The sequence below is a fragment of the Thioalkalivibrio sp. ALE17 genome (genome assembly GCF_000425605.1).
Taxonomy (GTDB): domain Bacteria; phylum Pseudomonadota; class Gammaproteobacteria; order Ectothiorhodospirales; family Ectothiorhodospiraceae; genus Thioalkalivibrio.
The window spans coordinates 4,998-61,677 of record NZ_KE384406.1 but is presented as its reverse complement, the minus strand read 5'-3'; the positions used below and the strand labels follow the sequence as shown (position 1 = coordinate 61,677).

The following is a 56,680-nucleotide window of genomic DNA, read 5'->3' as shown; positions in this document are numbered from 1 at the left end:
CTGACGGATCCCTCCTACCACCGGCAGATGGTCACGCTGACCTATCCGCATATCGGCAACACCGGTACCAACCCGGAGGATGACGAGTCCACCCGCGCCTATGCCGCCGGGCTGGTCATCCGCGACCTGCCGCCGCTGGTGTCCAACTGGCGCTCGCGCGAATCCTTGCCGGATTACCTGCTGCGTCATGGCATCGTGGCGATCAGCGGGATCGATACCCGCAAGCTGACCCGCATTCTGCGCGAGAAGGGCGCGCTGAACGGCTGCATCCAGGCCGGTGAGGTGGACGAGCAAGCGGCCCTGGCCGCCGCGCGCGAGTTTCCCGGCATCAAGGGCATGGACCTGGCGCGCGAGGTCACCACGCGCAGCCGCTACGAATGGCTGGAGGGCACCTGGCAGCTCGGCGAAGAGCCGGCCCGGGTGGACCCGGAGCAGGCTGAATTTCATGTGGTGGCCTACGACTTCGGCATGAAGCAGAACATCCTGCGCAAGCTGGCGGACCGGGGCTGCCGCGTGACCGTGGTGCCGGCCGAGACCCCGGTGGACGAGGTGATGGAGCTGAAGCCCGACGGGGTGTTCCTGTCCAACGGCCCGGGCGACCCCGAACCCTGCACGTACGCGATCGAGGCGATCCGCGACATCTGCGAGCGCAAGCTGCCGCTGTTCGGCATCTGCCTCGGGCATCAGCTGCTGGGCATCGCCAGCGGCGGCAAGAGCGTGAAGATGAAGTTCGGCCACCACGGGGCGAACCACCCGATCCGCCACGAGGAAAGCGGGCGGGTGATGATCTCGTCGCAGAACCACGGCTTTGCGATCGACGAGGACAACCTGCCCGATACGCTGACGCCGACTTACCGGTCGCTGTTCGACGGCACGCTGCAGGGTATTGCCCGCACCGACTGCCCGGCCTTCAGCCTGCAGGGACACCCCGAGGCCAGCCCGGGCCCGCACGACGTGTCCCCGGCGTTCGACGACTTCGTCGAGATGATGCGCGCAGCGCGCCGCTAAAGCTCCTCCTCCCGATTTCCGATTTCGACAGCCTGCGAGAGCCGTCACATGCCCAAGCGTACCGACATCCAGAGCATCCTGATCCTCGGGGCCGGCCCGATCGTGATCGGTCAGGCCTGCGAGTTCGACTACTCCGGCGCCCAGGCCTGCAAGGCCCTGCGCGAGGAGGGTTACCGGGTGATCCTGGTGAACTCCAATCCGGCGACCATCATGACCGATCCGGAGATGGCGGATGCCACCTACATCGAGCCGGTGGAGTGGGAGACGGTCGCCAAGATCATCGAGAAGGAGCGCCCGGATGCGGTGCTGCCGACCATGGGCGGTCAGACCGCGCTGAACTGCGCGCTGGACCTGTCGAAGGAAGGCGTGCTCGAGAAGTTCGGGGTGGAGATGATCGGCGCCAACGAGGCGGCGATCGACATGGCCGAGGACCGCGATCACTTCAAGGCGGCGATGGCCGATATCGGTCTGGACACCCCGACCGCGATGCTCGCGCACTCCTGGGAGGAGGCGCAGGAGATCCAGCCGAAGATCGGCTTCCCGGTAATCATCCGCCCGTCGTTCACCCTCGGCGGCTCGGGGGGCGGTATCGCCTACAACCGCGAGGAGTTCGAGTACATCGTCAAGAACGGGCTCGACCTCTCGCCGGTAAACCAGGTGTTGCTGGAGGAATCGGCGCTTGGCTGGAAGGAGTTCGAGATGGAGGTGGTCCGCGACAAGGCGGACAACTGCATCATCATCTGCTCCATCGAGAACCTGGACCCGATGGGTATCCACACCGGGGACTCGATCACTGTGGCCCCGGCGCAGACCCTGACCGACAAGGAATACCAGATCATGCGCGACGCCTCGCTGGCGGTGCTGCGCAAGATCGGCGTGGAGACCGGTGGCTCCAACGTGCAGTTCGCGATCAACCCGGAGAACGGGCGCATGATCGTGATCGAGATGAACCCGCGGGTGTCGCGCTCCTCGGCGCTGGCCTCCAAGGCGACTGGCTTCCCGATCGCCAAGGTCGCTGCCAAGCTGGCGGTGGGCTACACCCTGGACGAGCTGAAAAACGAGATCACCGGCGGGCTGACGCCGGCCTCGTTCGAGCCGTCTATCGACTACGTGGTCACCAAGATCCCGCGCTTCACCTTCGAGAAATTCCCGCAGGCCGAAGCGCGCCTGACCACGCAGATGAAGGCGGTGGGCGAGGCGATGGCCATCGGCCGCACCTTCCAGGAGTCGTTCCAGAAGGCGCTGCGCTCGATGGAGACCGGCATGGACGGCCTCGACGAGCGTATCGACCTGCAAGCCGACGACGTGGTGGACCAGCTGCGCACCAAGCTCGCCAATCCCAGCCCGGAGCAGGTGCTGTACGTGGCCGACGCCTTCCGCGCCGGCTTCTCGATCCAGGACATCTTCGACCTGACCGCGATCGACCCCTGGTTCCTGGCGCAGATCCAGGAACTGGTGGACGTCGAGAAGGGCCTGCGCGACCGCATCCTGGGCGACATCAAGGCCGAGGAGATGTACCGCCTGAAGCAGCGCGGCTTCTCCGACCTGCGCCTGGCGACGATCCTCAACGAGACGGAAAAGGCCGTGCGCAAGCACCGCCACGGCCTGGGCGTGCGCCCGGTGTACAAGCGGGTGGATACCTGCGCGGCCGAGTTCGCGACCACCACCGCCTATATGTACTCGTCGTACGAAGAGGAGAACGAGGCGGAGCCAACCGACAAGCAGAAGATCATGGTCCTGGGCGGCGGGCCGAACCGCATCGGCCAGGGCATCGAGTTCGACTACTGTTGCGTGCACGCGGCGCTGGCGATGCGCGAGGATGGCTACGAGACCATCATGGTCAACTGCAACCCGGAGACCGTCTCCACCGACTATGACACCTCGGATCGGCTGTACTTCGAGCCGTTGACCCTGGAAGACGTGCTGGAGGTCGTGGCGACCGAGAACCCGGCCGGCGTGATCGTGCAGTACGGCGGGCAGACCCCGCTGAAGCTGGCGCGGGATCTCGAGGCGGCCGGCGTGCCGATCATCGGCACGAGCCCGGACTCGATCGACCTGGCCGAGGACCGCGAGCGCTTCCAGGCGCTGCTGAACAAGCTGGGGCTCAAGCAGCCGCCGAACCGCACCGCGCGCAGCGAGGAAGAGGCGGAGAAGCTGGCCGACGAGATCGGCTACCCGCTGGTGGTGCGTCCGTCCTACGTGCTCGGTGGCCGCGCGATGGAGATCGTGCGCGACCGCGAGGACCTGCGCAGCTACATGCAGAACGCCGTGTCCGTCTCCAACGATGCCCCGGTGCTGCTGGACCGCTTCCTGGATGACGCGATCGAGGTCGATGTCGATGCCATCTCGGACGGCGAGAACGTGATCATCGGTGGGATCATGGAGCACATTGAGCAGGCGGGCGTGCACTCGGGCGACTCCGCCTGCTCGCTTCCGCCGTTCTCGCTGTCCATGGAACTGCAGGACGAGATGGTCGAGCAGGTGCGCAAGATGGCGCTGGGGCTGAAGGTCGTGGGCCTGATGAACACCCAGTTCGCGATCAAGGGCAATGACATCTACGTGCTGGAGGTGAATCCGCGCGCCTCGCGCACCGTGCCGTACGTCTCCAAGAGCGTGGGCCGGCCGCTGGCCAAGATCGCCGCGCGCTGCATGGCCGGGCAGACCCTGCCCGAGCAGGGCGTGGGCGATGCGGTCTACCCCGATTACTACTCGGTAAAGGAATCGGTGTTCCCGTTCGCTAAGTTCCAGGGCGTGGACCCGATCCTGGGGCCGGAGATGAAGTCCACCGGCGAGGTGATGGGGGTCGGTCGCAGCTTCGCCGAGGCCTTCGCCAAGAGCCAGCTGGGGGCGGGCGTGCTGCTGCCGTCCACCGGCAAGGCCTTCGTGTCCGTGCGCGAGATCGACAAGCCGCTGGTGGGTGAAGTCGCGCGCCGCCTGGTCGAGCTGGGTTTCGAGGTTCTGGCCACCCGGGGCACGGCGAACGTGCTGGAGGAGGCCGGGATCGCGGTGACCCGCGTGAACAAGGTCACCGAGGGTCGTCCGCATATCGTGGACATGATCAAGAACGACGAGATCAGCTTCATCATCAACACCGTGGAGGGCAAGCAGTCGACCTCCGACTCCTACACCATCCGCCGTGAGGCGCTGATGCACAAGGTGGGCTATACCACCACCATTGCCGGGGCCAAGGCCACCGTGCAGGCCCTGGATCATCTGGGGGCGAACGACGTCTTCCGGCTGCAGGACCTCCACCAGGAAAATCTCGGAGGGAAAAGCGCATGAACAAGACGCCCTTGACCGTGACTGGCGCGGAAAAGATGAAGGAAGAGCTGAAGAAGCTGAAGGGCGAGGACCGCCCGCGCGTGGTCAACGCGATCTCCGAGGCGCGCGAGCATGGTGACCTCAAGGAGAACGCCGAGTATCACGCCGCGCGCGAGCAGCAGAGCTTCATCGAGGGCCGCATCCGCGAGCTGGAGGCGAAGCTCTCCAATGCCCAAATCATCGACGTCACGGCCCTGCCGCAGACCGGCAAGGTCGTGTTCGGCACCACGGTGGTGCTGGAGGCGACCGAGGACGGGCGCCAGGTGACCTACAAGATCGTGGGCGAGGACGAGGCCGACATCAAGAACAACATGATCTCGGTGTCTTCCCCAATCGCGCGGGCGCTGATCGGTAAGGAAGAGGGCGATGTGGTCACCGTGCAGGCCCCGGGCGGGGAGACGGAGTACGAGATCCTGGAGGTCCGCTACGTCAACTGACGCCGCCGTATCCGGCTGTCAGGCCGGGTCCAGCGAGACCTTCGGGTCCTCCGGGTTGCGCCGGAACAGGGTGGCGACATGACCGATGCGCTGAATCCGCTCGGCGCCGGTGCGCTCGCACAGTTCCTCGACGGCCCCGTTGCGGGCCTCGCGATCCCCGATATTCACCTTGATCTTGACCAGTTCGTGGTGGGTGAGCGCCAGTTCCAGTTCCGCCAGCACCGCGTCGGTCAGCCCGTTGCGGCCAATGGTCACGACGGGTTTGCGGGGATGGGCGAGGCTGCGCAGGTGGCGGCGTTGCGCGTCGGTCAGATTCACGGGAGGCCGTTTTTCGGTGTTGGAAAGCCAAAATTGTAGCACGCCGAGTGCCGGCGCAAGGATCGGGCATGCCCAAGCGTAGCCGCTCCAGCCAGCGCTGGCTGAAGGAACATTTCGATGACCCCTACGTCCAGCGGGCCCAGCAGGAGGGCTACCGCGGGCGCGCGGTCTACAAGCTGCAGGAGCTCGACGAGCGCGACCGGCTGCTGAAGCCCGGGATGCGCGTGGTGGACCTGGGTGCGGCGCCGGGCGGCTGGACCCAGTACGCCGCGCAGAAAATCGGGCGCAAAGGGGTCCTAATCGCGACCGATATCCTGCCCATGGATCCCGTGCCGGGCGCGGAGATCGTGACCGGCGACTTCCGCGAGGACGCCGTGCTGGATGCGATCCTGAGCGCGCTCGGGGACGAGCCGGCCGACCTTGTGCTTTCCGATATGGCCCCCAACCTGACCGGTACGGATGCCGTGGATCAGCCGCGTTCCATCCATCTGTGTGAACTGGCGCTGGAGTTGGCCACCCAGATTCTGAACCCCCGGGGGGCTTTTCTGGTCAAGCTGTTTCAGGGCGAAGGTTCCGATGCCTACCTGGCCGAGGTGCGCCGCCGGTTTCGCTCGGTCAAGGTGCGCAAACCGAAGGCCTCGCGGCCTCGGTCACGGGAAGTGTATGTATTGGCACGCGAGCCCCGGGATGTGTAAAGCTGCCTGCAACTGACGATTGATGTTTTTCGAGGTGTCGTTTTGAACGGTCTGGCCAAGAACCTGATCATCTGGGCGGTGATTGCCGTCGTCCTGATGTCTGTCTTCAACAACTTCGGCCCACAGCAGCAGACGCAGGATGTGCGGAGCATTACCTACTCCGAGTTCATCCGCGATGTGCAGGGCGGTCGCGTGGATAACGTGACCATCAAGGGCGAGAAGATCGAGGGCACCACGCTGGAAGGCCAGCGATTCACCACGGTGAATCCGAACGACCCGGGCCTGATTGGCGACCTGCTGCAGAACAATGTGGAGGTCAATGCCCACGAGGAGGCCGAGCGTTCCCTGCTGATGAGCATCCTGATCAGCTGGTTCCCGATCCTGCTGCTGATCGCCGTGTGGATCTACTTCATGCGCCAGATGCAGGGCGGTGGCGCCGGCGGCAAGGGCGCGATGTCCTTCGGCAAGTCCAAGGCCAAGCTGATGTCGGAGGACCAGGTCAAGGTCGGCTTCGGTGACGTGGCCGGCTGCGACGAGGCCAAGGAAGAGGTCACCGAACTGGTGGACTTCCTGCGCGACCCGTCCAAGTTCCAGAAACTCGGCGGCCAGATCCCGCGCGGGGTGCTGATGGTGGGCTCTCCGGGTACCGGCAAGACGCTGCTGGCCAAGGCCATCGCCGGCGAGGCCAAGGTGCCGTTCTTCAGCATCTCCGGTTCCGACTTCGTCGAGATGTTCGTCGGCGTGGGTGCCTCGCGCGTGCGCGACATGTTCTCCGAGGCCAAGAAGCACGCTCCCTGCATTATCTTCATCGACGAGATCGATGCGGTCGGTCGCCAGCGCGGCGCCGGCATGGGCGGTGGTCACGACGAGCGCGAGCAGACGCTGAACCAGCTGCTGGTCGAGATGGACGGCTTCGAGGGCACCGAGGGGGTCATCGTGATCGCCGCGACCAACCGCCCGGACGTGCTGGACCCGGCGCTGCTGCGCCCGGGCCGCTTCGACCGCCAGGTGGTGGTGCCGCCGCCGGACGTGCGCGGCCGCGAGCAGATCCTCAAGGTCCACATGAAGAAGACCCCGATCGCGGAGGATGTGCGCCCGGACCTGATTGCCCGCGGTACGCCGGGCTTCTCCGGGGCGGATCTGGCCAACCTGGTCAACGAGGCGGCGTTGTTCGCGGCCCGGGCCAACAAGCGCCTGGTGGATATGTCCGACTTCGAGCGCGCCAAGGACAAGATCATGATGGGTGCCGAGCGCAAGTCCATGGTGATGTCCGAGGACGAGAAGAAGCTGACCGCCTATCACGAGGCCGGGCATGCGATCGTCGGCCTGACGGTGCCGGAGCATGACCCGGTGTACAAGGTCAGCATCATCCCGCGCGGGCGCGCCCTCGGGGTGACCATGTTCCTGCCGGAGGAAGACCGCTACAGCCACTCGAAGACGCGTCTGGAAAGCCAGCTGGCGAGCCTGTTCGGCGGGCGGCTGGCGGAAGAGATCATCTTCGGCAACGACAAGGTGACCACCGGGGCCTCCAACGACATCGAGCGTGCCACCCAGATCGCGCGCAATATGGTCACCAAGTGGGGCCTGTCGGACAAGCTGGGCCCGCTGGACTACGGCGAGGAAGAGGGGCATCCCTTCCTGGGCGGGCAGATGGGCAAGTCCAAGCCGATGTCCGACGAGACCGCGCGCGAGATCGACGCCGAGGTGCGCCAGATCATCGACACGAATTACCAGCACGCGAAGCAGATCTTGGTGGATAACATCGACAAGCTGCATGCGATGGCCCAGGCACTGGTGAAGTACGAGACCATCGACGACAAGCAGATCGAGGACATCATGGCTGGGCGCGAACCCCGCGAACCCGCCGACTGGGACAGCGGCGGCGGCCCCGGCGGTACCGCGCAGGCCGGCGAGGAGTCCGACGCCAGTGGCTCGGGTGACGGCTCCGAAGGTCGCGATGACGACGACAACAAGGGGGTTGTAGGCGGGCCCGCGCCGCAGTCCTGAGCGGGGCCCCCGCCGACGCGTCGAACCCAGGCCGCCAGGCCCTTTCCTGGCGGCCTTTTTCGTTGGTAGCAAAGGAGAATGATCGTGCCGACCGATGCACCCGTGCTGCAATGCGGAGCGCGCCGCCTGGACCTGGGGCGGCCACGCATCATGGGTATCCTCAATGTGACCCCGGACTCGTTCTCCGATGGCGGGCAATATGCCCGGGTCGAAGAGGCCCTGGCGCGCGCCCGCGCCATGGTCGCGGAGGGGGCGGATCTCCTCGATGTGGGGGGTGAGTCCACGCGTCCCGGCGCGGAGCCGGTACCACTGGAGGAGGAGCGCCGCCGGGTGCTGCCGGTGATCGAGGCGCTGCACGCGGAAATCGGTGTGCCGCTGTCCGTGGATACGATGAAGCCGGCGTTGATGCGCGAGGCGGTCGCGGCCGGCGCCGGGTTGCTCAACGACGTCAACGGCTTCCGAGCCGAGGGGGCCCTGGAGGCGGCGGTCGAGGCGGCGCGCGAGGATGGCGTGGCGCTTTGCGCGATGCATATGCAGGGCGAGCCGCAGTCGATGCAGCGTGCGCCGCATTATGACGACGTGGTGACCGAGATCGCGGCCTTTCTGGACCAGCGGGTGCGCGAATTGCGGGCCGCCGGCGTGCCGCGAGGCCAGATCCTGCTGGACCCGGGGTTCGGCTTTGGCAAGACCCTGGCGCACAACGTCGCCCTGTTTCGTGGCCTGCCGCATCTGGCCGGGGCCGGCCTGCCGTTGCTGGTCGGCGTTTCGCGCAAATCGATGATCGGCCAGTTGCTGGGGGATCGCCCGGTCGCCGAGCGGGACCCGGGGAGTGCCGTGGCGGCGATGCTGGCGGCGCAGGCCGGGGCGCGTGTCCTGCGTGTGCACAACGTCTCGGCGACCCGCGACGCGCTGGCGCTATACTCGGAGTTGCGGCCGGATGGCGGCGAAGAGCAGGACAATCGAGGGAACTGATGGGCAAGTATTTCGGGACGGACGGGATTCGCGGGCGCACCGGCGAGTGGCCCATGACGCCGGAGTTTGCGCTGCGGTTGGGGTATGCCGTGGGCGAGGTGCTGGGCGAGAACGGCCAGCGCCAGGGCCCGGTGCTGGTGGGCAAGGACACGCGGGTGTCCGGCTACATGTTCGAGTCGGCGCTGGAGGCCGGGCTGTCGGCCGCCGGGCTGGATGTCGCGCTGCTGGGGCCGATGCCCACGCCCGCGATCGCCTACCTGACCCATACCTTCCGTGCGACCGCGGGCATCGTGATCAGTGCCTCGCACAACCCGTTCCACGACAACGGGTTCAAGTTCTTCACGCCCGAGGGCGACAAGCTGCCGGATGCGACCGAGGCCGCGATCGAGGCGCGCCTGGATCAGCCGGCGCAGCCGATCGACGCGGCGCGACTGGGCAAGGCCGTGCGCATCAGCGATGCGGCCGGGCGCTATGTGGAGTTCTGCAAGAGCGCCATCCCGGCGCGCTCCGAGTTGCGCGGCATGAAGGTGGTGATCGACTGCGCCCATGGGGCCACCTACAACGTCTCCCCGCATGTATTCGAGGAGCTGGGCGCCCGTGTCGAGATCCTTGGCGCGAGTCCTGACGGCTACAACATCAACGAGGGCGTGGGCGCCCTGTACCCCGAGAAGGTGGCGGCGCAGGTGCGCGCCAGCGGGGCGGACCTCGGGATTGCCCTGGACGGCGATGGTGACCGCGTGATCCTGGCCGATGCCGATGGCACGGTCGTGGACGGCGATCAGATCCTCGGCATCCTGGCGCTGGCGCGGCAGCAGAGCGGGGGCTTCGATGGTGGGGTGGTCGGGACGCTGATGACCAACCTCGGCCTGGAGCAGGCCCTGAATGGCGCCGGCATCCCGTTCGTGCGCGCGAAGGTCGGGGATCGCTACGTGCTGGAGGAGCTCCGGCGTCGCGACTGGACCCTGGGTGGCGAGGGGTCGGGCCACATCGTCTGCCTCGAGCACACCACGACCGGTGATGGCACGGTCGCGGCGCTGCAGGTCGCCCACCTGATGCATCGCACCGGCCAGCCGCTGTCGGCGCTGGCCGCGGCGATCCCCAAGCTCCCGCAGTGCCTGATCAATGTGCCCGTCAGCGGTGCCGCTTCGGGCTGCCTGGAGGCCGAGCCGGTACGCGCGGAGGTTGCCGCGGTCGAGGGTCAGCTGGGCCAGCGCGGTCGGGTGCTGCTGCGTCCCTCGGGTACCGAACCGCTGGTGCGGGTGATGGTCGAGGGCGAGGACGCGAACGAGACCCGCTCGGCCGCTGAGCGCATCGCCGACAGTATCCGCGCGGCGATCTGACGCCCTCGGCGCCCGCGGGCGGCTCTCCCTGCGTCACCCCGCGCCGGGCGCCGCCGGCGTGGCGCGTGCCGGCTTGGTTGATTTGCTCCCGGTGCGCCGGTAACATCCCGCCGCTCTAATCATCATGATCGGACCCCGTCTATCCATGGGGTGCGTCCGACCGCAGGAGGAAGATCCGCATGCGCACGCCGCTGGTCGCCGGAAACTGGAAGATGAACGGTTCGCGGGACGCGAACCGCGCGCTCCTGAGCGCCCTGAAGGGCAGCCTGGGCGATATCCGGGGCGTGGACGTGGCGGTGTGTCCGCCCGCGGTCTACCTCGCCGAAATCGCCGACGACCTCTCGGGCGGCCCCATTGCGGTGGGTGCCCAGGATTGCTCGGACCAGGAGAAGGGCGCCTACACCGGCGAACTGGCCGGCGCCATGCTGGCCGAGGTCGGCTGCCGTTACGTGATCGTCGGGCACTCCGAGCGCCGTGAGCGGCAGAACGAGGACAGTGCCTGGGTGGCCGCGAAATTCGTTGCGGCCCAGGCGGCCGGCCTGATTCCGATCCTGTGTGTCGGCGAGCAGAAGGACGACCGCGAGGGTGGCCGTACCGAGAGCGTCGTGGCCGAGCAGCTGGATGCGGTGCTGGACGCGGCCGGGGTCGAGGCCTTCGCCAGTGCCGTGGTGGCCTACGAGCCGGTCTGGGCGATCGGCACCGGGCTGACCGCCACGCCGGAACAGGCCCAGGAGGTGCATGCCTTCATCCGTAATCGCGTCGCCGGCCGCGACCCGCGCATCGCCGCGGAGCTGCGCATTCTCTACGGCGGCAGCATGAAGGCCGACAATGCATCCGGGCTGCTGGCGCTGGAGGATATCGACGGCGGTCTCATCGGCGGCGCCTCGCTGGATGCCGACGGGTTCACCGCCATCGTCCGTGCCGCGGGCGAGCGAGTCGCAGCATGATTTACGGCCTGCTCCTGGTTGTCCAGGTCGCGGTCTCGATCGGCCTGATCGCGCTGATCCTGATGCAACACGGCAAAGGGGCCGATGCTGGCGCCGCCTTCGGCAGCGGGGCTTCGGCAACGGTGTTCGGGGCGGCCGGTTCGGCCAACTTTCTGAGCCGTTCGACCGCGTTTCTGGCGGTGGTGTTCTTCCTGAATAGCCTGACACTGGCCTATCTGGCCGCCTCCAGCCCGGAGGCCGAGAGCCTGCTGGACCAGATGGAGGCCATGGAAGAGGAAGGTGACGGTCCGCCGGATCTTCCGCGCGAGGTGGTCCCGGGGCAGGAGCCCGCGGGCGATACCCCGCAATCCGGCCGGCCGGCCGACGTGCCCGACTGATCCCGGGTACCTGTACCAAACGGCAGATGTGGTGGAATTGGTAGACACGCTATCTTGAGGGGGTAGTGGCGCAAGCCGTGTGGGTTCGAGTCCCACCATCTGCACCAAATTCTGGATGGCCCGGGTTGCTCTCTGTTCCTGAGTGCCCGGGCCAAATAACAATAAAATCAGCGTCTTATAAAATTACGAATACTTGACACCGTTTTTGGGCATCACCTAGACTCCGTGCCCGGTGTGCGGTCCTGTCTCGTCTCCACGAGGGCGGTCCGTACCCGCGCTTTCAACCAGCAACGCTGAACGGCTCGCCGGCGCGCCCGATCCACGCGACGCCTCGCGAACCTGCCCGCCAGAGGCGGCGTACGGGAGAGAGAAATGCTGGAAGGTTATCTACCCATCCTGCTGTTCATCGCAGTGGGCATCGTGATCGGGATCGTACCGCTGATCGTCGGTATGGCGGTGGGTCCGCGCAAGCCGGACGCCGCCAAGAACTCGCCCTACGAGTGCGGCTTCGAGGCCTTCGAGGACTCGCGGCTCAAGTTTGATGTGCGCTTCTACCTGGTGGCGATCCTGTTCATCATCTTCGATCTGGAGATCGCCTTCCTGTTCCCGTGGGCAGTGTCGCTAGACACCATTGGCCTGTTCGGGCTTCTTGCGATGGCGCTGTTTCTCGTCATTCTGGTGGTCGGTTTCATTTACGAGTGGAAGAAGGGGGCGCTGGAATGGGAATAGAAGGCGTTCTTGAAAAGGGCTTCGTCACGACCTCGGCGGACAAGCTCATCAACTGGGCCCGTACCGGCTCCCTGTGGCCGATGACCTTCGGCCTGGCCTGCTGCGCGGTGGAGATGATGCACGCCGGTGCGGCGCGCTATGACCTCGACCGCTTCGGGATTATCTTCCGGCCCAGTCCGCGCCAGTCGGACGTGATGATCGTCGCCGGCACCCTGGTCAACAAGATGGCCCCGGCCCTGCGCAAGGTCTACGACCAGATGCCCGAGCCACGCTGGGTGATCTCCATGGGCTCCTGTGCCAACGGGGGCGGGTACTACCACTACTCCTACGCCGTCGTGCGCGGCTGCGACCGCATCGTGCCGGTGGATGTCTACGTGCCGGGTTGCCCGCCGACGGCCGAGGCGCTGCTCTACGGCATCATCCAGCTGCAGAACAAGATCCGGCGCACGAACACCATCGCGCGCTGACGCACCCGGGGTTTCCGATGGCTGAACAAGACAACTGGATCGACGCCCTGCGGGCGGAACTGGGCGATGCCCTGGAAAGCCTGCACGAGGCGAACGACGAGATCACCGTCGATATCACGCCCGGGTCCTGGCGCGAGGCGGGCGAGAAGCTTCGTGATGCGCTGGGTTTCGAGATCCTGATCGACCTGTGCGGGGTGGATTACCTCGAATACGGCCAGGACGAGTGGGGTACCGATTCCGCCACCAATACGGGCTTCTCCCGGGGAGTCGAGGCTGCGACCTCGGGGCGCTTCACCTTCGATGACGCGCCGGAAGATTCCAACTGGGACGGGCCGCGCTTCACCGTGGTGGCCCACCTCCTGTCGGTGGCGCACAACCGCCGCGTCCGCATGCGGGCCTGGCTGGACGATGAGGAATTTCCCGAGATCGAGTCGCTGGTGGAGGTCTGGGCCTCGGCCAACTGGTTTGAGCGCGAGGCCTTCGATCTGTTCGGCATCCTGTTCTCCGGGCACCCGGACCTGCGCCGCATCCTCACCGACTACGGCTTTGTCGGCCACCCGTTCCGCAAGGACTTCCCGCTGATCGGCCACGTCGAGATGCGTTACGACGCCGAACAGGCGCGCGTGGTGTACCAGCCAGTGACCATCGAACCCCGCGTGCTGGTGCCCAAGGTGATCCGCGACGACCATCGCTATAGCGAGGGCGAGAAGCCGGGCGAAGGAGCCGAGAATGCCTGAGATTCGCAACTTCACCCTGAACTTCGGGCCGCAGCATCCGTCCGCCCACGGCGTGCTGCGTCTGGTGCTGGAGATGGACGGCGAGGTCGTGCAGCGCGCCGACCCGCATATCGGTCTGCTCCATCGCGGCACCGAGAAGCTCGCCGAGAGCAAGCCCTACAACCAGTCCATCGGCTATATGGACCGTCTCGACTACGTGTCGATGATGGCCAACGAGCACGGCTACGTGCTGGCGATGGAGAAGCTGCTGGGCATCGAGGCCCCGCTGCGGGCGCAGTACATCCGGGTAATGTTCGACGAGATCACCCGCATCCTGAATCACCTGATGTGGCTGGGTGCGCATGCGCTGGATATCGGCGCGATGGCGGTGTTCCTGTATGCCTTCCGCGAGCGCGAGGACCTGATGGACTGCTACGAGGCGGTCTCGGGTGCGCGCATGCACGCGACCTATTACCGTCCGGGCGGCGTGGCGCGCGACCTGCCGGGCACGATGCCCAAGTATCAGCCGTCCTCCTGGAAATCCCAGGAAGTGGTGGATGACCTGAATAAAATCCGCCAGGGCTCGCTGCTGGACTTCATCGAGGCCTTCACCGAGCGCTTCCCCGGCTGCGTGGACGAATACGAGACCCTGCTGACTGACAACCGGATCTGGAAGCAGCGCACCGTGGGCATCGGCGTGGTCGATCCCGACCGCGCCAAGCAGCTGGGCTTCACCGGCCCGATGCTGCGCGGCTCCGGCATCGAGTGGGACCTGCGCAAGAAGCAGCCCTACGAGGTCTATGACCGCCTCGATTTCGATATCCCGGTGGGCGTCAACGGCGACTGCTACGACCGCTATCTGGTGCGCATCGAGGAGATGCGCCAGTCCAACCGCATCATCCGTCAGTGCGTGGACTGGCTGCGCCAGAACCCGGGCCCGGTGCTGCTGGAGGATCACAAGATCACCCCGCCGAAGCGCGAGGAGATGAAGGCCGACATGGAGGCCCTGATTCACCACTTCAAGCTGTTCACCGAGGGCATGTGCCTGCCGGAAGGCGAGGCCTACGCCGCGGTGGAGCATCCGAAGGGCGAGTTCGGGGTGTATCTGGTCTCCGATGGTTCCAACAAGCCCTATCGCCTGAAGGTTCGCCCGCCGGGCTTTGTGCACCTGTCCGCGCTGGACGAGATGGCGCGCGGCCACATGCTGGCCGATGTGGTCGCCATTATCGGGACCCAGGACATCGTATTCGGGGAGATCGACCGCTGATGGCTGCCGAACAGAAAACCGTCGCCTTCCACAAGCCCGCCGGCAAGAAGGTGGAGCTCAGCGACCACGAGCGCGAAGAGATCGACGCCTGGCTGGCGCGCTATCCCGAAGACCAGAAGCGCTCCGCGGTGCTGGGCGCCCTGCGCGCGGTGCAGCACGAGGATGGCTATCTCTCCACCGCCAAAATGGACGCCGTCGCCGAGTACCTCGGCCTGCCGGCGATCGCGGTGTACGAGGTGGGCTCGTTCTATTCGATGTACGAGCTGGAGCCGGTCGGCAAGCACACGATCATGGTGTGCAACAACATCTCCTGCATGCTGCGCGGCTCGGAGCAGATCATCGAGCACCTGGAGAACCGTCTCGGCATCAAGCTCGGCGAGAGCACGCCGGATGGCAAGTTCTACCTGAAGATGGAAGAGGAGTGCCTGGCGGCCTGCTGTGGCGCCCCGATGATGCAGGTGGATCACGTCTACTACGAGAATCTCACGCCCGAGAAGGTCGACGAGATCCTCGACGGTCTGGAGAAGTAGCATGGCCAACCAGATCTGCTTTGCGACCCGCTACCTGGACGATCCGGCCTCGCTCGAGACCTACAAGAGCGTCGGCGGCTACCAGGCGCTGGAGAAGGTCTACAAGGGCAAGATGGCCCCCGAGGACGTGATCGAGGAGGTCAAGACCTCCAACCTGCGCGGCCGCGGCGGTGCCGGGTTCCCGACCGGGCTCAAGTGGTCGTTCATGCCGCGCAATACCCCCGGGCAGAAGTACATCGTGTGCAACTCGGACGAATCCGAGCCGGGCACCTGCAAGGATCGCGAGATCCTGATGTACAACCCGCATGCCCTGATCGAGGGGATGGCCATCGCGGGCTACGCGATCGGCGCGACCGTGGGCTACAACTACATGCGCGGCGAGTTCATGGACGAGGTGAACACGCGCTTCACCGCGGCGCTGAAAGAGGCCTACGAGGCCGGCTATCTGGGCAAGGATATCTTCGGGTCCGGGGTCGACTTCGATCTCCACCCGTCGCTGGGCGCGGGCGCCTACATCTGTGGCGAGGAGACGGCCCTGCTGGAGTCGCTGGAGGGCAAGAAGGGCCAGCCGCGCTTCAAGCCGCCGTTCCCGGCCAACTTCGGTCTGTACGGCAAGCCGACCACGATCAACAACACCGAGTCGCTGGCGTCCATCCCGTCCATCATTCGGAATGGTGGCCAGTGGTTCGCGGATCTCGGCGTGCCCAAGTCGGGTGGCGAGAAGCTGTTCTCCGTCTCCGGGCATGTGAACAAGCCGGGCAACTACGAGATCCCGCTGGGCACGCCGTTCAAGGATCTCCTCGAGATGGCCGGCGGGGTGCTGAACGGCCGCAAGCTGAAGGCGGTGATCCCGGGCGGCTCCTCGGTGCCGGTGGTCCCGGGCGACGCGATGCTGCAGGCGAACATGGACTTCGACTCCATCGCCCATGCCGGCTCCATGCTGGGTTCCGGCGCGGTGATCGTGATGGACGAGACCGCCGACATGGTCAAGGCCCTGCAGCGCATCTCGCGTTTCTACTTCTCCGAGTCCTGCGGCCAGTGCACGCCCTGCCGCGAGGGGACCGGCTGGCTCTACCGCATGCTGACCCGCATCGTGGAAGGCCAGGGCCGTCCCGAGGACCTGGAACGCCTGGACGACGTGGCGAGCAAGATCGAGGGGCACACCATCTGCGCCCTGGGCGACGCCGCGGCCATGCCGGTGCGCAGCTTCGTCAAGCACTTCCGCCACGAATTCGAATACTACATCCAGCACGGCCGGAGCCCGGTGGCAGACGCCGCCTGACGCTCTACCGCGCCATCGCATCAGGAATCGAGCATGAGTCAGGATCAGAAACAGGATCTGGTCAGCATCGAGATTGACGGCCGTACGGTGGAGGCGCCAAAGGGCGCCATGCTCATCGACGTCGCCGATGATGCCGATATCCGCATCCCGCGCTTCTGCTATCACAAGAAGCTGTCGGTGGCGGCCAACTGCCGCATGTGCCTGGTGGAGGTGGAGAAGGCGCCGAAGCCGCTGCCGGCCTGTGCGACGCCCGTGATGGACGGGATGAAGGTGTACACCCAGTCCCCGCTGGCGCTGCGCGCGCAGAAGGGGACCATGGAGTTCCTGCTGATCAACCACCCGCTGGATTGCCCGATCTGCGATCAGGGCGGCGAGTGCGAGCTACAGGACGTGGCCATGGGCTACGGCGAGAGCGTGTCCACCTACACCGAGGCCAAGCGCGTGGTGAAGGACAAGGACATCGGTCCGCTGATCGAGACCGAGATGACCCGCTGCATCCACTGCACCCGCTGTGTGCGCTTCGGCGAGGAGATCGCCGGGGTGCGCGAGCTGGGGGCGACCGGGCGCGGCGAGCACATGCGCATCGGCACCTACGTCGAGAAGACCGTCGCCCACGAGCTGTCGGGCAACGTGATCGACCTGTGCCCGGTGGGCGCGCTGACCGCCAAGCCGTCGCGCTATGGCGCGCGTGCCTGGGAATATGCCCAGGCCGCCACCATTGCCCCGCACGATGCCGTGGGCTCCAACCTGTTTTTGCATACCGATGACGGCCGCGCGATGCGCGTGGTCCCGCGCGAGAACGAGGCCGTCAACGAGACCTGGATCTCCGACCGCGACCGTTTCAGCTACACGGGCCTGTACGCCGAGGATCGCCTGACCCGTCCGCGCATCAAGGTCGATGGCCAGTGGCAGGAGGTCTCCTGGGAGACCGCGCTGAGCTATGCGGTCGAGGGCCTCAAAGAGGTCGCTCCGGAGCGCATCGGCGCCCTGTTGTCGCCTTCGCTCTCGCTGGAGGAGCACTATCTCGCGCAGAAGGTGCTGCGCGGCATGGGTGTGACCGATATCGATCACCGCGTGAACCAGCGCGATTTCCGCGACGAGGCCGCAGCGCCGCTGTTCCCCTATCTGGGTGCCGCGATCGGCGATCTGGAAAACGCCGATGGCGTCCTGCTGGTCGGCAGCAACCCGCGTCGCGAGCAGCCGCTGATTGCGCACCGCCTGCGCAAGGCCGCCTCGCGTGGTGCCCGGGTCAGCCTGATCAACGACATGCTGCTGGATCTGACCTATCCGGTGCAGGCCCAGCTGGTCGGTGACGCGCACGACCAGGTGCTGGCGCTGGCCGGGGTCGCCGGACAGATCGCCGCGGCCGGCAAGGCGCTGCCGAAGAAGCTGGAAAAGGTCGTCAAGGCGGCCGAGACCGACGACCCCGCCACGCGCGAGGCCTTCGAACGCGCCGCGCGGGCCCTGCTGGACGCGAAGCAGGGTCACGTCCTGCTCGGGGCTGCCGCGATGCAGGGGCCGGCCTTCTCCACGTTGCGGGCCCTGGCCGGCTGGATCGCCAAGCATACCGGGGCGAGCCTGGGCTACCTCCCGCAGGGCGCCAATGCCGGGGGCGCATGGCTCGCGGGTGTACTGCCGCATCGCGGTCCGGCCGGCCGCGAGCTGGAGACTGCCGGCGCCGATGCCGCCGCGATGCTGGAACAGGGCCGCGACGCCTTCGTGATCGCCGGGCTCGAGCCGGGGCGTGACGGCGCCGACCCGGTCGCCTTCCGCGCGGCCCTGCAACAGGCCGGGCTGGTCGTCGCGCTGACCAGTTTCGCGAACGAGGACCTCGAGGCGGTCGCCGATGTTCTGCTGCCGATCGCCACCAGCTTCGAGCACTCCGGGACCTTCGTGAACGCCGAGGGTCGCTGGCAGAGCTTCCGCGCCGCCGCGCGCACGCCGGATGACGCGCGCCCCGGGTGGAAGGTGTGGCGTGTGCTGGGCAACCTGCTGGAGCAGGCCGGCTTCGATTATCTCGACTCGCCTGCGGTGCGGGACGAGCTGAAGGGGCAGCTGGCCGATGCCAGCTTCGACACGGGCGTCAACCTGAACAAGGTGCATGTGGAACTGCCCGAGGCCGGCAGCGGCGAGGGCCTTCTGCGCGTGCAGGCGGCCGCTCTCTACAGCGGCGATCCGCTGCTGCGCCGCGCCGAGCCGTTGCAGACCAGCCCCGAGGGGCAACTGGCGGAGAGCGTGCTGGTGCACCCCGACTCCGCCGGCGGGCATGCCCACGGCAGTCGCGTGCGGCTGCGTCAGGGCAAGGCCGAGACGGAACTGACCCTGCTGCTGGACGATTCGGTACCGCCGGGCCTGGCCGTGACCTTCGCGGGCTCCGCGGCGATGGGGGCCCTCGGCCTGCCGAACACCACGGTCGCGCTGGCGCGGGCCTGAGGGACTTAAGACATGTTCGACTGGATGATGAACCTCTTCTACAGCCTGCCGACCGTGATGCAGATCCTGATCGGCATTCAGCTGATCGTGATCCCGCTGATGCTGGCCGTGGCCTACACCACCTTTGCCGAGCGCAAGGTGATTGGCTACGCCCACGTGCGGGTGGGCCCGAACCGGGTCGGCCCGCGGGGCTGGCTGCAGCCGATCGCGGATGCGCTGAAGCTGCTGACCAAGGAGGTCATCCTCCCGACCAACGCCAACCGCTTTCTGTTCCTGAGCGCGCCGGTACTGACGATCGCCCCGGCCCTGGCCGCCTGGGCGGTGGTGCCGTTCTTCGAGGGCGGGGCGCTGGCGGATGTGAATGCCGGACTCCTGTACCTGCTGGCGCTGACCTCGCTGGGTGTGTACGGCATCATCATCGCCGGCTGGGCCTCGAACTCGAAATACGCGCTGCTGGGTTCGCTGCGTTCGGCCGCGCAGCTGGTGTCCTACGAGATCGCGATGGGCTTTGCCCTGGTCGGGGTGCTGATGGCCGCCGGCACCCTGAACGTGGGCGGGATTATCGAGGCGCAGTCGGGGAGCATGTACCACTGGTTCCTGCTCCCGCTGCTGCCGATGTTCTTCGTGTATTTCATCTCCGGGATCGCGGAGACCAACCGCGCCCCGTTCGACGTCGCGGAAGGCGAGTCCGAGATCGTCGCGGGTTTCCATGTGGAATACTCGGGCATGGCGTTCGCGGTGTTCTTCCTCGCGGAATATGCCAACATGATCCTGATCTCGGCGCTGACCGCGATCCTGTTCCTCGGCGGCTGGCTGTCGCCGTTCCAGGGGATCCTGCCGGCGGCCGCCTTCGATCTGCCGGTGATCGGTTCGTTGCTGGATCACGGGATCCACTGGTTCCTGTTCAAGACCGCGATCTTCCTGTTCGCCTTCCTGTGGTTCCGCGCCACCTTCCCGCGCTATCGCTATGACCAGATCATGCGCCTGGGCTGGAAGGTCCTGATCCCGGTGACCATCGTCTGGTTGTTCGTCGAGGGCGTGCTGGTCGCCTTCAACGTCGGCCCGTGGTTCGCGTGAGGAGTTCGAGATGAAAGCCGTGCGCCGTTTCTTCAAGAGTTTCCTGTTCTTCGAGCTGCTGCTGGGGCTGCGCCTGACCGGGCGGTACCTGCTGAGTCGCAAGTTCACCGTGCAGTACCCGGACGAGAAGACTCCGATGTCGCCGCGTTTCCGGGGCCTGCATGCCCTGCGCCGCTACCCCAATGGGGAAGAGCGCTGCATCGCCTGCAAGCTGTGCGAGGCGGTCTGCCCGGCGCTGGCGATCACCATCGATTCCGAGGAGCGCGCCGACGGCACGCGCCGCACCACGCGCTATGACATCGACCTGTTCAAGTGCATCTTCTGCGGCTTCTGCGAGGAGGCCTGCCCGGTGGATTCCATCGTCGAGACGCACATCTTCGAGTACCACTTCGAGAACCGGGGCGAGCAGATCATGACCAAGGACAAGCTCCTGGCCATTGGTGATCGCTTCGAAAAAGAGATCGCGCAGGCGCGCGCGGTCGATGCCCCCTACCGGTAACGCAGGGAACGCCTCATGACCTTCGAGCTCGTCCTTTTCTATCTGTTCGGCGCGATCCTGCTGGGCGGCGCGCTGGCCATGATCAGTGTGCGCAACCCGGTACATGCCGCGCTGTTCCTGGTGCTGTGTTTCGTGGCGGCCGCCGCCCTGTGGTTGCTGGCGGAGGCCGAGTTCCTCGGTATCGTGCTGGTGCTGGTGTACGTCGGCGCGGTGATGGTGCTGTTCCTGTTCGTGGTGATGATGCTGGACATCAACCTGGCCAAGCTGCGCGAGGGCTTCACCGAGTACCTGCCGGTGGGCATCGTGGTCGCGCTGGCCATGGCCACCGTGCTGGTGCTGGTGATTACCCGCTACATCACCATGGACGTCCCGGAACGCGCCGGGCCCGAGTACGCCAATACCGAGGCCCTGGGCGCGATCCTGTACACCGAATACGTGTATCCGTTCGAGATTGCCGCGGTGATCCTGCTGGTCGCGATCATCGCCGCGATCTCGCTGACCATGCGCAAGCGCCCGGACAACAAGTCCATCGATCCGGGCAAGCAGATGGCCGTCTCCCGCGAGGGTCGCGTGCGCATGGTCACCATGGCGTCGGAGAAGAAGAAGGCCCCGCGCCGGGGTGGGCAGGGGTCCGGGGCCGACGCGCCGGGCGGCAAGGACGAATCCAAGTAGGCAAACCGAGTGCAATCCCAATCGGGGATCCCGGCCGCGCGCGGCGGGACCCGGACACCGGGGGCGGACGCCGCCCCCGAAAGAACTCAGGGCTAGAACATGATTACGCTAGAGCACTACCTGGTGCTGGCCGCGCTTTTGTTTTCCATCAGCGTGGCCGGGATCTTCCTGAATCGGAAAAACGTGATCGTGCTGTTGATGTGCATCGAGCTGATGATGCTCGCGGTCAACATCAACTTCATCGCCTTCTCGTTCTTCCTGCAGGACCTCGCGGGCCAGGTGTTCGTGTTCTTCATCCTGACCGTCGCCGCGGCCGAGGCGGCCATCGGCCTCGCCATCCTGGTGTTGCTGTTCCGTAACCGCGGAACCATCAACGTCCAGGACATGGACGCAATGAAGGGATAACCGGCCATGGATACGATCTATCTGCTTATCGTTCTGGCGCCGCTGTTCGGCGCGATCGCCGCCGGACTTTTCGGCCGCCAGATCGGGCGTACCGGCGCGCACAGCGTCACCATCCTGGGGGTGGCGATCTCGTTCATCCTGTCCGTGGTGGTGTTCTGGGCCCACGTGTTCGGGGATGCCGGGGTCTACAACGAGACCGTCTACACCTGGATGGTCTCCGACGGCATCCAGTTCGAGGTCGGGTTCCTGGTCGACAACCTGACCGCGATGATGATGCTGGTGGTCACCTTCGTCTCGCTGATGGTGCACATCTACACCATCGGCTACATGCAGGACGACCCGGGTTACCAGCGCTTCTTCGCCTACATCTCGCTGTTCACCTTCTCCATGCTGATGCTGGTGATGGCGAACAACTTCATGCAGCTGTTCTTCGGCTGGGAGGCCGTGGGTCTGGTCTCCTACCTGCTGATCGGCTTCTGGTACAAGCGCCCGACCGCGATCTACGCCAACATGAAGGCGTTCATCGTGAACCGGGTGGGGGACTTCGGGTTCCTGATCGGGATCGCCGCGCTGGTGTTCTACGCCGGCAGCCTGAACTACACCGAGGTGTTTGCCGAAGCCGAGTCGATGCGGGATGCGACCATCACCATCTGGCCGGGCTGGACCTTCGGTCTGCTGGATCTGGCGCTGATCTTCCTGTTCATCGGTGCGATGGGTAAGTCCGCCCAGGTGCCACTGCACGTCTGGCTTCCGGACTCCATGGAGGGCCCGACCCCGATCTCCGCGCTGATCCACGCGGCGACCATGGTGACCGCGGGTATCTTCATGGTGGCGCGCATGTCGCCGCTGTACGAGTTCTCCGTTCCGGCGCTGTCGTTCATCCTGATCATCGGGGCGATCACCGCGTTCTTCATGGGCCTGATCGGGCTCGTGCAGAATGACATCAAGCGCGTGGTGGCCTATTCGACGCTGTCGCAGCTGGGCTACATGACCGTGGCGCTGGGGGCCTCGGCCTACGCCGCCGGGTTGTTCCACCTGATGACGCACGCCTTCTTCAAGGCGCTGCTGTTCCTGGCTGCCGGCTCGGTGATCATCGCGATGCACCACCTGCAGGACATGCGTGCGATGGGCGGGCTGCGCCGGCACATGCCGGTCACCTACGTGACCGCGCTGATCGGCTCGCTGGCGCTGATCGGATTCCCGTTTTTCTCCGGGTTCTTCTCCAAGGACGCGATCATCGAGGCGGTCGGCTACTCGCAGATCCCGGGGGCGGCCTTTGCCTACTGGCTGGTGCTGGCCGGGGTGTTCGTGACCGCGCTGTACACCTTCCGCATGTTCTTCATGGTGTTCCACGGCGAGGAGCGCTATGACCAGGCGCACAAGTACATGCCCGACCATGGCGATGACCACGACGACGAACATGGTGACGATCATCACCACGGACCGCTGCAGCCGAAGGAATCGCCGTGGGTGGTGACCGTTCCGCTGGTGCTGCTGGCGATCCCGTCCGTGGTGGCCGGCTACTTCATCGGCCCGATGCTGTTCGGCGACTTCTTCGCCGACAGCCTGTTCGTGCTGCCGGAGCAGGACGTGCTGGCGACCAAGGGCGAGACCTACACCGGGGTGGTCGGCTTCGTCCTGCACGGTCTGATGCTGCCCGCGTTCTGGCTGGCCATGGCCGGCCTGGGTACGGCCTGGTACCTGTACATGAAGCGGCCCGAACTGCCCGGCGTGATTGCCGAACGGCTGAAGCTGGGTGTGCGCATCCTCGAGGACAAGTACGGCTTCGACCGCTTCAATGACTGGTTCTTCGCCGGCGGGACCGTGCGACTGGGCCGTGCGCTGTGGCGCTACGGTGATGCGCTGATCATCGACGGGCTGCTGGTCAACGGGACTGCGCGCTCGGTCGGCTGGATCGCCGCGCGCATTCGCCACATGCAGTCCGGCTTCCTCTACCACTATGCGTTCGTGATGATCATCGGCCTGCTGGTCCTGATGTTCGCCTACGTGATCTGAGCGGCTTCGACACCCATGCGCTCGAAGTCCATCGCTGTTTCAAGGAACGACCATGTTTGCTGACTGGCCTATCTTGAGTCTGTTGATCTGGCTGCCGATTCTCGGCGGCTTCCTGGTGCTTGCCGCCGGGCGCGACGCGCCCCATGTCGCGCGGCGGCTCGGGCTCGCGGTGGCCGTGGCGACCTTTGTGGCCAGTCTGCCGCTGTGGTTCGCGTTCGAGCGTGGCACCGCGGAGATGCAGTTCCAGGAGCTGGCCTCGTGGATTCCCGCGTTCAACGTGAACTACCACCTGGGCGTGGACGGGATCTCCATGCCGCTGATCCTGCTGACCACGCTGATCACCGTGGTGGTCGTGGTGGCGGCCTGGGAATCGGTGAAGGACCGCATCGCCTACTACATGGCCGCGATGCTGGTGATGGAAGGCCTGATGATCGGCATGTTCGCGGCGATGGACGCGGTGCTGTTCTACGTGTTCTTCGAGGCGATGCTGATCCCGATGTTCCTGGTGATCGGGATCTGGGGCGGGCCGCGGCGCGTCTATGCGACGCTGAAGTTCTTCCTCTACACCTTCCTCGGCTCGGTGTTCATGCTGGTCGCGCTGATCTGGATGTACATCCAGTCCGGCAGCTTCCTGATCCAGGACTTCCATGCCCTGCAGATTGGCATGACCGCGCAGATCCTGATCTTCCTCGCGTTCTTCATGGCGTTCGCGGTGAAGATCCCGATGTTCCCGGTACATACCTGGCTGCCGGATGCGCACGTGGAGGCGCCCACCGGCGGCTCGGTGATCCTGGCCGCGATCATGCTGAAGATCGGGGGCTACGGCTTCCTGCGCTTCTCGCTGCCGATTACCCCGGATGCCAGCGCGGTGCTGGATACGCTGATGATCGTGCTGTCGCTGATCGCGATCGTGTACATCGGCGTGGTGGCGCTGATCCAGAGCGACATGAAGAAGCTGATCGCCTATTCGTCGATCGCGCACATGGGTTTTGTGACCCTGGGCTTCTTCCTCGCCTTCTACATCTACTCCAACACCGGTGACTGGGAGGGGGCCTCGCTGGGTATTGCCGGCGGCATGGTGCAGATGATCTCGCACGGCTTCATCTCGGCGGCGATGTTCCTCGCGGTGGGCGTGCTGTACGACCGCCTGCACAGCCGGCAGATCGCCGACTACGGTGGCGTGGTGAACACCATGCCGTGGTTCGCCGCGTTCTTCGTGCTGTTCGCGATGGCCAACACCGGGTTGCCGGGCACCTCGGGCTTCGTCGGGGAGTTCATGGTCATCCTGGCCGCGTTCAAGGCGGACTTCTGGATCGCCTTCCTCGCCGCGACCACGCTGATCCTGGCCGCGGGCTACACCCTGTGGCTGGTCAAGCGCGTGATCTTCGGCGCGGTGGCCAATGACAACGTGGCCGGCCTGTCCGACATGAACCGCCGCGAGTTCTTCCTGATGGGCGTGCTGGCCTTCTTCACCCTGCTGCTGGGTGTGTGGCCGGCGCCGCTGCTGGATGTGATGAACGCGACCATCGACCACCTCGTGGCGCATATCGCGCAGTCGAAGCTCTGAAGGGACGCCTGACATGAATTTCGAGATCCCCAATTTCCTCCCCGCCGTGCCCGAGATGTTCGTGCTCGGGATGGCGTGCCTGATCCTGGTGATCGACGCGTTCCTGCCGGATTCGCGGCGCGATGTCACCTACGGCCTGGTGCAGGCGACGCTGGTCGCGGCGGCCGGCCTGACGCTGTGGCTGATGGGGCCGGAAACGGTCCTGACCTTCTCGGATACCTTCGTGAAGGACCCGATGGCCGACATCCTGAAGATCGCGGTGTACGTGACCAGCTTCCTGGTGTTCCTGTATGCCCGTCCGTACCTGATGGAGCGCGGTATCCACAAGGGCGAGTTCTACGTGCTGGGCCTGTTTGCGGTGCTCGGCATGATGATCATGATCTCCGGGCACAACCTGCTGACCCTGTACCTGGGTCTGGAGCTGCTGTCGCTGTCGTCCTACGCGCTGGTCGCCTTCTGGCGCGACAACAGCCGGGCGACCGAGGCTGCGATGAAGTACTTCGTGCTGGGCGCGCTGGCCTCCGGCCTGCTGCTGTACGGCATGTCCATGATCTATGGCATGACCGGCTCGCTGGATATCGCCGTGATCGCCGCCGAGCTGGTGGCCGCGGACGACAGCCTGAACATCCCGCTGGTGTTCGGCCTGGTGTTCCTGGTGGTGGCCGTCGCCTTCAAGCTGGGGGCGGTGCCGTTCCATATGTGGGTGCCGGATGTCTACGACGGCGCCCCGACGGCGGTGACGCTGTTCATTGCCACCGCGCCGAAGATCGCCGCGTTCGCCTTCCTGATGCGCCTGCTGGTGGAGGGCATGGGCCCGATGCACGCGGACTGGCAGGGGATGCTGATCATCCTGGCCGTGCTGTCGCTGGCGGTGGGCAACGTGATTGCGATCGCGCAGACCAGTATCAAGCGCATGCTCGCCTACTCGACCATTGCCCATATCGGTTTCCTGTTCATGGGCATCCTGGCGGGGACCGACAGCGGCTACGCCTCGGCGATGTTCTACGTGATGGTCTACGCGATCACCGCGGCCGGTGGCTTCGGCATGATCGTGTTCCTGTCGCGCAAGGGGTATGAAGCCGACCAGATCGACGACTTCAAGGGCCTGGCCAAGCGTAACCCCTGGTTCGCCTTCATCATGCTGTTGCTGCTGTTCTCGATGGCCGGCGTGCCGCCGACCGTCGGGTTCTACGCCAAGCTGGCGGTGATCCAGGCGGCCGTGGGCGCCGACCTGGTGTGGCTGGCGATCGTTGCGGTGATCTTCTCCATCATTGGCGCCTTCTACTACCTCCGCGTGGTCAAGATGATGTTCTTCGATGACCCGCAGGAGGGCGCCGAGGAGCCGGTGCAGCCGTCCGGCGCGCTGGCCACCGCGCTCAGCATCAACGGGCTGGCGGTACTGCTGCTGGGAATTTTCCCGGGGCTTCTGCTGTCTCTCACCCACTACGCAATCATTGGGTAAGTCGTGACACAGTGGATTCCGTTCGAGGCCCTCGTCTGGGGGTTTGTGGTAGTCGCGTTCATCAGCGCGAACCTGCCGTGGCTGAGTGAACGCATCGCGTTGATGGTGCTGCCGAAAAATGGGACCAAGGGGCCCTGGACCCGGATCTTCGAGTGGTTCGGGCTCTATATCCTCGCCGGGCTGATCGGCAAGGGGCTGGAGTTCCAGGCAACCGGTGGCATCCATTCGCAGGGCTGGGAGTTCTATGTGATCACCCTGTCGCTGTTCGCGATGTTCGCCCTGCCGGGGTACATCTGGCGCTACGACCTGCGCCCGCATCTGCGCACCGGCGAGCGCCGCACCCGGTAAATAATCATCGGAAACCCTTGCGGCGCCGGACGGCGCTTTGGTATAGTTCTGCGTCTCGGATGCGGGGTGGAGCAGTCTGGCAGCTCGTCGGGCTCATAACCCGAAGGTCGCAGGTTCAAATCCTGCCCCCGCTACCAATTGTCAGAGAGGCCCCGTATGGGGCCTTTTTGTTAAGGATCGATGGTCCGGCCGCAACTGCTCGCGGCCGGGTTGGGTCCTTAAGGCCGCGCTCCCGCGCGCCTCGCAGCGGACGTTTCGCTGCAGCCATCGTTAGAGGTGTACGAGGGGCGTTCGGCGCCCTTTTTTTGTTTCCGGGTCCCGCCATCGGGACGGAGTCGATCGAGACGCCCTTGTCGCAGAAGGCTGAACAACTGAACACGCTGCTCACCCCGGTGGTCGAGGGGGAGGGAATGCAGCTTTGGGGGCTGGAGTATCACGCCGGTTCCAAGCCGCCCGTCGTGCGGATCTTTATCGACGGCGAGAACGGCGTCACCGTGGATGACTGCGCGCGGGTCAGCGAGCAGGTGGGCGCGGTACTGGAAGTCGAGCAGGTCCTGAAGGGCAACTACACCCTGGAAGTTTCCAGCCCGGGCGTTGAACGCCCCCTGTTCACCCCCGAGCAGTTCCGGCGCTACATCGGACACCCGGTGAAGGTGCGCCTGTCATGGCCGGAGCACGATCGCCGCAATTTCCGTGGCGTGCTGCTGTCGGTGGACGAACCCATGATCGAGGTGGAAGTGGACGGCATGGCCTACGAGCTGCCGCTGGCCGCGATCCACAACGCGCGCGTCCTGGAGCAGCTGTAACGCGGCTGCTGCGTGGGACGCTGCTACGCTTTTGTTGAATCGGCAGGTGACTGCCGAGTGCGGAGAGGCAAGACATGAACAAGGAGATCCTGCTGGTCGCCGATGCCGTGGCGAACGAGAAGGGAGTGGAGAAGGACATCATCTTCGACGCCCTGGAATCGGCCCTGGCGATGGCGACCCGCAAGTACCACGGCGGCAAGATGGACGTGCGCGTAAGCATCGACCGCGAGGAGGGCGACTACGAGGCCTTCCGGCGCTGGACCGTGGTGGACGACGAGGACCCGGAGTTCGAGTCCCCGGAGTACCAGATCCTGCTGTCCTATGCCCAGCAGAAGAACCCCGATGCGCAGGTTGGCGACGTGATCGAGGAGCCGGTCGAGGCCGTCGACTTCGGGCGTATCGCCGCCCAGACCGCCAAGCAGGTTATCGTGCAGAAGGTGCGCGAGGCCGAACGCGCCAAGGTGGTCGAGGAGTACCAGGATCGCGTAGGCACGCTGGTCATGGGTATCGTCAAGCGCACCGATCGCAACGGGACCTACGTGGATCTTGGCAGCAACGCCGAGGCGCTGATTCCGCGCGAGCACATGATCCCGCGCGAGACGGTGCGCACCAATGACCGGCTGCGCGGTTTCCTCAAGGAGATCCGTCCCGAGGCGCGCGGCCCGCAGCTGATCCTCAGCCGTACCGCGCCGGAGTTCCTGATCGAGCTGTTCAAGCTCGAGGTGCCGGAGGTCGGGCAGAACATCATCGACATCATGGGCGCGGCGCGCGATCCGGGCATGCGCGCGAAGATCGCGGTGCGCTCGAACGATCCGCGCCTGGATCCGGTCGGGGCCTGTGTCGGCATGCGCGGCTCGCGTGTGCAGTCGGTCTCCAATGAACTGGCGGGCGAGCGTATCGACATCATCGTCTGGGACGAGAACCCGGCCCAGTTCGTGATCAATGCGATGTCGCCGGCTGAGGTCCTGTCGATCGTGGTCGACGAGGACAAGCAGTCGATGGACATCGCGGTCGAGGAGGACAAACTGTCGCTCGCGATCGGTCGCGGTGGGCAGAACATCCGCCTGGCCTCCCAGCTTACCGGCTGGGAACTGAACGTGATGACCGAGGAACAGGCGGCCGAGAAGAGCGAGGCCGAGGCACAGCAGCTGGTCACCTTCTTCATGGAGGCCCTGGATGTCGACGAGGAAGTCGCCGGCATCCTGGTCCAGGAAGGCTTTACCACCCTGGACGAGGTGGCCTACGTGGACGAGGCCGAGCTGCTCGCGATCGAGGAATTCGACGAGGACATGGTCGAGGAGCTGCGCAACCGCGCGAGCGATGCGCTTCTGACCAAGGCCATTGCGGCCGAGGAAGGCCGTGAGGGCTATCAGCCCGCCGAGGATCTCCTGGACATGGAGGGCATGACCGCGGCGCTGGCGAACAAGCTGGCGTCACATGGCGTGTGCACCATGGAGGACCTGGCGGAGCAGGCATCCGACGATGTGGTCGAGATGACCGGTCTGGATACGGAAGAGGCGTCGGCGCTGATCATGACCGCGCGCGCCCCGTGGTTCGAGACCGGGGATTAAGCCCCGGTCGCCGTTATCGCGAACCCGTATCCAGGCTGTCGGCTGGCCTGAAAAGAATCTGGAATGGAGGTAGGCGCCATGGCGCAAATGACAGTGCAGCAATTCGCGGAATCGGTGGGGACACCGGTTGACCGCCTCATGGTTCAGCTCAAGGAGGCGGGTGTCGAGGTCGATGGTCCCGAGGCGGCGATCACCGATGCCGAAAAGCGCAAGCTGCTCGATCACCTCCGCCAGTCGCACGGCGAAGGCGGCGAGTCGGGGCGCGTGACCCTGAAACGCCGCACCCAGGCGCAGACCCTCAAGGTCAGCTCCGGTCAGGGCCGCTCCAAGACGGTCAACGTCGAGGTGCGCAAGAAGCGCACGCTGAAGCGCAAGCCCGCCGAGGCGCAGCCCGAGGCGCCGGTAGAAGAGGCCCCGGCGGTCGAGGAACAGGCCCCGGCGCCGGAGTCCCCCGAAGAGACCCGCGCCGCGGCCCCGGTGGAGGAGCCGGTCGCCGAGTCGCCGGTCGAGGAGACCCCGGCGGCCGAGGAGCCCCCGGTCGAGGAGCCCGAGGCGCCCGCCGAGCCGGAGCCCGAACCCGAACCCGTCGAGGCGGCGCCCGCCGAGGAGGCCGCGCCGGAACCGGAGCCGGAGCCGGCCAAGCCGAAACGTCCGCTGAGCCGCACCGAGCAGCTGGCCCTGCAGGTCGAGGCCGAGCGCGAGGCCCAGCGCAAGGCGGCCGAGGCACGCAAGCAGGAGGCGGCTGAACGCGAGGAACGCCAGAAGCGCCGGCAGAAGGAACTGGAGGCCCAGGAGGCCAAGCGCGAGAAGGAAGAACAGGCCCGTCTGGAACGCGAGGCGGCGGCCAGGGCGGCTGCGCCCACGGCGCCGGAAGGCGATGCGAAGGCCGGCAAGGGTGCTCGCAGGGGTGGGCGCAAGGACGATCGCAAGGAGCTGCATGTGGCCGGCGATCGTCGCGGGCGCCGCAAGAAGGGCGAGAGCCGCAAGGCCCAGTCCGCGGCCGCCCAGGCGGTGACCAGCAAGCATGGCTTTGCCAAGCCGACCGCGCCGGTGGTGCGGGATGTCGAGGTGCCGGAGACCATTACCGTGGCGGACCTGGCGCAGGCGATGGCGATCAAGGCGCCGCAGCTGATCAAGGCGCTGATGGGCATGGGTGTGATGGCCACCATCAACCAGTCCATCGACCAGGACACCGCGATGCTGGTGGTCGAGGAGATGGGGCACAACCCCATCGCGGCCAAGGAGACCTCGGTCGAGGACGAGATCGATACCGGTCTGGAGCAGACCGCCGAGGCCAAGCCGCGCCCGCCGGTGGTGACCGTGATGGGTCACGTGGACCACGGCAAGACCTCGCTGCTGGACTACATCCGCAAGGAGAAGGTCGCCTCCGGCGAAGCCGGCGGTATTACCCAGCACATCGGCGCCTACCATGTGAAGAACAACCACGATGGTGTGACCTTCCTGGATACACCCGGCCATGCCGCGTTTACCGCGATGCGGGCCCGGGGCGCCCAGTCCACGGATATCGTGATCCTGGTGGTGGCCGCGGACGACGGCGTGATGCCGCAGACCATAGAGGCTATCCAGCATGCGAAGGCGGCGGGTGTGCCCGTTGTGGTCGCGGTCAACAAGGTCGACAAGCCGGAGGCCGAACCGGAGCGGGTCATGAACGAGCTGGCCCAGCACGAAGTGATCCCGGAGGCCTGGGGCGGCGATACCCAGTTCATCCAAGTCTCTGCCCATACCGGACAGGGGATCGACGAACTGCTGGAGGCCTTGGGCCTGCAGGCCGAGGTGATGGAACTGAAGGCCCCGGACGAGGGCCCGGCGCGTGGCGTGGTCATCGAATCGCGCCTGGAGAAGGGCCGCGGCCCGGTGGCCACCATCCTGGTCCAGTCCGGCAAGCTCAAGCACGGCGACATCCTGCTCTCGGGCAAGGAGTACGGCCGCGTGCGGGCGATGTTCGACGATACCGGCACGGCGGTGAAGGAAGTCGGTCCGTCCATGCCCGTGGAGGTCCTCGGCCTGTCCGGTGTGCCAGAGGCGGGTGACGAGGTCCTGGTGGTCGCGGACGACAAGACTGCCCGTGAGGTGGCCGAACATCGCGACACCAAGCAGCGCGAGCGCAAGCTGGCCGCGCAGCAGGCGGCGAAGCTGGAGAACATCTTCAACCAGATGCAGGAAGGCGAGATCGCCACCGTGAACATCCTGATCAAGGCGGATGTCCAAGGCTCGGCCGAGGCCCTGCGCGAGTCGCTGATCAAGCTGTCCACCGACGAGGTGCGCGTGAAAGTGGTCTCCGCCGGGGTTGGCGGGATCTCCGAGTCCGACCTGAACCTGGCGATGGCCTCCGAGGCGATCGTGATCGCGTTCAACGTGCGTGCCGATGCGGGCGCCAAGCGCCTGGCCGCCGAGAACGAGATCGACGTGCGCTACTACTCGGTGATCTACGAGGCGATCGACGACGTGAAGCAGGCGCTGTCCGGCCTGCTGTCGGCCGAGATCCGCGAAGAGGTGATCGGTCTGGCCGAGGTCCGCGATGTGTTCAAGGCCTCCGGCTTCGGCCAGGTCGCTGGCTGTCTCGTGGTCGAGGGCGCGGTCAAGCGTGGCAATCCGATCCGCGTGCTGCGCGATAACGTGGTGGTCTACGAGGGCGAGCTGGAAAGCCTGCGTCGCTTCAAGGACGACGTGAACGAGGTCAAGGCCGGCACCGAGTGCGGGATCGCGGTGAAGAACTACAACGACGTGAAGGCGGGCGACCAGATCGAGGTCTTCCAGCGCGTCGAGGTGGCACGGACCCTCTGATGCCCGGAAACCGCGACTTTCATCGCTCGGACCGGGTCGGCGAGCAGATCCAGCGCGAGCTGGCCGAGCTCATCCGCATGGAGGTCAAGGATCCGCGCGTCGGTATGATCACCCTGGCGGGGGTCGAGGTGTCACGCGACCTGGCCCATGCCCGGGTGTATTTCACCCAGCTGGGCGGAGCCGAGAAGGGCGCGGAGGCGCAGCAGGGGCTGAACAATGCCGCCGGGTTCCTGCGCCGGGCCCTAGGGCAGCGCATGCGCCTGCGCTCGGTGCCGCAGCTGCGCTTCACCTACGACGACACCCCGGAGCGCGGGGCGCACCTGTCGTCGCTGATCGACCAGGCACTGGCCGAGGATCGTGCGCACCACGCGGACGATCCCGATGCCGGGGACGGTAGCGGCGAGTCCTCACAGGGGGATGCCGAGGACGCCCGTGACCCGGGCGAAGGGCCGGAACGCGGGGCCTGAGCCCCGGCGTTTCCGGTCGGGCGATCCATCCATGGCGGGCAAGCGGCGCGAGGTCGACGGCATCCTGTTGCTGGACAAGCCTCGGGGGCGCAGTTCCAACCAGGCGCTGGGTCGCGTCAAGTATCTGCTGCAGGCGAAGAAGGCCGGTCACACCGGGGCACTGGACCCGCGGGCGACCGGCCTTCTGCCGTTGTGCTTCGGTCAGGCGACCAAGGTCTCCGGCTGGCTGCTGGATGCGGACAAGCGCTACATCGCCGAGGCACAGCTGGGAGTGGAGACCGACAGCGCCGACCTCGATGGCGAGGTGATCCGCGAGTCCCGGGTGCCGGCGATTGATTCGACCACCCTGCGCGAGCTGGAGCAGCGTTTCAGCGGCGATCAGGCCCAGGTCCCGCCGATGGTCTCGGCGCTCAAGCACCAGGGCCAGCGGCTGTACGAGCTGGCGCGGCGCGGGGTGGAGGTCGAGCGGCCGCCGCGCCCGGTCCGTATACATTCCCTGCGTATCGAGCAGACCGCCCCGGACCGGCTGCGCCTGGAGGTGCACTGCTCCAAGGGCACGTACATCCGGTCGCTGGTCGCCGATATCGGGCATGCGCTGGGGTGCGGTGCGGCGGTGGATACCCTGCACCGGGTCGGGCATGGCCATTTCGATGCCGAGTCCATGGTGTCGCTGGAGACGGTCGAGGCCGCGTTCGAGGCCGGCGGGGCCGCGGCCATCGAAGCCCTGCTGCAACCCGCCGAGGCGGCGCTCGCGCACTGGCCGGCGGTCACCCTGGATGCGGCCGCCAGTGCCGCCATGCGCCACGGCAATCCCGCGGCGGCGACGGCGGTGATCGCCGAGGCCCCGGGCGCGTCCGATGCCCCGCGCGAATCCGAAACCGGCTGGGCCCTGGTCCGGGTGTTCGATGCCGCAGGGGCCTTCCTGGCGGTGGGGGTGCGCGACGACGCGGGGCAGGTGCGGGCGCGGCGGCTGTTCGTTCCCGCGGCCTGACGGCGGCCCGGCAAGCGGGTGGTTGTATTCTGTTCATGCCGGCGTGGGCCGTGGTACCATTGCGCGCCTATCGCCAGCGCCACTGGTCGATTAACGGTCAAGTAATCTCAGGAGTCAGGTTTTCATGTCGCTCACTACCGAAGAAAAATCGGCCATCGTCGAGAAGCACAAGCGCGATGCCAACGACACCGGTTCGCCGGAGGTCCAGGTCGCGCTGCTGACGGCCCGCATCCAGCATCTGATGGGGCACTTCGACAAGCACAAGCAGGATCATCACTCGCGCCGCGGCCTGCTGAAGATGGTCAGCCAGCGTCGCAAGCTGCTGACCTACCTCAAGCGCCACGACCAGGACCGCTATCAGGCCCTGGTTCAGGAGCTTGGGCTGCGCCGCTAAGGCCGGCACGACAGGCCCGCGCCACTGGTGCGGGCCTGTTCGCTTTCGGGGCCGCGCAATGGCCCGCGAAGGCCAGAATTCAGGCATCAACGTTGGATGAACACGGGAAACGGGAAATAACGTGGCATACAAGAAGTCGTTCCAGTACGGAAACCATACGGTCACCTTCGAAACCGGTGACATCGCTCGCCAGGCCAGTGGCGCCGTCCTCGTCAACATGGCCGAGACCGTGGTCCTGGTCACCGTGGTCGCCCGCAAGGAGGCCGATGCGGGACGCGACTTCTTTCCCCTGACCGTGAACTACCAGGAACGCACCTACGCCGCGGGCAAGATCCCCGGCGGGTTCTTCAAGCGCGAAGGGCGTCCGAGCGAGAAGGAGACCCTGACCTCGCGCCTGATCGATCGCCCGATCCGCCCGCTGTTCCCGGAAGGCTTCAAGAACGAGACCCAGGTGGTCGCGACGGTGATGTCGATCAACCCCGAGGTGGATCCCGACATCCCCGCGATGCTCGGCACGTCCGCGGCGCTGGCGCTGTCCGGGGTCCCGTTCGCGGGTCCGATCGGGGCCGCGCGGGTTGGCTACCGCGCCGGCGAGTACCTGCTGAACCCGACCTACAGCGCGCTGGAGGAGTCCGACCTCGATCTGGTCGTGGCCGGCACCGAGAATGCCGTGCTGATGGTTGAATCCGAGGCCAACCAACTCTCCGAAGAGGCGATGCTGGGGGCGGTCATGTTCGGCCACGAGCAGATGCAGGCCGCGATCCAGGCGATCCGCGAGCTGGCGGCCGAGGCCGGCAAGCCGGCCTGGGAGTGGGAGGCCCCGGCCACCAGCGATTCGCTGGAGGATCAGGTGAAGGCCGTAGTGGGCGATGCCCTGGTCGAGGCCTACCAGATTGCCGAGAAACAGGCGCGTACCCAGCGCATCGGCGAGCTGCGTACCCAGGCCGTCGAGGCCCTCGCCAGCGACGCCGAGTCCGGCCCATCGGCGGATGCCATCAAGACCGCCTTCCACGATCTCGAGTACCGTCTGGTGCGCGATCGCATCCTCGACGGCAATCCGCGCATCGACGGCCGCGACAACAAGACGGTCCGCCCGATCCGCATCGACACCGGCGTGCTGCCACGTGCCCACGGCTCCGCGGTGTTCACGCGCGGCGAGACCCAGGCCATGGTAGTCGCGACGCTGGGGACCGACCGTGACGCCCAGGTGATCGACGCGATCGAGGGCGAGCGCCGCGACCGCTTCATGCTGCACTACAACTTCCCGCCCTACTGCACCGGCGAGACCGGATTCGTGGGCTCGCCCAAGCGCCGCGAGATCGGGCACGGGCGTCTGGCCAAGCGCGGCGTCGCCGCGGCCATGCCGAACGACGAGGACTTCCCGTACGTGGTCCGCGTGGTCTCCGAGATCACCGAATCCAACGGCTCCAGCTCCATGGCCTCGGTGTGCGGTACGTCGCTCGCGTTGATGGATGCCGGGGTGCCGCTGAAGGCGCCGGTCGCGGGGATCGCGATGGGCCTCATCAAGGAAGGGGACCGCTTTGCGGTGCTGTCCGACATCCTCGGAGACGAGGACCACCTGGGCGACATGGACTTCAAGGTCGCCGGGACGTCGGACGGCGTCACCGCCCTGCAGATGGATATCAAGATCGACGGCATTACCCGCGAGATCATGGAGCAGGCGCTGGCGCAGGCGCGCGAGGGCCGCATGCACATCCTCGGCTGCATGAACGAGGTGCTGCCGCGTCATCGCGACGAGATGTCCTCCCACGCGCCGCGCTTCATCACCATGAAGATCAACCCGGACAAAATCCGCGATGTGATCGGCAAGGGCGGGGCCACCATCCGGGCCCTGACCGAGGAGACCGGCGCGAGCATCGACATCCAGGACGACGGGACGGTCAAGGTTGCCTCCACCGACCAGGCGGCGGGTCTCGAGGCCAAGCGCCGCATCGAGGAGCTGACCGCGGATATCGAGGTGGGCCGGCAGTACACCGGCAAGGTCGCCAAGATCATGGATTTCGGTGCGTTCGTCTCCATCCTGCCTGGGCGCGACGGCCTGGTGCACATCTCGCAGATCTCCGACGAGCGAGTCGAGAACGTGGGCGATTTCCTCGCCGAGGGGGATTCCGTGACGGTTCGAGTACTCGAAGTGGACAAGCAGGGGCGCATTCGTCTGAGCATGAAGGCAGTCGAACCCGAGTCCTGATCGGGCTCGTTTCGTTCACGGGCACCGGGTTGCGGTGCCCGGCCATTCAGATTCGGGACGCTTCGGCATGGATCTCGTCAGCATTCGCAAGAGCTACCGGCGCTACGCCCGTCATTACGACGCGACGTTCGGGCGGGTGTTCGCGACCGGGCGCGCAAGTGCGCAGGAAACCCTGGCACCGCTCTCCGGCAAGCGCATCCTCGAGGTCGGGGTGGGTACGGGCATCTCGCTGCCGGACTACCCGGACGACTGCGAGGTCGTCGGGATCGATGTCTCCCGGGAGATGCTGGAGGTCGCACGGGGCCGCCTGAACGGGGGACTCCCGGCCGTATCCGGGCTTTGCGAAATGGACGCGGAGCAACTCGGCTTTGCCGACAACAGCTTCGATGCGGTGGTGGCGATGTACGTGGCCACGGTGGTGCCGAACCCCGACGCCCTGTTCGCCGAGATGTGGCGGGTCTGTCGCCCCGGCGGTCGCCTGCTGGTGGTGAATCACTTCGCCTCGCAGCAATGGCTGTTGCGCGGCTTCGAGCGCTGCCTGCGCCCGCTGTCCAAGGCCGTCGGATTTCGCCCCGATATGGAGTTCGAGGACTTTGTCCGCGTCACCGGGCAGGAACCCTGCATGGTCGCCCCGGCCAGCCTGTTCGGCTACTGGAAACAGGTCGAATTCCGCAAGCCTGCCTGAGCGGTGCCGCTCGCCGGGCTCCGCTACAAGCACTGCCTTGGAATGCCCCGCAGGGGCCGCCCCGGGAGATCGCCACGTCGCTACGCTCCTCGCGATGACGGGGCGCGTGATGATTCCGGGGTGTGTCAGATGCGTGTGAAGAGCGGCAGCTCGTGGCGGCGCGCATTGGCCGCGATGAAGCGTCCTCTCCCGTCCTGTTCGCGGTCCAGGCGCGCCTGCTCGGTGGAAGCCTCGCCGACGATCGTGGCCAGGAAGACCTCCAGTTCGCCCCCGTCCACCCGCAGGCGCCCAAACGGTGACCCGTCCGCGGCGGCGTGCCAGAACAGCCGCGGCTGCCAGTTGCAGCCCTGGATCTTCGGGTGCTGGAAGAGCGCGATCAGGCGGTGTTCGAGTGCGTCGGGCATGGGAACCTCGGTCGGGCTGTAGCGGACGAAAGCCTCAGAGAGACGTCTGAGTGGCCCTGGCCGTCGCGCCAGTGGTCGGAAAAGGCGTTACTGTAGAGGAACCCGCCCACCGCGTCAGAGGATCCGACGAATGGCCATCGACTGGAAGCGCTATGACCCCGCCCCGTTCTATGACGAACTGATCAATAAGCCCGGCAAGCCGCGCGGGCCGGGCAAGGCGCTGGCGGAATACCTGGCCTCGCTGGACGAGGGCGAGATCCACAGCCGCAAGCAGGCCGCGGACAGCGCGATCCTCGAGATGGGGATCAGCTTTACGGTGTATACCGAGGGCGAGAATATCGACCGCGCCTGGCCGTTCGACATCATCCCCCGGGTGATCGCGCGCAAGGAGTGGGACCAGGTGTCCGCCGGGCTGGAGCAGCGCCTGAACGCGCTGAATCTCTTTATCGACGACATCTACAACGAGCAGCGCATTTTTCAGGACAAGGTGATCCCGCGCTACGTTCTGAACCAGTCGAAGAATTTCCGCGAGCAGTGCATCGGCATCAAGCCGCCGCAGGGCGTCTGGGCGCATATCTGCGGTACCGACCTGGTGCGCGACGGATCGGGGCAGTTCTACGTGCTGGAGGACAACCTGCGCGTACCCTCCGGGGTCTCCTACATGCTGGAGAACCGCCAGGTCACCAAGCGCGTGTTCCCGGAGATGTTCGAGAGCTCCAGCATCCTGCCGGTGGACGAATACCCGACTCAGCTGTTCGACATGCTGGCGTCGATCTCGCCGCGCCCGCAGGACTATCCCGAGATCGCGGTGCTGACGCCCGGCATCTACAATTCCGCGTACTTCGAGCACTCCTTCCTGGCCCAGCGCATGGGCGCCGAGCTCGTGGAGGGCGCGGACCTGGTCGTCGGGGACGACGACTGCGTCTACATGCGCACCATCGACGGTCTTGAGCGCGTGGACGTGATCTACCGGCGCATCGATGACGAGTTCCTCGACCCGGAGGTGTTCAACCCCGATTCGATGCTGGGCGTGCCCGGCCTGATGCGCGCCTGGCGCAAGGGGAACGTGGGCCTGGCCAACGCCCCCGGTGCCGGCGTGGCCGACGACAAGGTGATGTATGCCTATGTGCCGGACATCATCCGCTACTACCTGGACCAGGAGCCGATCATCCCCAATGTGCCGACCTATCTCTGCGTGAACGAGAAGGACCGCGCCTATGTGCTGGACCACCTCGACGAACTGGTGGTGAAGCCGGCCAACGAGTCCGGCGGCTACGGCATGCTGGTGGGCCCGCACGCGACCAAGAAGCAGCGGGCCGAGTTTGCCCAGCTGATCAAGAAGGACCCGCGCAACTATATCGCCCAGCCGACGCTGGATCTTTCCGTCGCCCCGACGCTGTGCGGCGACGAGATCGAGCCGCGCCATTTGGACCTGCGCCCGTTCATCCTCCAGGGGGTGCGCACCGACGTGACCGCCGGCGGGCTGACGCGCGTGGCCATGCGCAAGGGCTCGCTGGTGGTGAACTCCTCGCAGGGCGGGGGCAGCAAGGACACCTGGATCGTGGACGAGGAGAACTGAGATGCTCTCGAGAGTCGCCGAACGCGTTTACTGGATGGCGCGCTATGTCGAGCGCGCCGAGAATACGGCACGCATGGTCACGGCCTTCAATCTGCTGGCGCTGGACATGCCGAAATCGGTGCAGGTGTCGTGGAAGGGCCTGGTAGAGGTCACCGGCAACGAGGACCTGTTCGATAACCACTATCAGCGGGACGATGAACGCAATTGCGTGAAATTCCTGCTGGCGGATGCCGACAACCCGAGTTCGGTGCTCAACTCCCTGCGGGCGGCGCGCGAGAATGTGCGTACCACCCGCGACCTGGTTCCCTCCGAGGCCTGGGAGGTGATGAACGAGCTGTACCTGTTCGCCCGTGACCATATCGATCAGGGCATCGGCAAGCGCGGCCGGTTCGAGTTTCTCTCCGAGGTGGTTCAGCGCTGCCAGACCCTGACAGGGCTGCTGGCCGGCACCATGAGTCATGATGCGGCCTATGACTTCATCCGCCTGGGGCGCAATCTGGAGCGCGCCGACATGTCCACCCGGCATGTCGACGTGGGCGCCCTCAAACTCCTGAAAAAGGACGGCGAGGATCCCGAGCCCTACGAGGGGCTGCTATGGACCAGCATCCTGCGTTCGGGGAGTGGCTTTCAGATGTACCGCCAGCATGTGAAGCGGCGGATCAACGGTGTGGACGTGGTGCGGTTCCTGCTACAGGACACCGCCTTCCCGCGTTCGGTGACCCACGCCCTGACTCAGGTGCAGGACGCGCTGGAGAAGCTGCCACGCAACGAACTGCCGCTGCGCCTGGTGATCCAGGCGCGCCGCCACGCCTCCAGCGCGCATGTGGAGGAGCTGATCGCGGAAGACGGCCTGCATGCCTTCATGGATGTGCTGCAGCGGGATATCGGGGACATCCACGGTGCGAACGTGGAGACCTGGTTCCGGATCGCGCCGGCGCAAACCCAGACCCAGGCGGCATAGGGAGGTAGTCGATGGATCGCGGGTGAAACTGCGATCCGTTCAGCGGCGGGACTTTTTCGCTTTGCTCGAAGCGGGCGCTGCGGCCTTGCCGGAGCCGCGGCTGACGCGGGTCCCGCGCTGCTTGCGCGCGTGGGCGGACTCCCAGTCGAAGCGCGGCAGGTCGGTGAAGGCCTTCTTGATGTTGGTGTCCCAGGCCTGGGTGAGTGAGCGCAGGTAGGCGTCGTCGGTCTCCAGGCACAGGTAATGGTCGAAAGTCAGGGTGCCGCGCTCGTAGACCATGACCTCGATCGGGGGCCCCACAGTCAGGTTCGAACGAATGGTCGAGTCGATGGAGACCAGCGCGCAGCGCGCGGCATCCCCCAGCGGGGTGGCCGGTTCGATGATGCGGTCCAGGATCGGCTTGCCGTACTTGCTCTCGCCGATCTGCAAAAAGCGCGTCTGCTGCGAGGTGGTGATGTAATTGCCCTGCGGGTAGACCATGAAGATCGCCGGGGCATCGTCGCCGATCTGGCCGCCGATGATCAGGGTGGCCTCGGCCTTAATACCGGAGCGGGACAGGGCCTCGGAATGCTTCTCCGCCTCTTCGCGGTTGAGCCGGCCGAGGTATTCGGCGGCATCCGACATGCGCTCCACCGTCGCCAGGCTTTCCTCGGCGCCTTCCTCCATGTCGCGCTTGAGCTGCTGCACCACCGACTGCGTGGTGGCCAGGTTGCCGGCCGCGAGGACCACGAATACCCGCTGCCCCTCGATCTCGAAGGTGTGCATCTTGCTGTAGGTGCTCACCTGGTCCACGCCCGCATTGGTGCGGGAGTCGGAGGCGAAGACGAGGCCGTCGTCCAGGTCGATGGCGACACAGTAGGTCATGGGGGCGCGGGTTTCCGGGCAAGGCAGTGACGGCATACTAGGGCTGGGGTCGGGGGGCGTCAACGCAGTGTCGCGTTGAGTGCCGTCGGCGGATGCACCGAACCGGTGCCCCCGCCGCGTGGTCTGCAGGCCTACTGAATGCGTGTTCTTGCGAGGAGATGCCGATGTTTCGTTCCGGCCTGTGGCTGTTGCTGACCCTGCTGTTCCTGCCCACGTTGGCGAGTGCCGATGCGCTCGAGCCCGATGCCCTGATCGAGCGCATGCAGGCGGGCGGGCTGGTGATCTACTGGCGCCACGCCGCGACCGATCACAGCCGCCGCGATCAGGACCTGACCGACATGAGCCGCTGCGAACTGCAGCGCAATCTGGACGACCGCGGACGCGAGCAGGCGCGCCGGGTCGGCGCCGGCTTCGAACGTCACGCGATCCCGGTCGAGCGCATTTTGAGCTCGGCGTTCTGCCGCAATATCGACAGCGCCCGGATCGCCTTCGGCGAGGGCTCCTGGGAGGTGCGGGACGACCTGTTCAACGTGCCGCCGGTGCGCGACCGTCAGCGGCAGCAGGCACTGGTGACGGCCCTGCGGGACTATCTCGTGACGCCGCCGGAGGAGCGCGACAGCAACGTGGTGATCGTCGGGCACAACATCAACCTCCAGCGCGCGGCGCGGGTGCGCATCGACGAAGGCGAGATCGCGGTGTTCGAGCCGGGCGGGGATGCGCCCCGCGTGCTCGGCATACTGACCCCCGAGGATTTCGATTGAGCGACCCCGGCCCGCCCTGGCGGGCCGGAGTCGCGTGGCCGGGCAGAATGACGCCGGAGCGTCTACGCACAGGGGAGGGGGGACGGATCGGGAGTGATGTGGTGAGAAACGGGATGGTGGGTGGAGTACTGGCCCTGGTGCTGGCGATGGTGGCCCCGGCCGGCGCCGAGCCGCTGGCACCGGAGGCCCTGATCGAGCGCCTGCAGGCGGGCGGGCTGGTGATCTACTGGCGGCATGCGGCCACCGATCGGTCGCACGACGACTATGACCTCTCCGACATGACGGACTGCGAAGGGCAGCGCAACCTGAGCACGCGCGGGCGGGAACAGGCGCGGCAGGTGGGCAAGGGCTTCGAGTGGCATGCCATACCGGTCGAGCAGGTGCTGACCAGCGAGTTCTGCCGCAACTGGGAGACCGCGCACTACGGGTTCGGCGAGTACGAGATCCGGACCGAACTCTACAACCTCCCGATCATTCAGGACGACACGCGCCGCGAGGAGCTGATCGAAGGGCTGCGGCGGCACCTGAACACGCCGCCCGAGGCCCCGGAGAAGAACATCGTGATCGTGGGCCATGACCTGAACCTGCGCCACGCCGCGGAGGTGGAGATTGACGAGGCCGAGATGGCCGTGTTCGAGCCACATACTGACGGGCCGCGTCTGCTCGGAACGCTGCAGCCCGACGACCTGAAGCACTAGGGGAAACCCTGGTTAATGCGCACGCTCGCGCTCGAGTCGCTTATGCGTGCGAACAAGGCGCGGGGACGCGGTGGTGAACCCCGACCCCGCGTCGGGGCCGGGGCGGGTCGGTCAGTAGAGGAAGTCCGGCAGGTGCTTGCGCAGGCTGGTGGCGTCGGTGGACTTGGTGACGTTCTTGGCCACCTCGGCGGTAACGCTCTGGGCGACGGTCGGGTCCAGTACCTCGCGCAGGGCGCCCAAGAAAGTCGGCGCGGCGACGATCACGAGTCGCTTGAAGGTGCCCTCGTGATAGGCGGCCTTGAGCCGCTCGGCGACTTGGCGGGCAAAACGGTTGCGTTCGTTGGCGGCGGGATCGGTACTCTCCTGCATGGCGTGCCGCGCATCCCCGCTGGCACTGCTCCAGCTGCGTCCGGGGCGATCCGAGACGAGATCCTGGTTGTGGGCGCGGGACTCGCTGTGCGAGAGCGTCTCGCTCTCGTGCATCCCCTGACAGGCGCGGCCCTCGCAGGCAAAGATGCGGGCGCGCGCGGCATCGGCGACAACGATCCAGACAGTGTCCATGCAGATCCTCCTTTGGCGTAGACGGTGGCCCCGGGTACCCGTTGGACGGGTCGACGGGACCGCTGCGGGGCCGGCCCGGCAGGCACCGGCCCCGTCTTCGAGTGTAGATGCTCTCAACCGGCGTGGGGGTGGTATCGCACAGAGCAGGGCCTGTTCCGTGCGGGCGCGCACGGCCGGCGGCGCGGTACCCTGATCCCATGTATGCGCGTGCCAAGGAAATGACCCCATGAGCCTTCTGACCTGGCTGGGTATCCTCGTCTGCCTGTCCCAATCGGCGATCCTGTCCGGGCTCAACCTCGGGCTGTTCTCGCGCAGCAAGCTGGAACTGGAGGTCCAGGCGCAGAAGGGGGATCCGCGCGCGGAACGCCTGCTGGCCCTGCGCGGCGATGCGAATTTTGCCCTGGTGACCATCCTCTGGGGCAATGTCGCCGTCAACGTGCTGCTGGCGCTGCTGTCGGGCTCGGCGATGGGGGGCGTGGCGGCGTTCCTGTTCTCCACGGTCGTGATCACGATCTTTGCCGAGATCCTGCCGCAGTCCTATTTCTCCCGGCACGCGCTGAAGGTGGCCGGGGCGCTCTATCCGCTGCTGCGGTTCTACCAGTTCCTGATGTATCCGGTGGCGCGCCCCACGGCCTGGGTGCTGGATCGCTGGCTCGGCGGCGAGGAGATCCGGTTCTTCCCGGAGCGCGATCTGCACCACCTGATCGATCTGCATATGCAGGCGCACGGCAGCGAGATCACGCGGGTCGAGGGACGCGGTGCACGCAATTTCCTGGAGCTGGACGACATCCTGGTGCAGCACGAGGGGCAGGCGCTGGATCCGGACAGCGTGCTCACCATGGAATTCGCGGACGGGCGCCCGGTCTTCCCCGCGATCGCGCCGCGGACCGATGATCCGTTCCTGGTCCGGCTCAATCGGCCCGGGCGGGGCTGGATAGTGATTACCGACCCCGAAGGCGAGCCGCGCACGGTGATCCGGGTCCCGGAGTTCACCCGCGAGGCCCTGTTTGCACCGGAACGCTTTGATCCCCACCATCACTGTCACCATCCTCTGGTGGTACGCGATGGGGGCCGACGTCTGGGCGGGCTGGTGCCGCATTTCAAGGTGCGCCCGGCCAGCAGTGGCGACACCGTGGTCGGCGACGATGTCATCCTGCTGTGGACCGATGATCAGCGCCGCATCCTGAGCGGGACCGATATCCTCGGCCGTTTGCTGCGCGGTGTGGGGCAGCCGGCCCCGGCCGACACCCCGGGAGCGGTCTGAGCGCGAGCGCAGGAGGCCGAAACGAATGGAATTCAGGACCGTGGGCGGGGCGGGTATAACGCCCTATCTGGACGCCGTGGCACGCCTGCGTATCGCGGTGTTCCGCGAGTGGCCGTACCTCTACGACGGCAGTGCGGAGTACGAGGCGCGGTACCTGCAGGACTACGCGGACTGCCCGGACAGCACGCTGGTGCTGGCGCTGGAAGATGGCCGTGTGGTGGGCGCTTCCACCGCGTTGCCTCTGGCCGCGGCCGAGGCGGAATTCCAGGCCCCGTTTCGCGAGCAGGGGCTGGACCCGGCGGCGTACTACTACCTCGCGGAGTCAGTGCTGGAGCCGGAGTTTCGTGGTCAGGGAGCCGGGCACCGGTTTTTCGACGAGCGCGAGGCGGCGGCCCGCCGGTTGGGGTTTGCGCATGCCACCTTCTGTGCGGTGGTGCGCCCGCAGGATCACCCGCGGCGCCCGGCGGACTATCGGCCGCTGGACGGTTTCTGGAGGAGGCGCGGCTACACCCGGGCCGAGGGCCTGGTCTGCCAGTTTCCCTGGCCGGATATTGGCGAGACGCAGGAAACCCACAAGCCATTGCAGTTCTGGTGGCGCGGGCTGTGAAGCGGTCGCGGGGGTTTACGCTCCCGAATCGTCATCCTGTGGATCGTTGTCCCCCTTGAGCATGCCGGCCAGCCCGGCGAACGGGTTGTGCGTGGCCGTGGTTCCGCCCGTCTTGCCGCTTCCGGGGGTGGCATCGGTATAGCGCTGGTGCTCGTTGTCGTGGCAGTACAGGCACAGCAGTTCCCAGTTGCTGCCGTCCGGGGGGTTGTTGTCGTGGTTGTGGTCGCGGTGGTGCACCGTCAGCTCGCGCAGATTGGCGCGGGTGAACTCCCGCCCGCAGCGCCCGCAAACCCACGGATACATCTTCAGGGCCTGCTCGCGATAGCCGCGTTCGCGCTCCGCCTGGTCGCGCCGACTGCGGGCCACCAGGTCGTCGAGACGGTTGGAGGTCGAGTGGGTCATGGGGCGGTCTCCAGAGGTTGCTGCATCGAGCGTAGCTTTGATGCGCCGGCGCGGCCAGTCAGTCCAGGTCTCGAAGGTATTGCGTTAGCGCATCGAGGCTGCGTTCGTGGCCGGAGGGGAGGGGGGCTTGCGGGTCCTGCAGCCAGGCGGCGATGTCGGCGAAGGTGGTTCCGGCGCGGGTGTAGCGGGTCAGCATGTGGTAGCCCTCGGGGTAGAGCACGGCGCGGTGGGCACCGGACTCCTGCGCGGAAAGCCCCTCCAGCAGGCGCGCCAGGGGGCGCGGTGGCACGAGGTCGTCGCGCGCCCCGTAGAGGGTCAGGCTGGGCGCGGGCAGGTCGGGACCGGTCTCCAGCGCGCGGGTCATCAGGGTGGTCAGGCCGTCGAGGGCATCGATGCGCGCGTCGCGCAGCACGAGCGGGTCGTCGCGCATCTGTTGCAGCACGGCGGGGTCGTCGGTGGGACGGATATCCAGTTCCGCCGCCATCTCGCCGTCCAGGCGCCAGCCGGGCGCCAGGCGCGCTCCCAGCCACAGGCCGAAGCGCTGATACCAGGGCATGTCGCCCCGGCTCCAGACGGCCGGGGCGATCAGCACCGTGCCGGCTACAAGGGGTGTCCCGTCCCCGGCGTCGGGCGCCTCCGCCGCGGCCAGCAGGGCGACCGCGCCGCCCATGCTCTTGCCGACCAGGTAGGGCGTGCGATCGGGATAACGCGCCTGCAGCAGCCGCAGCGCGGTGCGGGCGTCCTCGGCCATGATCCGATGACCGGACCAGTAGCCGGCATTGCGCGTGCCGCCGAAGCCGCGCTGGTCATAGGCGTAGACCGCGATGGCATGCTCGGCGAGGGCCTCGCCCAGGGCCTGCATGCTGCCGCCGTGGTCGTTGAACCCGTGCAGGGCCAGCACCACCTGCTCCGGGGTCTCCGGACCCCAGCGATGCAGCGGCAGTCGATCACCGTCCGCGGTGTGGATGACCTCCTGGGCGAGGATCGGCACGCGGGACTCGCCACCGGACGGGTTGGGCACCGCTCCGGCACAGCCGGCCAGCCACAGGATGGCCAGCGGCAGCAGGAGACCCCGGGCGTGGCTACCGAGCATCGCCTTTGTCGTTGTCGTCGGCGGCGTCAACGGCACGCGGGGGGAACAGGAATTCCCGCGGGCGTTCGCGCAGATGATGGCCGTAGGCGCGGAAGACGCGGCCGAAGGCCCCCATACGCACGCCCCGGGCGCGCAGCGCGACGTACAGCGCGAGGCCGAAACTGACCCACAGGTTGACGGCCCCGATCAGCAGCACGAAGACCAGGAACAGTGTGAATATCCCCAGCCCGGGTGTCTCGCTGGCGGTGATATAGCCGAGATTGGCCGAGGCGAAGGCCACGTGCTGGATATCCAGCGGCAGGCTCAGCAGGTAGCCGACATATCCGGTGACCCCGAGCAGGACACCGAACAGGAAGTTCCCGATCAGGGCCCCGTAGTTGTAGCCGATCCAGTCAGCCAGGCGGTGGCGGGCGCCGGTGGGCAGCAGGCGGCGCAGCCAAGGGTGTTCCCGCAGCCGGCCGGGCAGGTCGAGATAGGCGCAGCGGTTGTCGAAGAACCCGGCGATCAGGCCGGAGACGAACAGCCAGACCCCGGCGATCGCGGCGAAGAACAGCGCCAGCCCCATGATCGGGCGCAGGCCGTCCATCAGGTAGTCGGCCTCCTGGCCGGACAGGATCGGGGTCTCGAACAGGCGGGCGGAAAACAGCCCGATCAGGATCGCGGTGGGCAGGGCGATGCCCACGTTGCCCAGCACCGCGGCAAACTGCGAGCGTCCCACCCGCATCAGGAGGTCCGCCATCTTGCGCGGGTCGGCCGTCCCGCGTTCGCTCTCCTCGATGGCGGCGGCCAGGCGCGCGGCGGTCATCGCCGGCTGCTTGGTGGCGACGGTGAAGTGCAGGATGTGGATGAGCACGAAACCGAGCCCGTAGTTCAGGCTGGTCCACAGTGTGTAGGCCGCCTGGGACAGATCCAGGGCCCCGATCTGGATCTTGATCAGCGCCATCACCGCGATAATCAGCCCGGCGCCGGCCCCGGAGCGCAGCATCTGGAAGTATTCGCCGCGCGACTGGGTGATGTAGTGCTCGCCGGTGTCGCTGACATGCTGGGTAATGCTGCGCGAGACCAGCTTGATGTTGTCCTGCCACAGCGCGCGCACCCCGTGCTGGCGGGCGCTGATGGTGATGAGTTCGCGGAACACGCCGACCGAGGCGGCGCGGGTATCGCGCTCCGCATCGGGTTCCAGCAGGTCGAGCAGCTTGTGGATGCGCCGGAGGGTCTGGTCCAGGCGTTCCAGCAGGTGGGTCAGGGACAGGCTGTTGCCGTGGGTGATGGCCAGCTGGCGCAGGCGCGCGATCTGCTCGCCGCACTGCTCCAGCAGCACGCGGGCGTGGCGGTCGTCCATGCGTTCGCGGTTGGGGTCCTCCAGCGCGGCGCGATAGTCGCGCACGTAGGCGGAGATCTCGCGCTCCTGGGCCACAAACGCCGAGTTGCGCTCCGCGATCGACGGGTCCAGGCGCAGGAGTTCCGGTTCCAGTTCCTCGGCCGCCACCCAGATGGACAGCATCTCCAGGGCGTAGAGGATCTCCTCGCGGGCCCGGTGCAGGACCCCGGGATGCTCGCCGGACAGGCAGCCCAGTGCCTCCAGCAGGCGCCACCAGGCATCGTCCGGAAGGGCGGCGACCCATACGGCATCGTCGGTCTGGTGAAAGACGTGAAACAGCACATCTTTCAGATCCTGGCGATCCATCGGGCGCGGGTTGATGCGCTCGTAGATCAATTCGGCCGCCTCACGAAAGAATCCCTTGCGCGAGAACAGGCCGATCCCGGTGTACAGCGTCAGGTGCCGGGCGTCCTCCAGCCCGTCCTCCAGTCGCTGACGCAGCCGTTCCTGCAGGCTCGGGTGGTCCGCGAGCGCCAGGGTCAGTTGTTCGATCCGGCCGATAACCGGGGCCACATTGCGGGGATCTTCCGGGCGCAGCCAGTCGACGAGTTCGCGCAGGGTCTCGGCCAGGTCGAGGTCGGCATCTTCCACGCGGGCCAGGAGGTGTTCCGCGTCCTGCTTTGTCATGACAATCCCTGTGGCGGCTGGGCTGGCGTAGCATTATACGAGGCCATACGGGGGTTGTGTCCGCGCGTTGCAGGGGCGCCGATGCGGCCCGGAGATTGAGCTTGAGGCCCGCTGCGTTCACAATACGCCCCTCAATTCTCCCGTGTACTCACGCAGGCCGGCGGTAGCAGGCGGCTTGCGTAACCTGTGCGCGGACGCCCCGCGCGGGTTCGGGCCGCGACGCGCGGGACCCATGGGGCCCAGGCCCCGGCCCAGAGCGAATCGATGATCCAGCTGCGAACCTACGTCTACATGGATTCCCTCCAGCCGCAGCTGGCGGAATACATGGCTACGGTCTCCCAGGGCTTTCTGCCCGTACCGGGGGACTCCTGCCTGTGGGTGGAGGTTTCGCCGGGGATGGCGGTGCACCGTCTGACCGACGTGGCGCTGAAGGCGACCAACGTGCACCTCGCGCAGCAGGTGGTGGAGCGCGAGTTCGGTTCCATGGTGATCCACCACCGCGACCAGAGCGAGGTGCAGGAGGCCGGTCGCGTGCTGCTCTCGCGCCTGGGCGCCAGCCAGGAGGATCGCCAGCCCTGCCGCATCCCCTGGCAGGAGACCATCCGCGGGATGACCCCGGATCACACCGTGCTGATCAACCGCCAGAACCGCCGCGGGAACATGATCCTGCCGGATCAGAGCATGTTCATCCTCGAGGCGGAGCCGGCCGGCTACATCATCTACGCCGCGAACCAGGCGTTGAAGGCGGCCAATGTGTCGCTGATCGATGTGCGCGCGGTGGGCGCCTTCGGGCGTCTGACCCTCGCCGGCCGCGAGGGCGACGTGGACGAGGCGGCGCGCGCGGCGATCCACGCGCTGCACAACCCCGCCGGGACCTGAGATGCATCGCGCGCAGCTGCTGGACCTGCTCGCCCGTCACCAGACGACCTTCATCGAGGAGGCCGGCTTCGTCCGCCGCGCTCTGGATTTCGTCAACGACCACCCGGACTGCTTCAATTGCGACCTGACGCCGGCCCACGTGACCGGCTCGGCCTGGGTGGTCAGTCCGGATCGCGAGCAGGCCCTGCTGTTGCTGCACGGCAAGCACCATCGCTGGTTCCAGCCAGGCGGGCATGCCGATGGTCAGGCGGATATCCTGCAGGTGGCGCTGCGCGAGACACACGAGGAAACCGGCTTGTCCCCCGAGCATATCCGGCTCGTCGAGGAAGACATCTTCGACCTGGATATCCACACCATCCCCGCCAGCCCGCATTTCCCGATGCACGAGCACATCGACGTGCGCTTCCTGCTGGAGATCGATGACCGCCTGCCGGTGCCCGGCAGCCACGAGTCGCACGACATCCTGTGGGTCCCGCTGCAGCATGTCTCGCGCTACAACAACAGCCGTTCCCTGTGGCGGATGGTGGAGAAGACCCGCCGCCTGCGTACCTACCGGCACATTCACCCGCGCTGATCCCGTATCCCCAGCGGGGTGGTGACGTTTCCGCCCGCCCGGCGGGGCGCTATAGTCGCCTTCCGTCTCCCTGATCCATGCGTCCCGTGTCGATGAGCGTTCTGCCACGTCTTGGCCTGCTGCTGTGCCTGATTCTGGCTGCGCCGGTGCTGGCCGACGCCGCGGAGCCGCGTTCGATGACCGTGACGGATCCCGCCGGCGTGGAGCTGGACGTGACCGTCTACCCGGCCGGGGGTGAGCGCCTCTACCTCTGGCTGCTGCCGCAGGCGGGCGCGCACGCCAACCATGCCGAGTTCGGCCGCGAGCTGGCGGCCATGGGCATCGAGGTCTGGCAGGTGGACCTGCTGGATGCCCATTTCCTCCCCCGCACCAACGAGAGCATGCGCAGCCTGGATGGAGTCAGCGTGGCCGCGTTGCTGCGCGCCGCGCATGAAGAGACGGGCAAGGAGGTCATGCTGGTGGCCTCCGGTCGCCCGGCCATCACCGCGCTGCGCGGCCTGCGCCAGTGGCAGAAAGACGGGCCCGAGGCGGCCTACGTGCTGGGTGCGGCCCTGGCCTTCCCCAACCTGATGGTGGACACGCCAGTCGCCGGGGCGCCCGCGGAGTTTGTGGATGTCGTGCGGGCCACCAGCCTTCCGGTGTTTCTGCTGCAGCCGACCCAGGGCGTCTACCGCTGGCACCTGGACGAGATCCTGACCGACCTGCGCCGGGGTGGCAGCGCGGTATTCGTGCAGATGATCCCGGGGGTGCGCGACTTCTACTACCTGCGCCGTTCCGACCCCGAACCGGAGGAAGTGGCCATGGCGGCCCGTCTGCCCGCGCAGTTGCTGCAGGCGGGCCGGTTGCTGGCCAGCGTCCCGCGCCCGCTGGCGGCGGCGCCGATGCCGGAACTCGCGCACGAGGTCGAGGCCGGTCGGGGGCTGGTAGCGCGCGATCACCCACCGCCGGTTGCGGACTTCACCCTGACCGATCACCTTGGCGATGAGCAGTCGCTGTCCGACTACGCGGACCAGGTGGTCCTGCTGAACTTCTGGGCCAGCTGGTGCCCGCCCTGCGTCCACGAGATCCCGTCGATGAACCGCATGGCCGAGACCCTGGGCAAGGGTTTCGCCATCGTCTCGGTTAACTATCAGGAGAGCGCCGAGCACATCTCCGCCTTCATGGACGAGGTGCAGGTGGATTTCCCGGTGCTGATGGATTTCGACGGCCGGGTTGCCGCCGACTGGCGTGTATTCGCCTTCCCCAGCTCCTTCATCCTTGGCCGCGACGGCCGCGTGCGCTATTCCGTCAACAGCGCCATCGAATGGGACGACCCCGACGTCATCAACCGCGTCCGTACCCTCATGACCGAGCCCGAATAGCCGGCCGGACGGTCGTGCGTTATTCGTCGGTGGAGCCTTCCACCGTGGTCAGGCCGAAGGCGTGCCACATTTGCATGCCGCCGCGGTACCACTTGATGCGTTCGGCCGGGTAGCCGAGGTTGGTCAGCGTGCGGATGTTGGTGGGGGACTGCCCGCACCAAGGGCCGTTGCAGAACAGCACCAGGGTCTTGGCGTGGCTGAAGTCGTAGAAGTCCCCGTCGAAGACCACGTCGAACCGGTCGCTCAGCACATTGCGTACGTCGTCCGGGTCGGCCCCGGAGGCGAAGTGCAGGCGATCCCAGGGGATGTTGATGGCCCCGGGGATGGTGCCGCGGCGATATTCGCGTGGGGTGCGTGAATCGATGATCAGCAGGTCGTCGCGCTCGGTGGTCTGGCGCAGGTAATCGATGAACTCCAGTTCACCCAGCGTCTCGACCCCTCGACCCAGGCTCATCGGCTGGATGCAGAAGGGCGGACAGGGGCGCGCAATCTGCGCATAGTCGAGATCGATGGTCGCGAAGGTGTCCTGGTCGCGGGTCACCGTCACGCGCTCGTCGCCGTGGCGCACCTCGAACTCGGCCATGTCGGCGGTGATGCCCACCTCCACCTCCGCGAAGGTGGGCGAGGCCACCAGCAGTGCCAGGCTCGCGAGCAGGCCGCATACACGGGGCGATGCGGGTTGGGGCTTTTCCATCGGATTCTCCTCGGCATCCGCCATTCCTCAAGCGTAGTCCCGAATATTGCCGAGCACGCGCAAGGGCCCACGTGTGGCGGGTATTTCGGGCGGCGGCGTTACCCTTGCGCCTGTTCGTCGAGGAGTTCGCGGATCTGGTCGATGACGCCGGGTTCGGTCCATTCGATCGCGCCGAACAGGTAGTAGCGCAGCTGGCCCTCGCGGTCGATGACGTAGCTGGTGGGGTAGGCCATCGCGCGCCAGTCATTCAGGGAGGCCTGGTCCGGGTCGAGGAGGATGGTGAAGTCCGTTTGCACTTCGTCCTCGATGAAGCGGCGGATGGTGGCCTCGTCCTCGCCGAGATTCACCGCGAGGATGCGAAAGCCTTCCGCGCGCAGTTCATCCTCCAGCAACTGCATGGATGGCATCTCGTGCACGCAGGGCGGGCACCAGCTTGCCCAGAAGTTCACCAGCACGACCTCGCCGCGATAGTCCTCCAGACGACGGTTGTCGCCGGCAAGGTCGGGCCGTTCCAGCGGCGGGGCGGCCACGGGCTCGTCCAGGGTATTCAGTTGCGCGTCGCCGCCGGTGGGGGTGCGCACGGCCAGGTCGGTGTCCGCATCGGCCACGGCCGGCGTCCGCTGGCGGGGCAGGCGCGACAGCATCTCCATGCCGAAGGCGATCTCGCGATGGAAGTGCTCGCTCGCCAGTTGCTCGCCGGCCGTGGCATCCGGGCGGAAGAAGAACCGGTCGCGGATGCCGGGAAGCAGGCGGGCCCCCACGGCACTACCGCCCTCCGTGAGACCCGCGCGGATGCGGCCGAGTTGCTGGCGCTGTGGGGATTGCGCCGGTTGCAGGATGTACACGGGGAGGTTGGTCAGCCCGACGATGGCCTGCAGCTCGGCACCTTCGGTGTCCACGCCGGTGTGCAGGTAGGGGCTGGCCATCAGCAGGCCGGCCATGTGGTCCGCATCCGGGTGGGCGAGCTGCCACTGGTAAAGCCCGGTGAGCAGCCAGGGCAGGGCGCGGTCGTGGCCGAACGCGAAGACGGCTCGACCGGTATCGGCGTGAGCCGACTCGATCAGGTCCGCGACGGTCGTGGTGGGCATCTCATCGAAGCTGGAGGCCGCCTCCGGCAGGAAGTGGCCGCTGAAGGGGTCAACCAGCCAGACCTCGATGCCGATGGCCTGCAGGGCCAGGGCTTGGGTGCGGTGGCCGTCGCGCAACCCGTGCTCGGACGGGAACCACAGCAGCACGGCGTCGCCGTCGGCGCGATAGCGCTCCACCGGGACTTCGGCGCCGCCGGCCTCGATGATGGCGGCTGCGTTCGTAGCGCCGGTTGGATCCCCGGCATCCTCTGCCAGGGCGATAAGCGGCGTCCCCAGAAGCGCTACCAGAGTGAGCAGAACAACGGCGAGAGAACGGGTCATGCAGGCCTTTCCAGAGGGTGTTCGGGGAGAGACGCACGAGGGCTCGATATTGATCCGCCGGTGCTGAATGCAGTCCGGTCGTCCCGTGGACATCCTTGTGAGACTCCACACCTAGAGCGACACCGGGACCCGGCGATACGGCTCGGGGGGCGGCGGTCTGTGGTCGCCGCTTTCGGGGAAGCGCTGGATCAGCTTGTCGTAGTAGCTGCGGATGTTCTGCACGTAGACGACCGGCTCCCAGCCACGGGCGTAGCCATAGCGGGTGCGCTCGTACCATTCGGGGTCGGCCAGGCGCGGGAGCCACTGCATCACGTCCAGCCAGCGATCCGGATCGTCGCCATGCGCATCCGCCAGGCGACGGGCGTCGTGCAGGTGACCGAGGCCGACGTTGTAGGCCGCCAAGGTCATCCAGGTGCGGTCCGGTTCCGGGATTCGCTCCGGGAGTCGTTCGCGCAGATCCAGCAGGTATCGCGTGCCACCGTCCACGCTCGATGCGGGATCGGTGCGGTCGTCGATGCCGAGACCCGCAGCGGTGTTCTGGGTCAGCATCATCAGCCCGCGCACGCCGGTGGGCGACACGGCGTTGGCATTCCAGTGTGACTCCTGATAGGCCACCGCCGCGATGAAGCGCCAGTCCAGGCCGTATTGCTCGCCGGCGCTCTCGAACAGGTCGCGAAAGCGATCCAGGCGGTCCTCCACTCGGCGGGCGAAGGTCAGGGCGTCCACCAGATCGTGGGTCTCCAGGTGGCCCAGGTAACGGTCGGTCATCAGCTCCAGTTCGCGGTTCTCGCGCAGGCGCTCGATATAGCGTTCCGCCGCTTCGATCAGGCTGTGGTCGAACCCGGATGGGAACAGCCAGGTGACGGTCGCACCGCGCTCGAACTCGTACGCGGTGCGCAGCTCGGGATGCAGGCGCCGCAACCGCCCGAACTCCAGCGAGTTCATCAGGGCGTAGTCGATCTCGCCTTCGGCCAGGGCCTGGCGCAGCGCCTCGGCAGTTCCCAGCGGTACCAGTTCAATCGGAGGGTCACGGGGCTCGTCGCCCAGGATCTCCACGGGGTTCTCTTCCGGATCGCCCGATTCCGGCCCCTCCGCCATGCCTGAGCTCCTTTGTCTTGCCGCCTCGACGTGGGCCAGGTGGTTCTGCAGGCGTTCCGGCAACGGAGATTGCGCGGTGAAACCCAGGCGGGTTCCGGCGGGGAGATCGTTGAGGGCGGACAGGGCCGAGTTCGATTCGTTGTCACGCCAGAAGGCGAGGAGTTGCTGGATCGCAAGGATCTCCGGCCCTGGTTTGACCGCGGGGTCGTTGGGATCGACCAGCAACCCGGCGGCGAGATCCACGCGCTGTTCGCGCAGCCGCTGGTGGGCCTCGGCCGCCGTGTCCACGCGGGTGACCCGGATGCGCGTGCCCAGCTCCTGCGCAAAGCCGTGCAGCAGGTCGAGTTCCAGCTGGTCGTGGCCGTTGGCCACTGCAAGTTCCGAACGGCCCAGTGGGGTGTCCACCAGAACGACCTGCAACTCCTCGCGAAAGGTGAGCTGCTCCAGTGCAGAGGGTGGCTGGAACCAGACCCGCAGACCAATCATCACCAGCAGCACGATGAAGATGCCGAGCTCGATCTGACGCCAGGTCGTGCTTGGAGGTCGGAGCTGAAGGTGCGGGGCCATGGACTGGATGATACCCAATCAAGCGGCGTGGCCGCGCGGGACGCGGCGGCGCCGGGTCCGGGTGCTGGTCCTGGCCGGAATGTTTCCCTATCGCCAGTTCAGGACCAGCCCCTGAGCGCGCAGGATCTGCAGCGCGGGGTCGACACAGGTGTCGATGAAGGCGGCCCGGCGCGGATTGTCGCGTGCCAATCGGCGGTAGTCCGGACCCGCGGGCAGGCCCGCGAGCTGGTAGATATCCGCCGTCGGGTAGTAGAAGGCGTGCACGAACTGACGGAATACCCGGCGCATCAGCGGCCGGTAGGTGGTCTTCTGCCAGGCGGGCAGGGAGTCCAGGTAGCTTTCCAGCGTGTCGCGGGCATGCGCCATGTGGCGGGCCTCGTCGATCATGTGGGTGGTGACGACGTCATGCACCGTGGGGCTTATCTGGTCGCGGCGCTGGTGGATCAGCCGGTTCATCCGATCCGGCACTTCCTCGCCGATCATCACCGCGATCCAGAAGATCGAGGACTCGAACGGGGCGAAGCGTCCGACCAGCGTGGCGAGACGTGGCTTCGGGAAGCGCTTCTCCGGCAGCTCCAGGCCGCTGCGCCGCATGAACTCGATGAACATCAGGCTGTGCCCGGCCTCTTCGCGCAGCTCGTGCAGGCGGTAGTTCAGCCGGTCCAGCCGGCCGGTCGAGTGCATGGAGATGCGCGAGATGCGCTCCATGAACAGGCCCTCCAGCCACAGTGCCCCGCTGATGAAGTAGAGGAACTCGTACTGCGACAGGCGGCGTTTCTGCTCGGCGGACAACGCCGAGTATTCCGGCGTACCAAATAGCGAGACGGCCTCTTCCGGGATCCAGAAGTCCTCCGGCGACAGCGCATCCCAGCGAATCCGCGTGAGCGGATCCTGGTATGGCGAACTGTTGCGGCTCAAGTGATCGAGCAGCTCCTGGGAGGAATTCATCGTTGGCGTGCCGGGGCCCATGCGGATGAAGCCGGGAATCATACCGGCTCTGCCCGTCTGGACCAACGCCAACCCGTTGCAATCTGCGGTTGCTCCCCCATGATTAAGGAGACGCTGATTGAATCGCACGTCCGCGTTGGCGCCCCCTGTTTTCCGAGACAAGGCGCGTCGTGCAGCGGGTAGTGGTTCTACCCGCAAGCGGCGCAACGCAGGATCGGGGAACAGGGGGCACCAACCCCACAAGCCATTGAAAGCAGGGGCTCGGCCGCCCGTTGTTGATCAAAAACGGGCGCGGGAACGGCGTTGCGGTTCCCTTGTGCAGAGTGACTGCACGGCAGTCACCGCGCCTTGTTCGCACGCAAAAGCGACTCGAGCGCGGACGTGCGATTCAATCAGCGTCTCCTTAAGATCATGGACAAGAACATACGTTACCGGATCAGCTTTCTGAACAATGGCAAGACCTACGAATTGTTCGCCCGCGATGTTTATCAGGATGAACTGTACGGGTTCGTGACCATCGAGGGTCTGCTGTTCGGGGAGCGCTCGCAGGTCGTGGTGGATCCCTCGGAGGAACGCCTGCGTACCGAGTTCGAGGGAGTGGAGTGCTTTCACGTGCCGATGCATGCCCTGATTCGCATCGACGAGGTCACCGCCGTGGGGACCCCGCGCATCCACGACGCGGGCGCGGTGGGTGGCAACGTGCATGCCTTCCCGGGGTTGCCAGGCAAGGGCGGGTCCTGATCCGCAAGCGTTTTCCACCGGCCCTCCATTGCGCCGCTGCCGCGCCTGGTTTAGGATTCCGCGCTCTGTAGCTGTCCAGCGGTTGCGGAAAACGGAGAGGTGGCCGAGCGGTCGAAGGCGCACGCCTGGAAAGTGTGTATACGGTAACCCCGTATCGAGGGTTCTAATCCCTCCCTCTCCGCCAGATTCGAGCAAAGGGGCCTGCGTGGCCCCTTTTGCATGTTTGGCCCCGGAGGTGCCGGGATTCGAACCTGAGGAACAAGAACGCTGGTTCGACGGGTGACGCGGAGCGGCACCCGAGCGTCGCCGCAGGCGACGACCCGGAGGGCGAGGCACAACGTGCCGAGTAATCCCTCCCTCTCCGCCAGATTCGAGCAAAGGGGCCTG

Annotated in this window: 53 protein-coding genes, 3 tRNA genes and 1 other RNA gene (1 of these 57 running past the window's edge); 46 read left to right on the top strand and 11 right to left on the bottom strand. The window is 66.5% G+C overall.

Annotation, left to right across the window (positions count from 1 at the left end; translation table 11 throughout):
• The 3 genes in view from carA to greA are tightly spaced (at most 48 nt apart) and all read left to right on the top strand, a layout consistent with a single transcriptional unit that may run on beyond the window.
• Positions 1-1,008 carry the 3' portion of a glutamine-hydrolyzing carbamoyl-phosphate synthase small subunit gene (carA, locus tag H609_RS0113250; protein WP_019584273.1) on the top strand. It extends 126 nt beyond the left edge of the window, so only the last 1,008 of its 1,134 coding nucleotides appear in the window; the start codon falls outside the window, past its left edge; the stop codon is at positions 1,006-1,008.
• 48 nt (positions 1,009-1,056) lie between these two features.
• A complete protein-coding gene (carB, locus tag H609_RS0113245; protein WP_028485131.1) occupies positions 1,057-4,290 on the top strand; it encodes a carbamoyl-phosphate synthase large subunit in 3,234 nt (1,077 codons plus the stop codon).
• Positions 4,287-4,766, top strand: a complete 480-nt coding sequence (gene greA / locus H609_RS0113240) for a transcription elongation factor GreA (RefSeq protein ID WP_018867783.1) — start codon at positions 4,287-4,289, stop codon at positions 4,764-4,766. Before carB ends, greA begins: the two co-directional genes overlap by 4 nt.
• A gap of 18 nt (positions 4,767-4,784) precedes the next feature.
• Here the strand turns inward: greA and yhbY are convergent, their stop codons facing one another.
• Positions 4,785-5,084 (bottom strand): ribosome assembly RNA-binding protein YhbY, encoded by a 300-nt coding sequence (gene yhbY / locus H609_RS0113235; protein WP_018867784.1) that lies wholly within the window; start codon positions 5,082-5,084, stop codon positions 4,785-4,787.
• A 68-nt stretch (positions 5,085-5,152) separates the two neighbouring features.
• Here yhbY and rlmE point away from each other — a divergent pair, with 68 nt between their 5' ends.
• The 31 genes from rlmE (at position 5,153) to H609_RS0113080 (ending at position 36,820) form a co-directional block, all read left to right on the top strand.
• Positions 5,153-5,779 (top strand): 23S rRNA (uridine(2552)-2'-O)-methyltransferase RlmE, encoded by a 627-nt coding sequence (rlmE, locus tag H609_RS0113230; protein ID WP_028485130.1) that lies wholly within the window; start codon positions 5,153-5,155, stop codon positions 5,777-5,779.
• Positions 5,780-5,821: 42 nt separating this feature from the next.
• Positions 5,822-7,786, top strand: coding sequence for an ATP-dependent zinc metalloprotease FtsH (ftsH, locus tag H609_RS0113225; protein WP_018875886.1), 1,965 nt, complete (start codon positions 5,822-5,824; stop codon positions 7,784-7,786).
• A gap of 78 nt (positions 7,787-7,864) precedes the next feature.
• Entirely contained in the window at positions 7,865-8,758 is an 894-nt protein-coding gene (gene folP, locus H609_RS0113220) for a dihydropteroate synthase (protein ID WP_018867787.1), read from the top strand.
• On the top strand, positions 8,758-10,098 hold the full coding sequence (gene glmM, locus H609_RS0113215; RefSeq protein ID WP_018877160.1) for a phosphoglucosamine mutase: 1,341 nt from the start codon (positions 8,758-8,760) through the stop codon (positions 10,096-10,098). Before folP ends, glmM begins: the two co-directional genes overlap by 1 nt.
• Positions 10,099-10,277: 179 nt before the next feature.
• On the top strand, positions 10,278-11,045 hold the full coding sequence (gene tpiA / locus H609_RS0113210; RefSeq protein ID WP_018875888.1) for a triose-phosphate isomerase: 768 nt from the start codon (positions 10,278-10,280) through the stop codon (positions 11,043-11,045).
• Complete coding sequence (gene secG / locus H609_RS0113205) at positions 11,042-11,422, top strand: preprotein translocase subunit SecG (RefSeq protein ID WP_018867790.1); 381 nt, start codon at positions 11,042-11,044, stop codon at positions 11,420-11,422. The genes tpiA and secG overlap by 4 nt, the downstream gene beginning before the upstream one ends.
• Before the next feature lie 22 nt (positions 11,423-11,444).
• Positions 11,445-11,529: transfer RNA gene (locus tag H609_RS0113200), tRNA-Leu, on the top strand.
• Between the two features lie 265 nt (positions 11,530-11,794).
• Positions 11,795-12,151 carry an NADH-quinone oxidoreductase subunit A gene (locus tag H609_RS0113195; RefSeq protein ID WP_017941353.1) on the top strand — a complete coding sequence of 119 codons (357 nt, stop codon included), beginning with the start codon at positions 11,795-11,797 and terminating at the stop codon, positions 12,149-12,151.
• Positions 12,142-12,618, top strand: coding sequence for an NADH-quinone oxidoreductase subunit B family protein (locus H609_RS0113190; RefSeq protein WP_012982122.1), 477 nt, complete (start codon positions 12,142-12,144; stop codon positions 12,616-12,618). Before H609_RS0113195 ends, H609_RS0113190 begins: the two co-directional genes overlap by 10 nt.
• Positions 12,619-12,635: 17 nt before the next feature.
• A complete protein-coding gene (locus H609_RS0113185; RefSeq protein ID WP_018867791.1) occupies positions 12,636-13,355 on the top strand; it encodes an NADH-quinone oxidoreductase subunit C in 720 nt (239 codons plus the stop codon).
• Entirely contained in the window at positions 13,348-14,601 is a 1,254-nt protein-coding gene (locus tag H609_RS0113180; protein WP_017941350.1) for an NADH-quinone oxidoreductase subunit D, read from the top strand. The genes H609_RS0113185 and H609_RS0113180 overlap by 8 nt, the downstream gene beginning before the upstream one ends.
• Positions 14,601-15,131 carry an NAD(P)H-dependent oxidoreductase subunit E gene (gene nuoE, locus H609_RS0113175; protein ID WP_012982125.1) on the top strand — a complete coding sequence of 177 codons (531 nt, stop codon included), beginning with the start codon at positions 14,601-14,603 and terminating at the stop codon, positions 15,129-15,131. Before H609_RS0113180 ends, nuoE begins: the two co-directional genes overlap by 1 nt.
• A 1-nt stretch (position 15,132) precedes the next feature.
• On the top strand, positions 15,133-16,413 hold the full coding sequence (nuoF, locus tag H609_RS0113170) for an NADH-quinone oxidoreductase subunit NuoF (RefSeq protein ID WP_018875889.1): 1,281 nt from the start codon (positions 15,133-15,135) through the stop codon (positions 16,411-16,413).
• A 33-nt stretch (positions 16,414-16,446) separates the two neighbouring features.
• Entirely contained in the window at positions 16,447-18,846 is a 2,400-nt protein-coding gene (nuoG, locus tag H609_RS0113165) for an NADH-quinone oxidoreductase subunit NuoG (RefSeq protein WP_018881327.1), read from the top strand.
• 12 nt (positions 18,847-18,858) lie between these two features.
• Positions 18,859-19,923 carry an NADH-quinone oxidoreductase subunit NuoH gene (nuoH, locus tag H609_RS0113160; protein WP_018867795.1) on the top strand — a complete coding sequence of 355 codons (1,065 nt, stop codon included), beginning with the start codon at positions 18,859-18,861 and terminating at the stop codon, positions 19,921-19,923.
• Between the two features lie 10 nt (positions 19,924-19,933).
• Entirely contained in the window at positions 19,934-20,422 is a 489-nt protein-coding gene (gene nuoI / locus H609_RS0113155; RefSeq protein WP_018141815.1) for an NADH-quinone oxidoreductase subunit NuoI, read from the top strand.
• 15 nt (positions 20,423-20,437) lie between these two features.
• Positions 20,438-21,094, top strand: a complete 657-nt coding sequence (locus H609_RS0113150; RefSeq protein WP_018867796.1) for an NADH-quinone oxidoreductase subunit J — start codon at positions 20,438-20,440, stop codon at positions 21,092-21,094.
• Between the two features lie 99 nt (positions 21,095-21,193).
• A complete protein-coding gene (gene nuoK / locus H609_RS0113145; protein ID WP_018141813.1) occupies positions 21,194-21,499 on the top strand; it encodes an NADH-quinone oxidoreductase subunit NuoK in 306 nt (101 codons plus the stop codon).
• Between the two features lie 6 nt (positions 21,500-21,505).
• Positions 21,506-23,515, top strand: coding sequence for an NADH-quinone oxidoreductase subunit L (gene nuoL, locus H609_RS0113140; protein ID WP_028485129.1), 2,010 nt, complete (start codon positions 21,506-21,508; stop codon positions 23,513-23,515).
• Between the two features lie 52 nt (positions 23,516-23,567).
• Positions 23,568-25,082 (top strand): NADH-quinone oxidoreductase subunit M, encoded by a 1,515-nt coding sequence (locus tag H609_RS0113135; protein WP_018867798.1) that lies wholly within the window; start codon positions 23,568-23,570, stop codon positions 25,080-25,082.
• 13 nt (positions 25,083-25,095) lie between these two features.
• Entirely contained in the window at positions 25,096-26,544 is a 1,449-nt protein-coding gene (gene nuoN / locus H609_RS0113130; RefSeq protein WP_018867799.1) for an NADH-quinone oxidoreductase subunit NuoN, read from the top strand.
• Between the two features lie 3 nt (positions 26,545-26,547).
• Entirely contained in the window at positions 26,548-26,892 is a 345-nt protein-coding gene (locus tag H609_RS0113125) for a DUF2818 family protein (protein WP_018867800.1), read from the top strand.
• Positions 26,893-26,952: 60 nt separating this feature from the next.
• Positions 26,953-27,029 (top strand) — tRNA-Met (locus H609_RS0113120).
• Positions 27,030-27,242: 213 nt separating this feature from the next.
• Positions 27,243-27,698 (top strand): ribosome maturation factor RimP, encoded by a 456-nt coding sequence (gene rimP, locus H609_RS0113115; protein WP_018867801.1) that lies wholly within the window; start codon positions 27,243-27,245, stop codon positions 27,696-27,698.
• Positions 27,699-27,772: 74 nt separating this feature from the next.
• Positions 27,773-29,269: a transcription termination factor NusA gene (nusA, locus tag H609_RS0113110; protein ID WP_028485128.1), complete on the top strand. Its 1,497-nt coding sequence runs from the start codon at positions 27,773-27,775 to the stop codon at positions 29,267-29,269.
• Between the two features lie 63 nt (positions 29,270-29,332).
• Entirely contained in the window at positions 29,333-32,074 is a 2,742-nt protein-coding gene (gene infB / locus H609_RS0113105) for a translation initiation factor IF-2 (RefSeq protein ID WP_028485127.1), read from the top strand.
• Positions 32,074-32,541, top strand: a complete 468-nt coding sequence (rbfA, locus tag H609_RS0113100; RefSeq protein ID WP_018867804.1) for a 30S ribosome-binding factor RbfA — start codon at positions 32,074-32,076, stop codon at positions 32,539-32,541. Before infB ends, rbfA begins: the two co-directional genes overlap by 1 nt.
• A gap of 31 nt (positions 32,542-32,572) precedes the next feature.
• On the top strand, positions 32,573-33,532 hold the full coding sequence (truB, locus tag H609_RS0113095; RefSeq protein ID WP_018867805.1) for a tRNA pseudouridine(55) synthase TruB: 960 nt from the start codon (positions 32,573-32,575) through the stop codon (positions 33,530-33,532).
• 124 nt (positions 33,533-33,656) lie between these two features.
• Positions 33,657-33,926, top strand: coding sequence for a 30S ribosomal protein S15 (rpsO, locus tag H609_RS0113090; protein ID WP_018867806.1), 270 nt, complete (start codon positions 33,657-33,659; stop codon positions 33,924-33,926).
• 121 nt (positions 33,927-34,047) lie between these two features.
• Positions 34,048-36,135 (top strand): polyribonucleotide nucleotidyltransferase, encoded by a 2,088-nt coding sequence (pnp, locus tag H609_RS0113085; protein ID WP_018877169.1) that lies wholly within the window; start codon positions 34,048-34,050, stop codon positions 36,133-36,135.
• Between the two features lie 67 nt (positions 36,136-36,202).
• Positions 36,203-36,820: a class I SAM-dependent methyltransferase gene (locus H609_RS0113080; RefSeq protein WP_018867808.1), complete on the top strand. Its 618-nt coding sequence runs from the start codon at positions 36,203-36,205 to the stop codon at positions 36,818-36,820.
• A 125-nt stretch (positions 36,821-36,945) separates the two neighbouring features.
• On the opposite strand, the gene H609_RS0113075 is transcribed toward H609_RS0113080, so the two are convergent.
• A complete protein-coding gene (locus H609_RS0113075) occupies positions 36,946-37,224 on the bottom strand; it encodes a hypothetical protein (RefSeq protein WP_018881323.1) in 279 nt (92 codons plus the stop codon).
• 130 nt (positions 37,225-37,354) lie between these two features.
• Here H609_RS0113075 and H609_RS0113070 point away from each other — a divergent pair, with 130 nt between their 5' ends.
• Positions 37,355-38,803, top strand: coding sequence for a circularly permuted type 2 ATP-grasp protein (locus H609_RS0113070; RefSeq protein ID WP_018875899.1), 1,449 nt, complete (start codon positions 37,355-37,357; stop codon positions 38,801-38,803).
• A gap of 1 nt (position 38,804) precedes the next feature.
• Positions 38,805-39,764, top strand: a complete 960-nt coding sequence (locus H609_RS0113065; protein WP_028485126.1) for an alpha-E domain-containing protein — start codon at positions 38,805-38,807, stop codon at positions 39,762-39,764.
• A gap of 39 nt (positions 39,765-39,803) precedes the next feature.
• Here the strand turns inward: H609_RS0113065 and H609_RS0113060 are convergent, their stop codons facing one another.
• Complete coding sequence (locus tag H609_RS0113060) at positions 39,804-40,628, bottom strand: proteasome-type protease (RefSeq protein ID WP_018875901.1); 825 nt, start codon at positions 40,626-40,628, stop codon at positions 39,804-39,806.
• A gap of 164 nt (positions 40,629-40,792) precedes the next feature.
• On the opposite strand from H609_RS0113060, the gene H609_RS0113055 reads away from it, so the two are divergent.
• Both H609_RS0113055 and H609_RS0113050 read left to right on the top strand, forming a co-directional pair.
• A complete protein-coding gene (locus H609_RS0113055; protein ID WP_028485125.1) occupies positions 40,793-41,389 on the top strand; it encodes a histidine phosphatase family protein in 597 nt (198 codons plus the stop codon).
• Positions 41,390-41,502: 113 nt separating this feature from the next.
• Positions 41,503-42,087: a histidine phosphatase family protein gene (locus tag H609_RS0113050; RefSeq protein WP_038036343.1), complete on the top strand. Its 585-nt coding sequence runs from the start codon at positions 41,503-41,505 to the stop codon at positions 42,085-42,087.
• A gap of 111 nt (positions 42,088-42,198) precedes the next feature.
• On the opposite strand, the gene H609_RS0113045 is transcribed toward H609_RS0113050, so the two are convergent.
• On the bottom strand, positions 42,199-42,648 hold the full coding sequence (locus H609_RS0113045) for a host attachment protein (protein ID WP_028485123.1): 450 nt from the start codon (positions 42,646-42,648) through the stop codon (positions 42,199-42,201).
• Positions 42,649-42,874: 226 nt separating this feature from the next.
• Here H609_RS0113045 and H609_RS0113040 point away from each other — a divergent pair, with 226 nt between their 5' ends.
• Together H609_RS0113040 and H609_RS0113035 are read left to right on the top strand one after the other, a co-directional pair.
• Entirely contained in the window at positions 42,875-43,912 is a 1,038-nt protein-coding gene (locus tag H609_RS0113040) for a DUF21 domain-containing protein (RefSeq protein ID WP_028485122.1), read from the top strand.
• Between the two features lie 25 nt (positions 43,913-43,937).
• Positions 43,938-44,519 carry a GNAT family N-acetyltransferase gene (locus H609_RS0113035; protein WP_019558658.1) on the top strand — a complete coding sequence of 194 codons (582 nt, stop codon included), beginning with the start codon at positions 43,938-43,940 and terminating at the stop codon, positions 44,517-44,519.
• Positions 44,520-44,534: 15 nt separating this feature from the next.
• Here H609_RS0113035 and H609_RS0113030 read toward each other — a convergent pair whose 3' ends face one another.
• Genes H609_RS0113030 through H609_RS0113020 form a run of 3 tightly spaced genes read right to left on the bottom strand, consistent with a single transcriptional unit; the run spans position 44,535 to position 48,022 of the window.
• Positions 44,535-44,921, bottom strand: coding sequence for a YajD family HNH nuclease (locus H609_RS0113030; RefSeq protein WP_019558657.1), 387 nt, complete (start codon positions 44,919-44,921; stop codon positions 44,535-44,537).
• A gap of 58 nt (positions 44,922-44,979) precedes the next feature.
• On the bottom strand, positions 44,980-46,014 hold the full coding sequence (locus H609_RS0113025) for an alpha/beta fold hydrolase (RefSeq protein WP_028485121.1): 1,035 nt from the start codon (positions 46,012-46,014) through the stop codon (positions 44,980-44,982).
• Entirely contained in the window at positions 46,004-48,022 is a 2,019-nt protein-coding gene (locus H609_RS0113020; RefSeq protein ID WP_028485120.1) for a site-specific recombinase, read from the bottom strand. The genes H609_RS0113025 and H609_RS0113020 overlap by 11 nt, the downstream gene beginning before the upstream one ends.
• Positions 48,023-48,286: 264 nt before the next feature.
• On the opposite strand from H609_RS0113020, the gene H609_RS0113015 reads away from it, so the two are divergent.
• The 3 genes from H609_RS0113015 (at position 48,287) to H609_RS0113005 (ending at position 50,836) form a co-directional block, all read left to right on the top strand.
• Positions 48,287-48,901, top strand: coding sequence for a BMC domain-containing protein (locus H609_RS0113015; protein ID WP_018867821.1), 615 nt, complete (start codon positions 48,287-48,289; stop codon positions 48,899-48,901).
• 1 nt (position 48,902) lies between these two features.
• Entirely contained in the window at positions 48,903-49,475 is a 573-nt protein-coding gene (locus H609_RS0113010) for an NUDIX hydrolase (RefSeq protein WP_018875908.1), read from the top strand.
• A gap of 92 nt (positions 49,476-49,567) precedes the next feature.
• On the top strand, positions 49,568-50,836 hold the full coding sequence (locus H609_RS0113005; protein WP_028485119.1) for a TlpA disulfide reductase family protein: 1,269 nt from the start codon (positions 49,568-49,570) through the stop codon (positions 50,834-50,836).
• Positions 50,837-50,855: 19 nt separating this feature from the next.
• Here H609_RS0113005 and H609_RS0113000 read toward each other — a convergent pair whose 3' ends face one another.
• The 4 genes from H609_RS0113000 to H609_RS0112985 all read right to left on the bottom strand — a co-directional run bounded on the left by H609_RS0113000 (position 50,856) and on the right by H609_RS0112985 (position 55,552).
• Positions 50,856-51,554: a rhodanese-like domain-containing protein gene (locus H609_RS0113000; protein WP_018875910.1), complete on the bottom strand. Its 699-nt coding sequence runs from the start codon at positions 51,552-51,554 to the stop codon at positions 50,856-50,858.
• A gap of 74 nt (positions 51,555-51,628) precedes the next feature.
• A complete protein-coding gene (locus tag H609_RS0112995) occupies positions 51,629-52,939 on the bottom strand; it encodes a peroxiredoxin (protein WP_028485118.1) in 1,311 nt (436 codons plus the stop codon).
• A gap of 111 nt (positions 52,940-53,050) precedes the next feature.
• Complete coding sequence (mltF, locus tag H609_RS0112990; RefSeq protein ID WP_028485117.1) at positions 53,051-54,604, bottom strand: membrane-bound lytic murein transglycosylase MltF; 1,554 nt, start codon at positions 54,602-54,604, stop codon at positions 53,051-53,053.
• Between the two features lie 87 nt (positions 54,605-54,691).
• Positions 54,692-55,552 carry a diiron oxygenase gene (locus H609_RS0112985; RefSeq protein ID WP_018867827.1) on the bottom strand — a complete coding sequence of 287 codons (861 nt, stop codon included), beginning with the start codon at positions 55,550-55,552 and terminating at the stop codon, positions 54,692-54,694.
• A 411-nt stretch (positions 55,553-55,963) separates the two neighbouring features.
• Between H609_RS0112985 and H609_RS0112980 the strand changes: the two genes are divergently transcribed.
• The 3 genes from H609_RS0112980 to H609_RS14110 all read left to right on the top strand — a co-directional run bounded on the left by H609_RS0112980 (position 55,964) and on the right by H609_RS14110 (position 56,660).
• Positions 55,964-56,293, top strand: a complete 330-nt coding sequence (locus H609_RS0112980) for a DUF1820 family protein (RefSeq protein WP_028485116.1) — start codon at positions 55,964-55,966, stop codon at positions 56,291-56,293.
• A gap of 93 nt (positions 56,294-56,386) precedes the next feature.
• Positions 56,387-56,477, top strand: a tRNA-Ser gene (locus tag H609_RS0112975).
• Positions 56,478-56,514: 37 nt separating this feature from the next.
• A non-coding RNA gene (locus tag H609_RS14110) (RtT sRNA) lies at positions 56,515-56,660 on the top strand.
• Positions 56,661-56,680: the final 20 nt, after the last annotated feature.

Bases quoted from the DNA above. Each gene is read 5' to 3' on its own strand.
- greA (WP_018867783.1), top strand. From the start codon at position 4,287: ATGAACAAGACGCCCTTGACCGTGACTGGCGCGGAAAAGATGAAGGAA.
- H609_RS0113075 (WP_018881323.1), bottom strand. From the start codon at position 37,224: ATGCCCGACGCACTCGAACACCGCCTGATCGCGCTCTTCCAGCACCCG.
- secG (WP_018867790.1), top strand. From the start codon at position 11,042: ATGATTTACGGCCTGCTCCTGGTTGTCCAGGTCGCGGTCTCGATCGGC.
- H609_RS0113150 (WP_018867796.1), top strand. From the start codon at position 20,438: ATGACCTTCGAGCTCGTCCTTTTCTATCTGTTCGGCGCGATCCTGCTG.
- H609_RS0113185 (WP_018867791.1), top strand. From the start codon at position 12,636: ATGGCTGAACAAGACAACTGGATCGACGCCCTGCGGGCGGAACTGGGC.
- H609_RS0113010 (WP_018875908.1), top strand. From the start codon at position 48,903: ATGCATCGCGCGCAGCTGCTGGACCTGCTCGCCCGTCACCAGACGACC.
- infB (WP_028485127.1), top strand. From the start codon at position 29,333: ATGGAGGTAGGCGCCATGGCGCAAATGACAGTGCAGCAATTCGCGGAA.
- carB (WP_028485131.1), top strand. From the start codon at position 1,057: ATGCCCAAGCGTACCGACATCCAGAGCATCCTGATCCTCGGGGCCGGC.
- H609_RS0113005 (WP_028485119.1), top strand. From the start codon at position 49,568: ATGAGCGTTCTGCCACGTCTTGGCCTGCTGCTGTGCCTGATTCTGGCT.
- H609_RS0112995 (WP_028485118.1), bottom strand. From the start codon at position 52,939: ATGACCCGTTCTCTCGCCGTTGTTCTGCTCACTCTGGTAGCGCTTCTG.
- H609_RS0113015 (WP_018867821.1), top strand. From the start codon at position 48,287: ATGATCCAGCTGCGAACCTACGTCTACATGGATTCCCTCCAGCCGCAG.
- H609_RS0113030 (WP_019558657.1), bottom strand. From the start codon at position 44,921: ATGACCCACTCGACCTCCAACCGTCTCGACGACCTGGTGGCCCGCAGT.
- H609_RS0113190 (WP_012982122.1), top strand. From the start codon at position 12,142: ATGGGAATAGAAGGCGTTCTTGAAAAGGGCTTCGTCACGACCTCGGCG.
- H609_RS0113035 (WP_019558658.1), top strand. From the start codon at position 43,938: ATGGAATTCAGGACCGTGGGCGGGGCGGGTATAACGCCCTATCTGGAC.
- H609_RS0113040 (WP_028485122.1), top strand. From the start codon at position 42,875: ATGAGCCTTCTGACCTGGCTGGGTATCCTCGTCTGCCTGTCCCAATCG.
- glmM (WP_018877160.1), top strand. From the start codon at position 8,758: ATGGGCAAGTATTTCGGGACGGACGGGATTCGCGGGCGCACCGGCGAG.
- rpsO (WP_018867806.1), top strand. From the start codon at position 33,657: ATGTCGCTCACTACCGAAGAAAAATCGGCCATCGTCGAGAAGCACAAG.
- nuoG (WP_018881327.1), top strand. From the start codon at position 16,447: ATGAGTCAGGATCAGAAACAGGATCTGGTCAGCATCGAGATTGACGGC.
- H609_RS0113060 (WP_018875901.1), bottom strand. From the start codon at position 40,628: ATGACCTACTGTGTCGCCATCGACCTGGACGACGGCCTCGTCTTCGCC.
- H609_RS0113020 (WP_028485120.1), bottom strand. From the start codon at position 48,022: ATGACAAAGCAGGACGCGGAACACCTCCTGGCCCGCGTGGAAGATGCC.
- H609_RS0113135 (WP_018867798.1), top strand. From the start codon at position 23,568: ATGTTTGCTGACTGGCCTATCTTGAGTCTGTTGATCTGGCTGCCGATT.
- H609_RS0113045 (WP_028485123.1), bottom strand. From the start codon at position 42,648: ATGGACACTGTCTGGATCGTTGTCGCCGATGCCGCGCGCGCCCGCATC.
- H609_RS0112985 (WP_018867827.1), bottom strand. From the start codon at position 55,552: ATGAATTCCTCCCAGGAGCTGCTCGATCACTTGAGCCGCAACAGTTCG.
- H609_RS0112980 (WP_028485116.1), top strand. From the start codon at position 55,964: ATGGACAAGAACATACGTTACCGGATCAGCTTTCTGAACAATGGCAAG.
- H609_RS0113080 (WP_018867808.1), top strand. From the start codon at position 36,203: ATGGATCTCGTCAGCATTCGCAAGAGCTACCGGCGCTACGCCCGTCAT.
- nuoN (WP_018867799.1), top strand. From the start codon at position 25,096: ATGAATTTCGAGATCCCCAATTTCCTCCCCGCCGTGCCCGAGATGTTC.
- nuoH (WP_018867795.1), top strand. From the start codon at position 18,859: ATGTTCGACTGGATGATGAACCTCTTCTACAGCCTGCCGACCGTGATG.
- H609_RS0113070 (WP_018875899.1), top strand. From the start codon at position 37,355: ATGGCCATCGACTGGAAGCGCTATGACCCCGCCCCGTTCTATGACGAA.
- rbfA (WP_018867804.1), top strand. From the start codon at position 32,074: ATGCCCGGAAACCGCGACTTTCATCGCTCGGACCGGGTCGGCGAGCAG.
- folP (WP_018867787.1), top strand. From the start codon at position 7,865: ATGATCGTGCCGACCGATGCACCCGTGCTGCAATGCGGAGCGCGCCGC.
- H609_RS0113025 (WP_028485121.1), bottom strand. From the start codon at position 46,014: ATGCTCGGTAGCCACGCCCGGGGTCTCCTGCTGCCGCTGGCCATCCTG.
- nuoI (WP_018141815.1), top strand. From the start codon at position 19,934: ATGAAAGCCGTGCGCCGTTTCTTCAAGAGTTTCCTGTTCTTCGAGCTG.
- nusA (WP_028485128.1), top strand. From the start codon at position 27,773: ATGAACAAGGAGATCCTGCTGGTCGCCGATGCCGTGGCGAACGAGAAG.
- nuoF (WP_018875889.1), top strand. From the start codon at position 15,133: ATGGCCAACCAGATCTGCTTTGCGACCCGCTACCTGGACGATCCGGCC.
- H609_RS0113050 (WP_038036343.1), top strand. From the start codon at position 41,503: ATGGTGGGTGGAGTACTGGCCCTGGTGCTGGCGATGGTGGCCCCGGCC.
- nuoL (WP_028485129.1), top strand. From the start codon at position 21,506: ATGGATACGATCTATCTGCTTATCGTTCTGGCGCCGCTGTTCGGCGCG.
- truB (WP_018867805.1), top strand. From the start codon at position 32,573: ATGGCGGGCAAGCGGCGCGAGGTCGACGGCATCCTGTTGCTGGACAAG.
- tpiA (WP_018875888.1), top strand. From the start codon at position 10,278: ATGCGCACGCCGCTGGTCGCCGGAAACTGGAAGATGAACGGTTCGCGG.
- mltF (WP_028485117.1), bottom strand. From the start codon at position 54,604: ATGGCCCCGCACCTTCAGCTCCGACCTCCAAGCACGACCTGGCGTCAG.
- nuoK (WP_018141813.1), top strand. From the start codon at position 21,194: ATGATTACGCTAGAGCACTACCTGGTGCTGGCCGCGCTTTTGTTTTCC.
- rlmE (WP_028485130.1), top strand. From the start codon at position 5,153: ATGCCCAAGCGTAGCCGCTCCAGCCAGCGCTGGCTGAAGGAACATTTC.
- H609_RS0113055 (WP_028485125.1), top strand. From the start codon at position 40,793: ATGTTTCGTTCCGGCCTGTGGCTGTTGCTGACCCTGCTGTTCCTGCCC.
- H609_RS0113180 (WP_017941350.1), top strand. From the start codon at position 13,348: ATGCCTGAGATTCGCAACTTCACCCTGAACTTCGGGCCGCAGCATCCG.
- nuoE (WP_012982125.1), top strand. From the start codon at position 14,601: ATGGCTGCCGAACAGAAAACCGTCGCCTTCCACAAGCCCGCCGGCAAG.
- H609_RS0113195 (WP_017941353.1), top strand. From the start codon at position 11,795: ATGCTGGAAGGTTATCTACCCATCCTGCTGTTCATCGCAGTGGGCATC.
- H609_RS0113000 (WP_018875910.1), bottom strand. From the start codon at position 51,554: ATGGCGGATGCCGAGGAGAATCCGATGGAAAAGCCCCAACCCGCATCG.
- H609_RS0113065 (WP_028485126.1), top strand. From the start codon at position 38,805: ATGCTCTCGAGAGTCGCCGAACGCGTTTACTGGATGGCGCGCTATGTC.